The sequence below is a fragment of the Methanofastidiosum sp. genome (genome assembly GCA_013178285.1).
Lineage (GTDB): Archaea > Methanobacteriota_B > Thermococci > Methanofastidiosales > Methanofastidiosaceae > Methanofastidiosum.
In genome coordinates, this window is record JABLXD010000002.1 from 115343 (window position 1) to 156383 (window position 41041).

The window sequence follows — 41041 nt, forward strand, 5'->3', positions numbered from 1 at the left end:
AGAAAAAAATCCAGAGTTTTTAGATATTGCGAAAAATGATGATGTGGCACTTCTTGTATCTGGAGACCCGCTAGTTGCAACAACTCATACGGATATCTTATTAAGAGCTATTAAAAAAGGTGTAAAAACAAAAGTATTTCATGCTTCATCTATCTATTCAGCAATTGCTGAGACTGGCCTTCATATTTATAGATTTGGAAAAACTGCTAGTATTCCCTATCCTGAAGAAAATTTCTTCCCAAGAAGCTTTTATGATGTCACAGTTGAAAATAAACAAAGAAATCTCCATACAATGTTGTTACTTGATGTAAAAAAGGAAAAAAATCTCTTTATGAATCCTAAAGAGGCCATGGACATCTTAAAAAAAATTGATGATGAAAAAAATATTGGAGATATTATTGTAATTTCAAGGATTAGCCATGAAAGTCAGAGAATGATATACGGAGATATAGATGAGTTGATCAAATTTGATAAAGATTTCTATGGCCCACCGCCACATACACTCGTTATTCCTGCAGAGTTGCACTTTGCAGAGGAAGAATATCTCCTAAGTATTGCAGAAATACATAAAAACAGTAAAAGTAAATAAAAAATATTACGATAATAGAATAGCCCTGGTGTTATTATTATGCCATTTGAAAACAAAAAAATAGATGAATTGGCTGAAAAAATATCAGAAGTTGAAACATCTAACGAAGAGAGAATCTTAGAAGTATCAAAGTTACTTGATGGATATAAAGAGTTTCTCGACAGATTAAAATCACATAATATTGAAGCTATAAAGCAGTGGGAAATTGAAAACTTTGAAGAAAAGCTTCAACAGATTAGGGAAAATGTTGATACTGTTACTGGCAAAGAAAGTACCGAATTAGAAGAGCAAAAAATCTATGACGATATTGACGAATTAAAAGTAATTGTCTGGGATATCCAGAAAAAGATTGACTCAAATTTATTAGAGCTTAAATACAGAATTGATCAAACTGAAAAGGAGCAGGAGCTTACACTTCTTAATTTCTTAAGAAAGGTAAAAAATAAAGATGAGATTTTTACAGAAGATTACATTCTTAATAATTATACAGAAGTGCTCGAGATATTCTCTCTTCTTGATGTAGAGAATAAAAAACTTCCAAAGAATATATCCCCTGAAATAGAGGGAGAGATACAAAAATATTTATCAAATATTGAAGACAAAATTGAAAAAACTGAAAATGTCTTAAAAAAAGATTACGAGCTTTTCTTAAAGGAAATTGAAGAAAAAAGCAAGTATTTGAACGATCAATATATTTCAGAAAATTTTGATGAAACTAGGGATATTTATGCTTCTTTAATTGAAAAGAAGAGGCAACTTAAGGGTGGAAGGGCCACACTTATTGACAATAATCTTAAAATTTTAAATCAGAGAATAAAAGAGATTGAAGATCGAAAAAGAATGGATCTCTTAACCATCCTTGATGAAGTTGAAAAATTCCTCCCTATTTTTACAGAACAGTATATCTTAGACAATCCCCTTGATTCAAGAGCTGTCTATGAGAAATATAGTAAAATAAGGCCTACTTTGAATGGAAATATCGATTCTAAAATTGAAGATAGGGTAGGTAACTTAATTGATACACTAATTTCTAAAATAGAAAATGTTGAAAAGAGAGAGATTGAAAATCTAGCTTTTGTCTATGATAGAACTGGGAGGGCTCTTGAAAAATATACGGAAGATTACATTGCAGGAAATCTATCGGAGGCAGAGAGAACTTATGTTGCATTAAGTAGAGATATGCAAAGACTGTACCCCAGATTTTCTAGTGAACTAAGCAAAAACATAGAGAGGAATCTTAATGATCTCTTCTTAAGAGTAAAAAGTGTTGAAGCAATTAAGAAAAGGGAATTAGAAAACTTTTTAGAGAATTCATACAAAGCTTTAGAAGAATTTGACTATTCTAAAATTAATACTGATTTAGAGTCTGCAAGACAAATGTACCATAAACTTCTAGAAGAGAAAAAGAAATTGCCTGCAGATTTAGAAATAGTAATTGAAAGTAATCTATCAGAAATTCAGGAGAAGGTAATCAAAACTGAAGAGGCCAAGATTAAAATATTAGAGGATTTTCTGGAAAAGACAATTGACATACTAGAGAAGTATCCTAAAGAACATATTGATGCAAACATAAAGGAAGCAGTTGTTCTTTATAACAGCCTTAGAAGAGAGCAAAAAAATCTCCCTGTTGGAATTGATTATGAACTTGAAAAGGCAATTAATGTTAATCTTAACGCCTTTGATAACAGGATAAAAGAGATTGAAGATGGCAAGAAAGGATATGTTGATGAATTTATCGATTACCTAAACAAAAAAATTGGCGACTTCACTGAAGATAATATATTGAACAATATAGTTAAAGCAAAAGAAGATTTCCAAAAACTTTTGAAGGAAAAAGATGACATAATCGTATTTGCAAATTCAGAACAAGAAATAGAGATTGAAAGAAGAATAGAAAAAATAAGTGCTAAACTAAAGGATGTCCAGGAAGATGAGCTCCAAAAGATTGATATTCTTTTAAGAAGGGCACAAACTTTTGATATTAAATTTGATCAGGGTTACATTAACTCAAATTTATTTGAGGTACGTGACCTTTACAGGGACTTAATGAAGACAAGGAATGAGATTCTATCTATAATTGCTGAAGACAAAAGAGACGAAATCGATGAAATACTTGGAAGGCTAAAGAAAAGGGTAGAGCATGCGGAAATTGTTAAAGAAGAGGAGCTCCAATACTTTATTAGAAAAATCAAGGGATTATTGGAAAAATTCAGTTTCGCTCAAGTTCTAAGGAGCCCGGCGGAAGCTAAAGACGAGTATCAAACGCTTATTAGAGAAAAACAGGGACTTTTGATGGAATACGATGAACAGCTTAGGCTTGAAATTGAAGCTTTGATGTCCGAATTTAGCAATAGAATAAAAGATGCTGAAAAAGAGATAGTTCAGAGCAAAATTGATAAGATTGTCAATCAAATTGGAGGATTTATAACAAGATACTCTTATGTCGAGCCTTCAGACAAAGCTCTTGTTATGGATATGATAGGCGAATACAAAAATATAGTTGCTAGCTATAAGCAGTTTGAAAACGAATTAGACATGAAGTCCCAAGAACTTCTAAAGGAAAGGATACAGCAATGCCAGAATCTTATAAAACAGATCGACTACGAAATACAGTACGAACGAGACATCATGGAAATAAAGGAAGGCTGCACTGAATTTATAAAGATGTACAGGGACCGAGAAGTCCTCTTATCAAAGATCTGGGAAGCCCAAAACAAGTATAATGCGCTGCTTCAAAAATTTGAAAGTATTCCATTCCACAAAGATTCTGCTACAGAGCATGAGATAGTAAAGAAGTTACAGATCTGTTACGGACTAATCGACAAATCCTTTAAGGGGCTTTAAGAGTTAAAGATCTACATGATACTAAAAACTTCTAAGGAGATATTAGAGAAGTATGTTCTTTGTAATAATTGCCTTGGAAGGCAGTTCGGGAAAATTTCAATATCTACAAATCAGAGAAGAGGGGAAGTAATAAGAAATCTATTAAAATCAATATATCCTGAATTATCTTCCGAGCTTAAACAAGAAAGGCCCTGTTTTCTTTGTGGCAATATTTTTGAAAGAACTGAAGAGGTAGTAAGAAATATCTCTCCGGATTTTGAATTTTTCACTTTTCATGCAGGTACAAAAATACCGGAAGATATACTCAAAAACGAGGAAATGCTAAAAGAAAAATACTCACTCCAGTATCAAGAAAGTATCAAACAAGAGCTTAACAGAGAACTTGGGAAGAAAATTGGATCAATGATTGGAAAGGAATTCAAAAGAGAAAAGGAAGATGTAACCATACTTATTCACCCTTATGAATCAAAAATAGAGTATGTTATTAACCCATTATTTATTTACGGCCGATATAATAAGCTAGTCAGAGGTATCCCCCAGACTAAATGGTTATGCAGAAGATGTAAAGGAAAGGGATGTTCAAGGTGTGGCAATACGGGAAAAATGTACGAGGAAAGCGTTGAAGAGTTAATATCCTGGTTATTCTTAAAAGAAGCTAAAGGTGCTGATTCTTCTTTTCATGGTGCAGGTAGAGAAGATATTGATGTTCTAATGCTTGGTAATGGTAGGCCTTTTGTTTTAGAAATAAAGTCCCCAAAGATTAGAAATATTGATCTTCAAAAGCTTGAAAAGGAAGTAAATCAACAAAACGAGGAAAGAGTAAAAATTTCTGACCTTTGCTTTGTTGAAAAAGAGGTAGTTGAAAAAATTAAGAATACTCATCTAAGAAAAACCTATCTGGCAGAGATAGATGCATGCTTAACTGAGGAAGAAAAGAGAAAAATAGAGGAGTTTTTCGTAGATAGAGACATATATCAAGAGACCCCAAACAGAGTTGTACATAGAAGAGCTGATAAAACAAGAATTAGAAAGGTTTATAAAGTTCGTACCTCTAAGGAAAATTGCTCGTCACTAGAGATATACTGTGATGGTGGACTTTATATAAAGGAACTTATCTCTGGAGATGAGGAGAGAACAAATCCCAGTATTGCAGAATTATTGGGTAAGAGTATAAAGTGCGTATTGCTAAATGTAATTAGTATTGAAGAGAAGGTGTAATAATGGCTAGAAAATCTCATGGATTCAGGATCAAGACAAGAGGTAAACTAACAAAAGATGTGAGAACAAGGGGAAAAGTTCCAGTATCAAGAATCCTTCAGGAATTTGATGTAGGAGACTCCGTACACATTATTTTAGAACCATCTGTCCACAAAGGTATGCCCTTCCCAAGATTTCACGGAAGAACAGGCAAGGTAGTTGGAAAGAGGGGTTCAGCTTATCTACTTTCTATAATGGATGGAAATAAAGAAAAAACCATTATTTCAAGACCTGAACATATGAAAAAGCAGGTTTTTTAAGAAAGAGGTTCTTTCATGATAGGAAAGGAAATAATCTCTGAGGACATCGTTCCAATAACAAAGGTAAAAGAGATACTTTCCAGTAGAGCTGAAAAAATCGAATTGGGATATGAACAGGGAATCTCACTAGATTATACAAATAAATTCAGTAAAATGGAAATTGAGGATATAGAAAAAGCTAATGCAGAACTAATTGAAAAAGTTCCAAGATTAAAAAAGGAAAATATAATCAAAATAGTAGATATTGTTCCAGAAGACAAGAAAGACATTGAAGTACTATTCTCAAAAGAAAGACTAATATTGGATGATGCAGAAATAACTGCCATATTAGAAATTATGGCAAAATATAAAAAATAAGTGAAAGTTATGATGATGAGAACTGGAGTTTTTGAAGAGTATGGGATAGTTCTGGATTACCTACCGCAAGGTCTTCCAGGAGAGAATCTCCCACCTCATAAAAGAACGCCCATTGCACATATAATGGGTGAAACTTATTTCTCTTTATTAGAGGTAGTTCCATCAACTGATCTTTCGATGTATGAAAGAGTTTTCATTGGAAAGGGAAAAAGGGACAAAATAGCTCGAGTAAAAAAAAGACTACGCTATAGCGAGCTAAGTGCAACTGCAAAGGGCGAATTAAAATTCATTGTTGAAAAGATAGTATCAGAAAATGAACAAAAATTTGTTGAGTTTTTCAATACTTCTGGCCCCATATCAATCAGATACCACAAGCTTGAACTTTTACCTGGTCTAGGAAAGAAACTAATGAATGAGATCCTAGATGAAAGGAAAAAAGGACCCTTCACATCATTTAATGATATAAAAGATAGAGTTCCATCTATACCTGATCCAAAAAAGATGATTATAAATAGGATACTTAACGAGATGCAAGAAGTTGACAGATATTCTATTTTTGTAAGCAGACCGCCCAAAGAGATGGAATGATATCAAACAAACTTTTTTATCTTTTGAATAAATATAACATTAGGCCGTCCAAAAGATATTCTCAAAATTTTCTTATTTCTGATGAAGTTCTAAGATTCATGGCTTCTTATGGCAAGGGAAAAGTCCTTGAAATAGGGCCGGGACTTGGATTTCTTACTGAAAAACTATCTAAAGTATGTGACAAAGTTATTGCTGTTGAAAAGGACAAAAATCTTGTTAATATTCTAAAACAAGAATATGATTTTGACAATGTCGAAATAGTAAATGACGACTTTCTAAAGTTTGAAGAAAAAAATTTTGATACTGTTGTATCAAGCATTCCATACGCAATATCTTCTGAGATAACATTCAAACTATTCCAAATGAACTTTGAAGCTGCAACCTTGTTGTATCAAAAAGAATTTGCAATGAGATTTATTTCAAAGCCAGGAGCAGATGATTATTCTAGGCTATCAGTCATGTCTAAGATCTATTCAGAGATAGAGCTCTTAAGAGATGTCCCGCCTTCTGCTTTTTATCCTGAGCCCAAAATATGGTCATCGATAGCCCACATAAAACTGGATAAAAAATTTGAAGTCAATCAAGTGTTTGAAGATACAGTTAGAGGACTCTTCACACACAGGAATAAAATTGTCCACAAAGCAATATACCATTCACGGGATATATTTGGAAAAAGTAAAGAATTCAAGCAGTCACTCGACAAAATCCCTTATAAGGATAGAAGAGTATATACACTAGATATCTTTGAGATAAAAGAGATAAGTGATTGGCTTGAAGGGATACTATGATTTTTTTTGATGATTTTCATAAAGAAATTAATCTCGTACTTACTGATGTTTATTCTTTTATAGGCAGTCTTGAGAAACCAATTTCAGATCTAGGGATTTCTTTCCTTGATAAATTTAAAGTTTCTATGAAGGGATTCAATACCTTTCTTCTCTTCCCCTACTGGCTATCAGAAGGCTTTGATATTCCCGATAAAGAAGACATTTCTAGAAAACTTTCTAACCTTGATGTTTATGGTATAATGCATTTGCGGATTATTGATGACATAATTGATAATCCTGAAAAAATAGATAGAAACTTACTTCTTTTATCTAATATCTCTGAATTCAAAATGTATGAAATATGCTTTAAGTTGATAGGTAGAAATGAAAATTTTTTCAAAGACTTAGAGGATACCCTTACACATTTTTCAAACGCCGTTCTTTTTGAGAAGGAACACTATACCTATAAAGGCCATTTAACAGAAGAAATGAAAAACTTCAATTATGAACTTATGGCAAGGAAAGCCTTTCATTTGAGGATCCCTATCTTGTCTTATTTATATCTTGAAGAATCAAATGAAAGGAAAAGAAATGATTTTTTTTCAATGATGGAATATTGGGGAACTTCAATGCAACTTTTTAATGATGTTCTTGGGTGGAAAGACGATTTCACATCTTCCCAAATGACATACCCCTTGGTAAAGGCCATAGGATATCTTGAAGATGAAAATTTAGTGGATAATGGAAAAGCGGATTTTATGGACATCGCTGCTGCATTTATTGAAACTGATATTTTAGAAAATACACTAGATTTATCTCTAAACTATCAAAAAAGGGCAATTGAGTCTATAAAATCTTATAATCTATTCTACTTAAATAAGTTTTTTGAGGATTCGTCAGATAAAATATCATCAAGTATTGACAAATTTAAAAATAAGAGAGAAAGTGTATTGAAAGACATAATAAATTGAGAAATTCGCAATTATATTTAGTTAAATTTATAAATTAATCTATAAAAAAGGTAATTTGTAGGTGATTTTATGGATAAAACTACACATGAAATAATTAAAATGCATTTAAAAGAAAATGAAGGAACTGGAACAGTCTATGTATCAGCTCCAGTTTTATGGATGGATGCACCAGTGAAATATTACTTTTGGATGACCGAATAAAGTAGAATAGATCCCTATGAATTACATAATTATTTTCTCTTTTTTATTTAATATTTTATTAGGTATATATGCACTTAAATCAAATTATAAAAATAAAATTAATATTTTATTCTCATTATTAGCTTTTTTTAATTCAGGCATAATTATTACAAATTATTTAGTGCAGATCAGAGGATTCCCCCTTCTATGGGGGAAACTAAATATTTTCTTTGTATTATGGATTCCGCCTTTATTTATATGGTGGTGTTCTCAAATCTCAAAAAAGAAATTAGTTCTTCGAGATATCTATTGGATATTCCCTAGCGTAATATTCTCTCTTTCTTTGTTAACGGATTTATTGTTAAAAGATTTTTCTCTAATGGAGTTAGGCTATGTTGAAGTTTTCGGACCTCTTTTTGGTATTTTTTATGGATATTATGTATTAAGTTTATTATATGGTCTAATTTTACTTTTATTATCCTATAAGAATACTTCCTCCACAATTGAAAAGAAAAAAAATATAATAGCTTTTGTTGGAGCTCTAATACCTATTGCAACAAGTATAGTTACAAATACATATTTTAGAATTTTTGGGGTCAAACCAGAATTTATGAGTAACGTCATTGTTCTTCCAATAACTAATTCTTTAATGATGCTTTTATTTGCTTATGCAGTTTTGAAATACGGCTTCCTAAAACCAGAAATAAGTATCAAAGAAAAATTAGACTCCCTACGTATTAAAATATTATACATTACAAATATAATCATTATTGGACTTGGTATTATCGTCACAATAATATTTATCAGTTCTAATTATCCTGTAGATACAACTATAATTGAAACTTTTTTTGTTACAGTTATTGTAATGATTTTAATAGATTTAGGAATTAATTATACCTTATCTAAGTATATTCATGAAAAAATTGTGGCACCTATAGAAAAAATATCTCGTCAGGCAGGGGAAGTAGGTAAAGGAAACTTTAATTTAAAAGTTGGATTTGAAGGAGAAGATGAAATAGCCATTCTTTCAAGGCAAATGGATGAAATGACTGATAAATTGAAGTATACTTCTCAAATAAGAGAGAACTTCAATAAAGCCCTACAAGTAGAGGTCAATAATAAAACTCAGAAACTTCAAGATGCCTATGATGCCTTAAGGGAATCAGACAAGGCGAAAAAAGATTTTATTGATGCAATATCTCACGAGATTTATAATCCTCTTGCAATTATTAGTGTAAGTAACGAATTCATCAATTTGGACAAAATTGATCGAGAAAATAGAAAATATATATCTTCTATCCAAAGAAATGTATTAAGATTGATTTCTTTAGTTAGGGAAATTGAAGAGTTTAATCTTATTGGTAAAGATTCACAAAAACTAAATATCCAAAAATTTGATCTTAAAGAACTTATAGAGTCTATATCTCAAGATTTTACTTTGATTGCAAATAAAAGAAAAATAGATGTGCAGGTAATCCCAAATGGACATGATTTCTATGTAGAAGGAGATAAAGAAAATCTTACTAAAGTCTTTAGCAATCTTATTGAAAATGCCGTTAATTTCTCCAATGAAGGTGACAGAATTACAATAAAAATAGAAGAACAAGATGGTACATTAAAAGTTGAAATTAAAGATAGAGGAATTGGAATTAAACATGAAGATCTAGAGAATATTTTTAAAAAGTTTTACAGAGCTAAAGTAGATGATGAGTTAAAACAAGGTATTGGTCTTGGCCTCCCAATATCCTTAGACATAGTAAATAAACATAACGGATCAATAAAAGTTGAATCTGAATACGGCAAAGGTAGTAAGTTTACAGTTATACTCCCAAGAAAGCATGTGATTTTATGATTTATCATAAAAATATTACAGAAATAAAAGAAAATAGAATTGAAACCGATAATGCAAAAGGTGTTTCAATAACAACTTTAGTAGGTGAGGATCAAGGGGCTAAGAATTTCTTTATGAGAATCATGAAGATTGAAAAAGAAGGATTTTCACCATACCACAGACATGAATGGGAACATGAAAACTTTATATTGAAAGGTGAAGGATTTTTAAAGACTGAGAAAGGCAAAAGCCCTGCAAAAAAAGGAGATGTTATCTACATCCCACCCAATGAACTACACAGCTATATAAATACTGGAAATGAAGATTTAGAAGTAATGTGCATTATCCCTTCAATGTTTTAAGAAGTCTTGTACCATATTCATTGTTTCTTTATATCCATCAATGGGTATATCTGCCCTACTCCCAACTTCACCTTCTATTTTTAAAACTCCATGTATCCCACAAAACATTCCTTCAGATACTTGTCCGTAGAATTCTCTTGGAGGCAAGATAGAAACTGCGACAACATCCCCATCTTTTATGGACATGTCATTTGTCAGAACTGTAATAGCCCTCTTTATATCAACATTGCATATTAAAAGGGAATCAGAAGCTTTTGAAACTGATAGAATTTTTCCAACAAGTGTATCAACGCCATAATGATTATCATGCTTTATTCTTCTATCCAAAAAATACAAAGTATTCATAGAAAAAATAATTTTAGCAATCCCCATTTTCGTAGAAATTTTATTTTCTTTTTTTGCATTGGAAAGAAAATTTGAACTCCAGCCTTCTCCGAGCGATTCCTGCAATTTTGATATTTTTTCTTTTATTGGAGAAACTATTTCACTGATATTTTCTTTTTCAGCATATGAAAATTTTATTGCCATGATATCTGATTTCATTGAATCAGTAATTTGTAGTGCATCTTTCTTTTTCCAAACACCTTCAAATCTTGTACTCTCCAAGGTCTTCTTAAGAAGTTCTAAGGCTTTTTCCGCCACAAGTACATTTATATTATTTTGAGTATCCATATCAAATCCTCACGTATATTTAATTGGATCTTTTTCTCCTGCTTCTTGAAATCCTTTAAGTCTTAATCTACAAGAATCACAAACTCCACAGGCCTCATCATTTTCTGTGTAGCAACTCCAAGTTCTTTCAAATGGAACATTAAGTTCTACCCCCTTTTTTACTATATCTGATTTTGACATATATGCAAGAGGTGTTTTAAGTTTGATCTTTGTTTTGTCTTTTGTTCCTGTATCTATCAATCCCTGGAAAGCTTTAAAGAATTGAGGCCGACAATCCGGATAACCCGAAAAATCTATTGAATTTGCACCATAGTAAATAGCTTCTGCGCCCACTACTTCAGCCCACGCAGTAGCTAAAGATAAAAGAATGGAATTTCTGAAAGGAACGTAACTTGGAGGTATGCCTTCAGTTTCATTTTTTGGTAGTTCGATAGAATTATCGGTAAGGCCACTTCCCCCTATTTCTTTTAAGAAATCAAGATTAATAACTTTAAAATCCACAGAATTATAAAAAAAAGACAACTCATTTGCACAGTTATACTCTCTTATCTTTGTTCTCTGCCCATAATTAACATGCAATACATAGATATCGTATCCTTCATTTTTTGCAATTGCGGCACAAACTGCAGAATCCATGCCACCACTAAGTAATACAACTGCAGATTTCATGTTTCAATTGCCCCCTCGGCAAAAACATCATGCCTATGTATTGACTCCTGGCTTAAACATTCTGCATGAATCTTTGATTTTTTAAATTTAGAAGACGCTAATGACAACATGTTTCTGCAAACATCTTCGACAAAAAGAGGATTATTGTGCATTCTATCAACGACAAAAGATTCATCCTCAGTTTTTAATAAAGTAAATACTCTAGAAGAAAATGAATTATCTACAACCCTTATCATCTCTTCAAGGTCAATATCATTATCAAAGTCAGTTTCAATCCTCAAATTCCCAATTGCCCTTTGTATGTGGGTTCCCTTTTTGTTAACAGCCAATGCATGCGGGCATGCAGTATTTCCAATAACACTTACTTCCAATATTTTTATCCATGACCCGTTGTTATTTCTAAGTCTTACTTTGATGTCATGTATCTCAATTGTATCTTTTTTACTGACCGGTGTTATTTCATAAAGGGGGATTTCTGATTCAAATTCAATCTCTGCACTAACATAACTGTGTTTTACTTTCAATTTTTCAAGGATGTGTTTACCTATTTGTTCCAAGGAGTTGTGTTTGCCCCTGACTTCATCTTCCAGTATCTCAGTAATACTCTCGATGAATCTACTCATGTGTACTCCTTTTTTGTTTTCAGTTAAATCCATGAAAATATTGATCTTTGGTATATGCCTATACTCTTTGGTATTCCTTTCTATTTTGATGAGAGTTTTAAGATTTTTAATTCCAACTCTTTCAAGTTTCAATTGATGTTTTGGTGATTCATCCTGAGTGTTAATCATTTAATTTCTCCCACTTTGTGTATCTGGAGCAATATCCTAACATTATTATTAATTGGATCATTTGTATACAATTCATATAGATCCTTGTAGGTAAGCTTATCCCAACAGGGCTGGATTATAAGAGGTACATTAAAAGAGTTTTCATTGATAAATTTCTTTAAGAATAGGTAATCGTCTTTATCTGAAATAACGGCCTTCATCTGCCCATTTCTTTTTATTATTGCATCAACAATTTTATTGAAAATATCTAAATCATTAGTTTCATTCTTACTGCTTGGCGTCTTAATATCAATGCTGATGAAATCAATTTTTAATAGAACATCATGGTATATCGAACCATTTGTTTCAATTGAGATATGGTAACCTTTTGAATGAAGAATCTCAACGAGCTCTTCTATATCCTGAAGTAAAGGTTCTCCCCCTGTAATAAGAACTGACTTAATATCCTTATTAATTCTTTCAATTTCTTCTAGTATCTCGTCTATGTTTTTTTCAACAGCATTATAGTTGGCATATTTCGTATCACACCAACTGCAATCAAGGTTACACCCAGAGAGTCTTAAAAAAACAGTTGGCTTTCCTATTTCTAGCCCTTCTCCGTTAATTGAGAAAAATATTTCTGATACTAGTAGATTTTTCATGCGAAGACCTCTACGTAAGAGCCTTCACCTTCATATAATCTTATAGAAAACAAATTAACTTTAGTTTTTTTAAATTCATTTTCAAGTTTTGAAAAAATATCCTTTGCCATGTTTTCTACTGTTGGTTGTGAGTATAAATCATTCAAAAAACAATGATCCATCTTAGTTACTATTTTATCTGTGACTATTTTCTTTAAATCAAAAAGGTCCATGACCATTCCAGTTTCATCCGGAGTGCCTTCTACAGTAACGATCAACTTGTATGTATGCCCATGTAGATTTGCACAAGCCCCATCATAATCAACTAATTTGTGTGCTGCATCAAATTTGAAGGTTTTACTTAATCTAAATTTCATATAATCACTTTATAGAAGGCATTATACTATAAGAAACTAAGATTAATTTATAATTATTTCTCCTATAATGGATAAATAGCTTACTATTTTCCTTCCAATCCTTTCTCAACTTCTTTGTATACTTTTTTTAAGATTTCAATTCTATCATTAGAACTTATTATGCTCCTACCGATAACGATAACAGATGATCCATTAATAATTGCTTCTTCTGGAGTAGACACCCTCTTTTGGTCAGAAACTTTGTCATCTCTCAATCTGACTCCCGGGGTTACATAGAGAATTTCTTTACAAATATGTGGCCTAATAGTTTTAATATCGTTAGGAGAGCAAACTAATCCATCACATCCATTTTCTGAAGCCATTCTTGCATAGCTTACGAGAGCAGTGTCAAGAGATTTATCAATAAGTAGATCTCTAAGGGAGTTTTCATCTTGGCTTGTGAGTACTGTTACTCCCAGAATGATTGGTTTGATTTTACCATACGTAGTAACGCCATTTTTTACTCCTATTACTGCCGCCTGAATCATCTCTTTTCCGCCCATTGAATGAATTGTAAACATTTTGATGTTATGCTTGACTAAAGCCCTTGAAGCACTTTCAACAGTATTTGGGATATCGTGAAATTTAAGGTCCAAGAAAACATCCCTACCATAGCTTTGTGGGATTTTGATTGAAGAAGTTCCCTCGGATACGAATAATTGCTTTCCAATTTTATATAAGCCAACATATTCATGGCTCTCTTCAACGACTTCTTTAGCTAGATCAAGTGAATCAACGTCAAGTGCCAAACATATTCTCTTTCGGACATCTTCTTTATTCATTTCGTCTCCACCTCCATGGATTCTTTTTCCACAGTTCAATTTCATTTTTACTAGAGCCCATCTTATCGGATGTATGTTCAAGCAGGCCTTCAAGAGTCAAAAGACTTTGAAATGGAACATTTAACTTCTGAAACATTTCTAACGATTCAGAAAATTGGTATGAGAATATTGAAAAGGCATTCAAAGATTTAGCAGAAGACTCTTTTAGTAAATTGATCGCCCTGCCAATAGAGCCGCCCGTTGATACAACATCTTCTATGACTAAAATATTTTTACTAACGTCAATATCCCCTTCGATGCTCTGTTTTTTCCCATAATCTTTGTGTGACGATCTGACATAACCAAAAGGAACATCAAGCCTGTCTGAAAGCCATGCCCCCCAAGAGATCCCTCCTGTAGCAACTCCAATTACACACTCAATTTTCATTTTACTAATTTTTTCTAAGAATCCATTCAAGATCATTTTTCTTTCTTTTGGATAAGAAATCAATCTCCTCGTATCACAGTATATTGGGCTTTTTATCCCTGATGCAAAAGTAAATGGATTAGTTGCATCTACCTGGATACTTCTAGTTTCAAAAAGTATATCGTAGAGCTCTTTCACATCATCACCTTTAGTTTTCCTCTAAAGTCATCTAAAGAAGTGTAGCCTTTCTTTTCCATTATTTGAGAAAGTTCTTTTGATACTCGTTCAAATACAGGGGGGCCTTCTTGAGAGAATGAAGTTCCTAGTTGGAGTAAAGTAGCCCCTGCTAGAATAAATTCAAACGCATCAATTCCTGTATATATTCCGCCTACTCCTACAATTTTGATTTTTTCATTCAATAGTTCATGAAACTTTCTGACATTTGCTAGAGCTGTCGGTTTGATATATTTCCCTCCAAGCCCACCAAAACCACCCTTTGGCTTTATCACCACTTTTTCAGTTTCCCAGTCTATAAAGAGGGCGTTCCCAATTGAATTTATACTAACGATAAAGGAGATTTTGGAACGATTAAGAATAGATGCCATTTCCTCAAAATGAACAAAATCAAAATATGGAGGCAATTTAACACCCCATGGCTTATCAGAAACATCTCCTACGATATTCATTATCTCCTCTGACATTTCAAAGTCATACCCTATCTGAGGTCTTCCGACAACATTTGGGCAGGATAAGTTAATCTCCAAGATATCAACATTTGAAGAGTTAAATTTCTCAACTATTGTTTTGTACTCCTCGCTGTTTGCCCCTGCTATACTTGCAATTAATGGCTTGCCATAGGGCTTTAACTTTGGAGTTATTTCATTATAGTACTTGTATCCAAGGTTTGGCAGCCCCATTGAGTTTATTGAGCCCCAATCGACATCCACATATCTTGGCTCAGGATTTCCCTCTCGCAGTTCAACGGTACATGACTTCATTACAATCCCGCCAGAAGCGGAAGTTGCTATATTTGTCAACTCTTCTAAAGTAGTGTCTAAGGGACCTGATGCATTCATTATGCAGCTATCGAACTGAATCCCTGAAAGATTTGCTGAGATGTCAATCATTTAATTTCCATCCCTAGTATTTTTCTTGGATTTGTTATGGCCATCGTTGCTAATGCCTGTTCAGAGATACCTTCTTTATGCAGCAAGTTCATGTAAGTCTCAAGGCACTCGCTTGGAGAGGGATTTCTTATTTGGCCTGCATCGGTAGAGATAATGCAGTGTTCGTAACCTACTTCTTCAATATCATTTTTTATTGTCTTAAGAGGATAGTCCTCTGGGTGGTCTCTGTCTAGCCACATGACGTAACAGTGCTCAATGTATGCTCCTTTTGAGGCAAGCTCCTTCTGGATTTCAATGGGCATTTTGATGTCTCTCTGCATTGGGTGCGTAATTATTGTAGGGATGTCCATCTTCAAGGCCTCTTTTGCAAGGACATAGCTCTCCTGCCATGAAAGGTGCCCAGTTGCCAGGATACAGTTGTTCTCTTTTATCGCTTTGAGGACTCTATTGCATTTTTCATATAACTTAGAATTCCAGTCGGTAACTTTTATTGCTTTGAGTTCTGATTTTAGTCTGGGTTTGAATTTTGGATCCCTTACCCACTCTGGAGGTATCTCATACTCGCTGTGATTTTTCAGCAAATGATTTTCCGCATGTATTGTAGGAAACCACACGATAATTGGGGCACCCTTTGACATTGTTGCAGAAGCATATATTGCACTTGGATTAAATCCTCCCATGAAGTAGTTCAAGGTTATTGATCCTATTAGAAAGGGGAACTCTGGCTTTTTTTCAATTGTATTTATTACAGATATTGTTGGAAATCCGTGAGATTTTAATGCTATGCCTGTTATCTTCCCTTGTTCATTTTTTAGAAGACTTTCTACTGTATCCCTTCTTGGGAGAATATCTGGGCCTATGTGGTAGTGCATATCTATTGAATCTCTAACTATTGAAGAAATCCCAGACATCAGTTATTCCTCCTTTGAAATTTATTTTCATCAAGAGAAAGAATATTTCCATTTTTTATTACGCACGGGATTGTTTCATCGCTATTTAGAATATCAAGTTTTGACATGCCATCTGTGATTATTATGTCTGCCTGTCTTCCTTCGTCTATTCCATAGTTTAATCCCAGAAGTTTTGCCCCATTTGTTGTTGCCATTGCAATGGCCCCGTCTATGTACCCTCTTGTAGTCATCCTTGTTGCCGATACTAGCATGTGAAGCTCTCTTATCATGCTACAGTTTCCAAATGGATAAAAGATGTCTCTGACATTATCAGTCCCTATTGCAACATTTATTCCATTGTCGTAAAGTTCTGTGACTCTTGTGATGCTGTTTGATGGCCTTATCCAGAGATCGTTAACTTCTGCAAATCTTGTAATCATGTTTGCGCTTGGTGTTACTATGACATTTACCTTTAGAGCTTTCATCTGATCAATTATCTCTTTTGCTTTTTCTGTTGGTAGTCTTGAAAGTGCTATTGCGTGTGTTACTGTTACCCTTCCTTGAAAATTTTCTTCCTTTGTCTTTTTCAGGACCTCTGGCAGAATTGCCATCCTCGGGTCATTTGTTTCATCTACCTGGATATCAAGGTTCTTATTATGCTGTTTTGCTAGTTCAAAAAGTATTTCAAGGTGTTTTCTTTCATTTCCCTTTGACTCTACAAGCGGGAGCCCTCCCACCACATCAGCACCTAGTTCCATTGCTTTTTCCATAAGGTCTCTTTTTGCTTCATCGACTACACCTTCTTGTGGGAAAGCCGCTAACTCAATGTATGCCCTATCTTTGTACTTTTCTTTTAGTTTTAGAAGAGATTTAATCGGTAGAACTCCCTCCGTTGGATCCACATCAACTTGCGTTCTTATTGCCGTTATCCCTTTTGAGAGCATCTTTTCTATGGTGTCAGTTGCTCTTCTTTCAATATCATTACTAGAGTAGGAACTCTTCAGTTTCTTTAAGAGAATTCTATTTTCTTCAAGTGTTTTACCAAGATGATCTTCTGTCATCTTATCTAATAGATTTGATTTATCAAGATGGCAGTGAGAATTCACAAATCCACTTAGTACATAGTGTTTGTTTGCATCTATGATTGTGTTTCCACCTTTCAACTTACCTATCTTTTCTATTATGCCATTATTAATACCAATGTCAGAAATTGTGGTATCGTTTATTCTTGCATTTTTTATAACAAGACTAAATTCGCTCAAGTTAATTCCTCCTTTTTCAAAGGAGGGGATAAGAAGAACTGTTTTGAAATTTTTTTAGCGTTTTCAGTCGTTCCTATAACAACCTTTCCAAACCAATCCAAGAATGATATATAAGGCTTTGGGTTTTGATTCCCAAACTTAGCTGATATTTTCTAATCAATAATCTCAAATGCATTCTTTATGTCTTCAGCAATCATTTTTCTTTTTGATTTTTCTATCAAGAAGTTTTTCCCCGTTATAATGTAAGAAGGAAATACCCTTATGTTGCCATAGAAAAAAATTTGATTTCTCAGTTTGTAAGTTGAGCCATTTGGTATGGTGAGTTTATTTGTATTCCTTTTTGATATGTAATTAAAGGATTTGATTGCGACGTCACCAAGTAAAAGATAAGCTTTCACATTTGGGAAAAGTTTCAATTCTTCTTCTAGAATAAATGAGCATTCTTTTACCGTATCTGTTGAAATTGAAGTTCCAGTCTTTGCACATTTAACTGCTGTTGTAATGTATACGCCCAAGTTTAGTATATCTTGTATAGAGTTGATGTTGTATCCAGCGTCTCTAAAAGCTTCCTTTGTTGTTTCCATATAGAATGGAGTGCCTAGAGAATAGAAATAATCTTTTGAATCCATTGGTGGAACTTCAGAAATCAATACGATTTTTATTTTTTCTGGATCAATGTCTAAATTGGGAATTTGGAATGCATTCTTTTCAATATCTTTACATGGAAAAGTTAGACATGATATTTTATCGGATGGTTTCATAATTTTTAATTATTTAAAATCCTATTTAAATATTAAGGCAAAATTCCTTACATTCTCATTAAGATTTTTTTCATCAATATCTGGATACTCCCTTTTGAACTTCTCAATTATTCTTGTATAGTCTTTTGCTTGAGCTTCAGCTATGCATTTATCAATAATCAGATAGTTCTTGAAATCTTGAGATGATTTAAGCGTATCAAACGCCCCCCTTGAAAAAATAAGATTAAAACAGATAATTATTTATTTGTTTTTGTATATTTTGAAACGAGTGATAAAAGATGAATTCAGAGAATAGTTCATTTGAAAGATCTTATAAGAAGTTAGAACATTATGCGAATAATGTTATAATTTCCGATTATACAAGTTTCAATCCCAATTTAAAGATATTTATCAATTTGTTAGAAAATGATGATTTCTTTTACCCAATTACAGAAAAATTAATACTCCCGAACATTGTCGATAATTGGTGGGTTTATGCATTAAGCTCAAGAAGCTCCATGATTGGAAGTGGTAAGTTAATATTACCAGACGATGAAGATGAAAGATTGGCTTTATTTTATCAACTATGCGTGAGAATAATTTCTGGCGAAATCAATCTAACTAACATGAGTATGACATTTTTTGCTGAAACGAATTATAATCAAATGGTAAGTAAATTCAATACTACTTTCTTTGTACCTTTTCTGCAATTACTTGAATACAAAATAGAGGATATTAAAGAAAAAATGATATCTGACAATGCTCCGCTTGAACCCTCTCCCGAGTATATAAGAATAGTAAACTATACAATTAAAGTTGGAGAGAACAAAGGCATTATATCAACAGGAGATAACACAAATAATACAATAAATAATTACAATGAATTATATCAAAGATTATCTGAATTAAAAAAATTAGAAGATGTTAAAGACAATCCTGAAGCAGAAGAATTAGTCGAGGATATTGTAAAATTAACTAAAGAAAATAAAAATAAAGATAAAATATCTATTGTTCAAAAAATTGGAGAATTAATAAAAATAAGCCCTTCAACCGAAGCAAAATTAAAGGAAATTGTCTCAAACTTTGCAATAGGAATCGGCTCAAATGTAACAGTTGAAGCAATTAAGTATTTATTAGGGTAGCAAATTAAAGAAAATTAATACATCTTAAACAACAACCTAATGCTAGGTTTCAGAAAAGAGTTGGGTTAGGGGTTATTTTTACATAACCCCCGAGGACATCGTCCCATTTGCATATTAATTCTAAATTAACTACTATATAAACTTTTAGTTTTTTAAGGTTCGCAATGATATAAAAAGAAGTTAAGGGTTTTGAACGGCAGGCAATGATTAGGTTTTAAAAGAATTGCTTGCCATAGGTTGTAATTTATTAAAAAAAATAGTTTAACAATAGAGATTAATTAAAAAATATCTCTGAATATACCCATAAATTTATAATAATGAAAAAATAAATATGTACAGGCCAAAAGCCCCCCGAGGGCATCAGCCCATTTGCATAGCAGTCCTCGGGGTAAGAAAAGGAGCGAGGAATATGAATAGATTAATTACCTCGGGCATACTGCTAGTTCTAGCAGTCAAATGTATTCCGGCATCGATGGATGCTCTTGGTACCATTTTAGTGGCAATTGTATCTGGAAATTTAGATTCAGTGACTTTTGCCATTATACCAGAAGCTTTTCCCGCAATATTGTGGGCGCTAGTGACGCTTGGGATACTATTTAGAAGATAGTTATTTATTTTTTCTTTTTTTATTTAGAATCAAAGTCTTGTGCTATTGATAGCGCATACTTCTTGTAGTTTGTTTTCTGGACCTCATCGACTGCGTGGACGTATATCTGGGTTGACTGGTAGAGGAATATGTGGGCCCATCAAGTTGAACAGAAAGACAGAATAATTTTATTTACAAAAAAACTCTATAGACAAATAAATTCATAGAAAAGATTCTAAGATTCATTGAAGAATCAATATTTTAATTTATGGATTACTCATTAAAAAACTGAGTTATATTTCAACTATAGATCATCTACTGATTAGTCAGCCATCCAGCATCTTTTAACGTATGTGTCCGTATTAATTTTTCTTAACTATCTTCTCAATATATTCCAAAGTCACTTTTCGCACTTCATCTTTTAATATTGGAACAAATCTAATCGTGCCTGCACCAGGATGCCCGCCACCTTGAACTTCCTCTAAGTAAACATCTTTCAACTGTTTTATTATGTCATTAAGGTCAAATCCAAGCGCTTTTGCCTTGTTTGTAGCACGAATCACAAGATAGTCCTCAGCCATACCCAAACTAATGATAGCCCTATCATCTTCATTAATTTCGTTGTCCCAGATGTATTTATTGTGGATAAATCCTAAAGTTCTACCAGGTGATGGAAATTCGCCTCTAAAAATTAATTTATCAAGCTCTATTGAGATAAGATCAAAATCTTCAGCTAAGTTCTTTATATCAAGATATTTCTTAATCAAATTCCACTGGGATATCCTCTTTTTGTCTATTTCTTCAGAAACGTAATCAATTATTAAATTGCCCCTATCTCTATCCCCTATCATCATAATATCTTCGATATAATTTTTTATACCAAATCGACCTACGTAATAGGATTCATGATCAAGTGCTAATTTGATCCTCTCAAGTTCCTCTCTTTTGAAAGGAGAAATTTCAAGGTATTGATTCATTTCAATTCCCTTTGATTTGTCGCCAACACCAGCAAGAGCCGGTATATGTATCCCATAGCCATCTATCTCAGAATCAATCATCCTTGAAAGCTCATAGGCCAACATCCCTGTGCATAAATTTGAATCCCCGGAGTAAATGTGGGGATTTATGTGAAATGAAACATATTTATCAATTATGTATTCGCCATTATCATTTTTAGTTGGAGGATGGTGGTCTACTACTCCAATCTCGAAATCATATACTTTGGCCCTAAGAATACCTTGTAAATCACTATCAGTGCTACCATTATCTGCAATAATCAATAGTGGCTTTTTCTTAGAGAAAGAAAAGTAGAGGTCAATATCTTTTAATGAATCTTCAAGATCATAATATGGCGCTGTACATGGCTTTCTGAATATCTTGCAATCCTTCTTTTTCTCCTTGTCCGCATAGGAGCTGATTGCTTTTTCTAGCGAAACACCGGCCGTTATCCCATCACAATCATTATGGTGCCTTATGATAATCATCCTTTCCTGTAATACGGCTTTTTTAATCGAATTCAAAGCCAGTAAAAATTGGCCTTCCATTTTTCTATATACGTCAGAGCTAACAAGAAAATCTGGGGCGTCTCTTTTAATCTTGTCTAAAAACATATTCTCAATGTTCTTCATTACTACCTTCAATTCAGTTTCATTTAACCTTTCAAATTTACTTATTTGCAACTCAACATTTTCTCTCCTAATTGAAAGTACCCCATAGAACCTGACAAAATCCCCAATCTTTAAGGAATAGAAATCTTCAACTGGATTAAAAATAACTGCCCTAATCTCGCTGCCATCGTATATTCTAAAAACAAGAGGCCCGCTTGTCTGATAGATGTCCGTGATCTTCCCCTCAACAGAAACTGATTGCCCCTCCATGTCAAATAATATATCGCTAATCTTCACTTGTACGTTATTAAAATTCATAATTGAAAAAGCTGATTAAAGTTTATAAATGAAACTATATTAAGCTATAATTAATGGAGTTATGCGAATTCACTGAAGGCAAGGCCAAAATAGAGGTCCCAAAATTTGAAAAGGTCACTGCGAAGACTCCAGTTTTTTACAACCCTAAAATGGCATTTTCAAGAGATATCTCTGTCTCAGTTATGAATACAATCAAGCTAAAAGAATCGGGCAAAGTAATTGACGGCCTTTCAGGTTCTGGTATAAGGGGTATCCGGTATATCCTAGAATCAAATTCAGATGTTTATTTCAATGACCATAATCCTGCAGCGACAAGACTTATTGAAAAAAATCTTAAGTTAAATTCACTAGAAGCGCTAATAACAAAATCAGATTTTAACCACGTATACGGGAAGTTTGAAGTTGTCGATATTGACCCTTTTGGCTCTCCTGTAAGATTTCTAGATGGGGCATTTAGGATACTAAAAAATGATTCCTACCTATTCCTAACTGCAACAGATACTTCTGCATTGACAGGTGCCCATGTATCTTCATGCAAAAGAAAGTACGATTCAAAACCATTGAAATGCAGTTTTACTCATGAGCTTGCAGTAAGGATACTTATTGGAAAAGTCGCTAGGAATGCAGCAAAATACAATCTAGCGGTAAGGCCATTATTATCCTATACTAAAGAACATTTTATCAGAGCTTATTTTGAAGTTAAATATGGAAAGGAGCGAACAAACAAAACGTTGGATAATCTTGGATTTGCAATAAACTGCAAATGTGGGTTCAGAGAGGTTACGGATTCTTATATTCCAGTTTGCCCAAGCTGTGGTGAAAAAATATCTTTTTCACACCCAATATGGACATCAAGTATAAAGGATACGAAGTTTGTTAGTGATTGCGTTAAGGAATATGAATCAAAAGAATTCCTAAGTAATAAACCGCTAGAACTATTGAAAGTAGTTGATGGCGAAATTGATGTGCCTCTATTTTATGACATTCACGAGCTTTCCCATATTTATAAGGTCAAAATCCCAAAGACAGAAGAAATGATTAAAAAGTTAAAAGAGTTGGGATTTGATGCGTCGGCCACCCATTTCTCCCCAGTGTCTGTTAAAACAAATGCCGATATTAAGGATGTGTTGAGGTGCATAAATGGATAAAATAACTTTTGGCAAAATTCTTATTATTATTTCAATAATTGGGTTGGTATTCTCTATCTCGATATCTTCTTTTACGTTAATTAGATTAAATAATGTCTATGAAACGACATCACCTCTTTTTGATAAAGTAGATTTGATAAAAGGCCATATAGAAAATTTTGATTCCAATCTAGAGGAATTTAATATTTATCTCAAAGATATTGACACGAAAGAATACATGCAAAAACTATCAAACATAAAATCCTTTGTCGGCACTCTGAATTCACTAGGGCTTGGAGGATTAGTTTCCGGGATAGATGAAGACATAGATAGATTTGGGGCAATAATAAACAATATTGAAGAACTAAAATTAAATCTAGAATCTGCCAGGGATGATTTTTCAGAAATAAAGTCCTCTCTTGCAGGGTATGAAGATGTAAAGCAAAGCATAATCGGGTTTGTAAGAACTCTTAGATTGTATGTTCTTGGGATGATGATTTACACTATCATTTTAAATGGAATAATGCTTTATGCGGGGTACTATCTATTAAAATCAAAAGAATAATTTATAAAAATCTTTCAAATCTATCTTTCTTGACTTTGCATATTGGACAAACTTCAGGCGGCTCATCTCTAGCGCATAAGTAACCGCATACTTTACATCGCCAGACGGGATATTTCAAAGTGCTTATAGTTTCAACTTTGCCCTCTGTCATTTTTTTTCTTTCTTCTTCCGGAGGTCTTCTTTCAGGAATAGAACCTAGTTCTTTCTTTCCATTCAAAATATCTTGTGAAACATACAGTGCGCAGTAACAAGTTCCATGCTCATCAAGATCTGGATCTCTGTAATCGCAGGGACATATTATATCAAGATCCTCTTGCTTTACGCCACTAGAAATTCTGCAAGGGCAAGCTTGGTAGCCATATCTGTCCTCGTTTACTATGAGCCCCCTTACAAGTTTTTTTGTAAAGTCTATATCTGAATTTAAGTGATAGCCACCTGCTTCTGCATCCTTTTTTAATTTGTCATATAATTTGTTAATTCTCTCTTCAGGCATCTCTTCGTACATTAAGATAAAGCCTCCTTTATCTCGGCCTCTTTGAATCCAACTATAACCTTATCATTGTTAATTACAAGTGTTGGGAATGAGCAATTTTTGTTGTATTTTTTTACTTCGTCTATGGCGTATTGCTTTGTATCTCCTTGTAATAAATCGACAAAAACAAAATTGAAGTCAACTCCTAATTCCTTTAAAAGATCTTTTGTTTTCCCACACCAAACGCAAGTACTGAGTGCATATAGTTTTACATCTCCCTTCTTTTCCCCATTGACATGTTCGAAAGTTAATTCCATTTTAAAACCTCTTTAATATTTAATAATAATACACTTGAATATTTAAACTATACCTTTATTTTTTATTAATCTGGAATAGATTAATTTTCGACGTATGGCCCTAAAAACATTTTAAGATTTTTAAGTGATTTAATTTTATCTTCATTTCCAATCTTAGCTTCTTTTATAGTGTTAGATAGAACTTCTGCTGCATCTTCCATTCCTTTTCTGTTAACGGGTCTTGGCACACCATCTTTACCTCCAAATGCAAAAGAATATTTGACTGGATCCTTCCAAGAAAGAGGAGTTCCATAAATAAGCTCTGAAACTAGTGCTAATCCCTTTACTGTAGATCGCCCCATGCCCTTGAAAGCAAGTATGTCCTCAAAGTTCTTTAAATCAGATTCATAAATGTCTCTCAAAATATCCCAGTTCACTCTTTTAGGGAGGATAGACACTTCTATTTTGGGGCCTATAGGACTTACCGAGTTACCCTCCATGTAAGACATTAAAGAAGTCTGATTTTTATCGATTAATGATTCAATTAATCTTCGAACTCTTTCAGGACCTTCATTAATTATATCCGGAATTAATTCTCTTGTTTCGGTGCTAGTTTTAGAAGTAAGGTCCAGTGTTTTTGTCTTTACTATGTCTGAGACGATACCAGAATGGGGCTCATCAATATAGTTGTCAATTTCGTTTGACCAGTGATATCTCCTTGCATATCCTCCCTCTACATTCAGCCCTTGTTGTACAACACTCCACTTCCCCTTATCAGAAAAAATAGTGACATGATGGTATAGATCAAATCCATCTTGAATTGCTGCGCTGTCCACTTTTGCTGTGATTTTACTTGTATACTGTAGTTCCTCTATTTTTTTACTTGAGAGTCCGAATTGCGTGCCGATGGACTCAATATCGGAGAAAGTATTTTTTGAATGTTTTCCCTTGCCCCCTGCAAACCCAATTCCATATTCTTTGGGATCAATGGCACTTTTTAGTACCCCTGTTAGAACGGTAGTCGTTCCAGAGGAATGCCAGTCAAATGCTAGCATACAGGACAGTGCTTGAAAAAAGAAAGGGTCGGATAATCTCTTCAATACGCCTTCGGTCCCATGCTCATAGATAAGGATCTCAAATATAGGTTTTGAAAGTTTCTTCATTCTGTTTAAAAGCCAGTATGGTGCTTTGCCTCCGTGAAGTGGTAGGTCCATGGAGCCCGAATGCTTCATGTTAAACTATTATTATATTATCAAGATAAGGTTTTAGAGCGTATTTGTATTTAGTGTTAATCTATCATAATCTATTGGCAACAAAGAAATTATTATAAAATAATAAAAATTTAACTTATAAAAAATAAAGGGATTAAATATTGATTTTTATTTAATAATAGTTATTCTTTTATTAAATAGAAGAAGAGTATAGTTTGGATATTAATATATATTATAAAACACTATAATTAATGGGATATTATGAAAATTGTTGTTGTTGGAACTGGTTTTGGTGGTCTTTCTGCAGCAGCTTTGCTAGCAAAAAATGGTTTTGATGTAACCGTGCTAGAAAAGAATGACCATCCAGGGGGAAGGGCTAGTGTTTACAGTGAAAAGAAGTTTTATTTTGATATGGGCCCTTCTTGGTATTTAATGCCAGACGTATTTGAAAATTTCTATGCTCAGTTTGGTAAAAAACCAGAAGATTTCTTTGAATTAAAAAAACTTGATCCTTCCTATAGAATATATTTTGGAGGAGAAAAAGTTATTGATATCTCTGCAGATCTAGAAAAGAATTTTGCCCTCTTTGATACATTTGAAAAAGATGGCGGTAAAAAATTACAGAAGTACTTAGAATCTGCAGGGAAGATGTATGAAGTCTCAATAAAGGAACTAATGTACAGGGATTATCGTACTATCTTTGATTTTATGGATCCAAAATTAATGTCCCAAGGACTTAAGCTTAATCTTCTTGATAATCTTGATAAATTTGTTAGCAAACATTTCGAAAGCGATGAAGCAAAAAAGATAGTTGAATACTCAATAGGTTTTCTAGGAAGCTCTCCACATAACACACCTTCATTCTACCACATCATGTCTCATATTGACCTTACCCTCGGAGTTTGGTATCCAGAGGGCGGTATGAGGAAAGTTGCAGATTCTGTTTATAGGCTTGCAATGTCATACGGTGCTAAATTCCACTTTGATGAACCTGTAGTGAAGATAGAAGTTGAAGATAAAAAAGCTACAAGAGTTATTACAGGTAAGAACTCATACAATGCAGATTTGGTAATTGTCAACGCAGATTATGCTCATGCAGAACTTGATTTAATTGATAGAGAATATAATACTTATTCGGAGCAGTACTGGGATAAGAGAGTTATGGCGCCTTCTGCTTTAGTTGCTTATGTCGGCGTTGATAAAAAATTCGACGAACTGGCCCACCACACCCTTTTCTTAGACAAAGATTGGTCAAAAGGTTTTGATACTCTATTTGACCCTAAGAAAGCTGCATGGCCAGAAAATCCATCTTACTATGTTAACGTACCCTCAAAGACAGACACAACTGCAGCCCCAAAAGGAATGGATACTCTATTCATCCTAGTTCCACTAGCGCCCGGACTAAAAGACACCCCAGAAATGAGAGAGCAATTCTACAACAAAATAATGGATAATCTTGAAAAAACAATAGGTCAGAATATCAGAGACCATATTGTTGTTAAGAGAATATTTGCTTTGACAGATTTCAAAGAAAGATATAATGCCTATAAAGGCACTGCTTTAGGCCTTTCTCACACAATGATGCAAACAGCATTGTTTAGGCCTTCTCACAAGAGTAAGAAAGTAAAAAATCTATATTACTCAGGCCATTACACACACCCAGGTATAGGTGTTCCAATGACATTGATATCTTCACAAATAGTGGCAGAGGAGATAATTAAAGAATATAAATAATGTGAAGGATTATGGTAGATAAAACACTTTATTCAATTTTTAAAGGTGGAAGTAAGACGTACTTTTATAGTACTATATTCTTCCCGGAAAGAGCAAAAGAAGACGTATTTAAACTGTATAGTTTCGTTAGAAAAGCTGACGATTTAGTAGATTCAATACCACAGCAAACTCAAGAGTTCTATGAATTCAAAGATAAATATCATGAAGCACTGAAAGGCGATGTAACTGGAGATGTGGTCATTGACTCATTTGTCGAAGTTTCGGCGAGGAAGAACTTTGAACCAAAATGGGCTGATGCATTCTTAAATTCAATGGAGATGGATATTACTAAATCTACTTACAAGAATCTTGATGAATTAATGGTTTATCTTTATGGATCATCAGAAGTCATAGGCCTATTCATGGCGAGAATTTTAGACCTGCATGAATATTCCTTTACTGCAGCCAGAAATCTTGGCAGGGCGATGCAATTTATCAATTTCATAAGGGATATTTCTGAAGATTTAGTATTGGGAAGAGTTTATTTCTCTCAAGAAGACCTTGAAGAGTTCAAACTACCAAGCTTAGAGCTTAAGGATACAAAGGCAAGGCCCAATGAATTTAAGGCATTTATACAAAAGCAGTTGGATACTTACTTTGATTGGCAAAAAAAGGCTGAAGAAGGATTTGCATATATCCCTAAGAGATATCTTATACCAATAAAAACTGCATCGGATATGTACAACTGGACAGGCAGAACAATAAGCAAAGATCCATTTATAGTTTACAAGAAAAAAGTAAAACCAACTATTTCAAGAATAGTATCAACAATAGCGTATAACGCAATTCTCTTAAGGGAAAGTGACCAGCTAAAAGACCTTAGACTTACACTTAATTATCTCTCTGAATAGAGGGGGATAATTTGATAAATTCATTGAAATTAGTTTTTAAAATTTCAAGATTCAGATTCTGGATTTATACTGGTGGAACTTACGTTGTAGGCTATGCCTTAGGATTCAACAATATTTTTGACTTTTTTAGAATCAATTATTATGTATATCTGATCTATTTTTTTCTTTTAGCAAATATTTTCATATACGGTGTTAATGATTACTGGGACAAAGAAACTGACAAAAACAATCCGAAAAAAGAAGAAAAGGAACACAGAGTAGAGGATAAGGAAAGAAAAGGTCTACTCAGGACTTTATATTTTGTAGGATTAGTAAGCATAGTATTAATGATCTTCCAAGACAATATAGAAAGAATACTCTTCTTGATATTCCTATTTTTGTCCTATTTTTACAGTGCAAAGCCTCTAAGATTTAAACAGGTTCCATTCCTAGATTTCTCTTCAAATTACTTGTATGTAATGCCAGGAATTTTTAGTTATTATATGGCTAGTAAAACATTGCCTCCGTTTATTTTTATGATTGGTTCATTCTTCCACATAGCTGCTATGCACATTTTCTCCGCTATACCTGACATAAAATATGACAAAGAAGCAGGAATTACTACTACACCTGTCTTCATAAAAGAAAAGGCATCTCTCCTATTATGTCTTATATTCTGGATCGCCTTATCTGCCATAGTGATAGTTTCAGCTGGATACAATCCATTAAGCTATCTAGTTCTTTTATATCCTCTCTTTCCAAGTTTATTGCTAATTAAAAAGGAACTGAAGATTGAAAAATTGTACTGGTATTTACCGTATGTTAATACAAGTCTCGGCGGCCTACTATTTACTTCACTTGTAGTATACAAAACATTTTTTATTTAGTTAAATTTAAATTGTAATCATTAAATCTTAAGTATATTAAATTAGAGGGAATTTTATGGAAGAAAATCACAATAATCAATTTATTCTGATCGTCGCATCTTTAGCTTCTTTTATAACAGCTTTTATGGGATCATCCATAAACATTGCGTTACCTGCAATTGGTAATGAATTTAACATTGATGCAGTTTTATTGAGTTGGGTCTCAACATCTTATTTGTTAGCTGCGGCAATATCTTTAGTTCCCACAGGAAGATTGGCAGATCTTTATGGGAGAAAGAAAATATTTGCCTATGGTATTGTCATCTTCACTATAGCCACTCTGATTTCGGCAATCTCTAATTCTATTTCTTTACTTATGGTCTCGAGAGTCCTTACAGGGATAGGTGTTGGTATGGTTTTTGGAACAAGTGTTGCCATAGTTACCTCCGCATTTCCACTGAGTGAAAGGGGCAAGGCGATAGGATTTACAGTTTCAGCAGTTTACTTGGGCCTCTCAATGGGACCATTTATAGGCGGGATTCTGACACAAAATTTTGGATGGAGAAGTATTTTTGTTGCTAGTGTTCTGATGGGTGTAGTTACTACATTTGTTACAAGTTTTATTAAGGGCGAATGGGCAGAAGCTAGAAATGAAAGAATGGACTATGTTGGAACAGTAATCTATGCTTTGAGTCTCAGTATGGCAATCTATGGATTCTCCCTCCTACCCTCAATTCAAGGAGCAGGATTTATTTTAGGAGGAATTTTATTTATTTTGATATTTGTATATTGGGAAATTAGATTCGATAGCCCCATGTTAAATGTCAGGATATTTAGAAATAATAGGGGATTCACTTTTTCAAATTTGGCAGCTTTAATCCATTACAGTGCCACATTTGGAATAACATTTTTACTGAGTTTGTATCTGCAGTATATCAAGGATCTTGGGCCTCAAAAAGCAGGGGCAATCTTATTGGCTCAGCCTTTAGTAATGGCTATTTTTTCACCCTTTGCAGGTAGACTATCCGATAGAATAGAACCAAGGATAATCGCTACCACAGGTATGAGTATTACTTTTTTGGGATTGCTTATATTTTCATTCCTTAATCAGGAAACAAGTTTGATATTTATAATAATAAATTGTATTCTAGTTGGATTCGGATACGCCTTATTTTCTTCGCCCAATATGAACTCTATAATGAGTTGTGTTGAGAAAAGATTTTACGGCATAGCTTCCGCAATGGTTGGGACAATGAGGTTGATTGGCCAAATGTCAAGTATGGCTATTGCAATGGTAGTATTTGCAATAATAATCGGAAGAGTTGAAATTACACCGCAATACTACCCCAATTTCTTATCGGCCGTTAAAATTGCATTTACCATATTTACAGCATTATCATTTGTCGGGATATTTGCATCCTACTACAGAGGAAATATAAGAAAAAATACCAATCATTAGAGTCCTAGAGATTTGATTTCTCTTGAGATGACATCTATAGGATTTTCAAGTTTAGAAATTATTTTTTTATTTTTATCGTGATAGACATCTAAATTGTTGTCCTTCTCTATAAACTTAGTTATCTTCTCAGGATCTAATAAATGAATTTTGAGCCCCTGTTCTATCATTTTCTTTGTGACTGACAAAAGTTTTTCTGGATAAGTTGTAAGGGCCGGTGTGTTTAGGGCTATTGCTTCCCTATTCATGCTGCCTCCAGCACTTATAACAAGGTCAGAATATTTCATAAGGCTTAAGGCGTCAACAGGTTCTTCTGGCACGATAACATTATCATAATCAAAAACAGATTTCTGCTCTTCGAATCTTGGAAAGACCACAAACTGGAACTCCTTTAGAGATTTTGTTTTTTCGAGTATTGCCTTAATTATTGTTTTATCTTTGTTGCCATTGTAATAATTTGCCTTTACAGGTTCTGGCCTCATAACAATTGTAAATTTGTCCTCTGAAAGTCCCAATTGGGAGATAAAAGAATCATCATATTCAAAATCACTAACATTTGCAATCTCACAAAAACCATTAAAACGAATTACTTGACTTTCATCAACGCCATATCTCGTTATTTCTTCGAGAGGAATTGCATCAGGTGCAATAACTTTTGAAGATAAAGGCAACATAAGCTTATTCTGAGCAACTGCAGTTTCATTGTCTAATACACAAATTGAAGGGATCCCAAGCCCATATGATACTCTGGCACCTTCAACAGAATGTTTATATAATGCTAAATCAATATCTTCGCTATTAATTATCTCTGATAGTTCTAGAATCCTCTTTGAACTCTCAATTAGTTTTGATTTTTTACAGAAACCGCCATGCCTACCTACTACATTATGCTCTATTCCATGTAAATTCAATAAAGCGGATAGACCATCAAAATCCCTAGAGGTAACAAAAGTTTCGTGACCTTTTGCCTCAAAGGTCTTTATAATTCCTTTAAAAAAATTTACATGTGGCGTATTTGATATGTCAATCCATACTTTCATCTGTATCGAACTTCAATAATTTAATATATATTTTAAAGTTTCGGATATAATTGTTTCAGAAGGAAATAAAATAAACAATTTAATATCTTTAAATCATTAATAGGGCCCAATAATAGCTTATAACAATTCCTAAACTTATTAAATTCCTTTTTTCTCTATTAAAAGATAAAAAATAATAATTTTAGCCTCCATGTGCTGTAGCAAGTATTTTCAATGTCTCGCCAGATTTTATTTTTTCATCTATAGAAGTAAGCATTCTGTCTCCTGCCATAACAAGCATATATTCAGTGATTTTGCCATTTTGAATTGTAGCAGTTAAGAATTCTTTGTTGTATTTAGAAGATATATACTCGATTATTTCTTTGAAGGTCATTTGATCGCAATTTATATCAACTTCATTTATTCCTAACATGTCCCTATATTCGGCATATATTTTTACTTTAATCATGTTCAATCTATAAATCAGTAAATTTATATTCTTTTTAAATGTTTTGAAATCTTATTAAATAAATTCTGGGCTCTGATTTATAGATATTGTTAATAAATTTAAAATAATTGAGGATAATCTCCATATATAAATAAAATAATTTGAATATCCTAAATATTTCAAAAAGTATTTAAATACAAAAGAATTCATAGATGTTGGTGATTTCAATGACATTTTGTGCAAGTTGTGGTTCACAGAACCCAGATGGTAGCCAATTTTGTACTGGTTGCGGTGCTAAATTGGGGACTGGTGCCCCTGCAAATCCTGGATTTTCAGGAAGCAGTGGACAAGGATACGATTTTGAAATTAAAGACAGGCCTGTTTTTAGTATACTAAACATTAATCTGAAGAGTGGACAATCAATAGTTGCAGAAGCTGGTGCAATGGTGACTATGTCTCCCAACGTAAGTCTAAAGACTGAAATGAAGGGGGGAATCGGTGGAGCTTTAAAGAGGGGCGTTCTTGGTGGCGAATCTCTATTTATGAACACTTTTACTAGCAATGGACCAGGATCAATTAGTTTTGCCCCTGGGTACCCAGGAGATATAACACACATTAAAATGAAAGGAGAAACATGGTTCCTACAAGGAGGAGCTTACATGTGCTGTTCCCCAGAAATTACTATTGATACAAAGTTCCAAGGATTGAAAGGTTTAGTTTCTGGAGAAGGACTGTTCTTCCTAAAAGCTGAGGGGGTAGGAGATCTATTCATATCTAACTACGGATCTATAATTGAAAAAGAATTAAAAGGAGAATCTTTTAAAGTTGATACTGGTCACCTTGTCGCATTTTCCAGTGGAATTACTTATAATATAGAAAGAGTTGGAGGATGGAAATCCACAATCTTAAGCGGAGAAGGCCTTATTGCAAATGTATCTGGTAATGGAAAAGTATACATACAAACTAGATGTGCACAGGCTCTTGCTCAATGGCTTTTACCATTCATGCCCTCTGGTGGCGGAGCAGGCGGTGGCGGTTTTAAAATAGGCCTTGGATAAAATAAATAAAAATTTATTTTTATTCTTCTTTTTCTTCTAAATCTATTTTTACACTTTTCTTAATAGCAAATCCTGCTTCAGCTTCACATGCTTTTAATACACCGCATGGAACGGGGCATACCGCATGTAAAATATCCGCTTTTTGGTAAACAGGGTTTATGGGCATTTTTTTGAAAACTACATCTTTGTCTAAAGTCTCAATATCTTCGGCAAATTTTTGAACTAATTGGCATTTAGTTTCTATCTCAACTTTAAATCCAAGGCCTTTTCTTTTTACCTTCACTTTGTTGATAAATCCACAAGCTCCAGCATCAATTGTTCCTTCAATCATTTTATCACTTTAATATGGTATCCATGTTGTGATCATCGACTATAACATATTTATAGCCCTGTTCTGTTAAAAATATTTGTCTGTTTGAAGAATATTCCTGATCTCTTGTATCTTTAGTGACTATCGAATAAAACTTTGCAGAAGAACCATCTTTCTTTGGTCTTAGTATCCTTCCCAATCTCTGTGCTTCTTCCTGCCTTGATCCAAAAGTTCCTGAGACTTGAATGGCTACATTTGCGTCAGGTAGATCTATTGCAAAATTAGCTACTTTAGATACAACGAGGATATTTATATTGCCCTTTCTAAAATCAGAGTAAATTCTTTCTCTCTCTTTGTTTGGTATTTTACCTGTTATTAGTGGGGCTTTAAGAAATTCAGCAATCCTCTCAAGCTGTTCTATATACATACCAATTATAAGAATTCTATCATTTTTATGGTGCTCAATTATTCTCTTAACTATCTCATATTTGAAGGGATTTTCTGCAGCTATTCTATACTTGTTCCTATCATCGGACGTTGCGTATACTATCCTGGACTTTTCAGGCATGTGAACCCTAATCTCATAGCATATCGCCTCAGCGATCCATCCTTGTTGTTCAAGATTCTTCCAAGGCATGTCGAATTTCTTGGGCCCAATAAGACTGAATACATCCTTCTCTCTTCCGTCTTCTCTCACTAACGTTGCAGTTAAACCAAGCCTTCTCTTTGATTGTATATGTGCAGTTACTTGAAATACTGGCGCGGGCAGTAAATGAACTTCATCATAGATTATAAGGCCCCAGTTTTTCTTATCAAAAATATTGAAATGCGTAAACTCCTCATCCTTCTTGTTCCTATATGTTAGAATCTGATAAGTTGTTACAGTTATTTCTCTTATTTCCTTTACTTCTCCGGAATATTCGCCTATTTTGTCTGGAGTGATATCTGTTTTATCCAGTATTTCATCAATCCACTGCCTAACGGCAATGACGTTAGGACAAGTAATCAACGTATTGGTCTTAACTTTAGACATTACACCCATACCAATTACAGTCTTACCAGCACCACATGGGAGGACTATAGTTCCACTTCCTCCTTCTACCCCTCCCCCTCTATAGAATACATTTACTGCATCTTCTTGGTATTTTCTTAATTTGAAATCTATGCCGCTTTTTGTAGTACTTAAAAGATTAATTTCTAAATGATCGCCATCTTCATAACCTGCCAAATCGAGTGCAGGCCATCCAATTTTAATTAAATCCTGTTTTAAAAATCCTCTACTGTTGGCATCTACTCTAAGGGTATTGTTATCTATTGCATCAAGGACATATTTCTTAATACGTTCATTATTTTGAATTTCTTTAATAAGAAGATCATCTTGAGAAAAAAGAACTAGATCCTCATTGATCTTTTTTAAGGAAAGCCTGCCAAATCTTGACATTATATCTTTAATGTCAGTTATAACGTTGGATGGTATATCGTATCTTGAATATTTCAAAAGAATAGTGATAACTTCCTCACTCGTTAAGCCGGCTGCAGATGCATTCCAAAGTGAAAGGTCAGAAAGTCTATACGTATGTATATGCTCAGGACTTTTCTCAAGTTCGGAAAATCTTGAAATATCATCTCTAGCGTCTTCGTACAAGGGATTGGCTACCTCGAGGAACATCGACCTGTCTCCTTGTATGATTAAGGGTTTTGGCGCATCCATTAAAAATCACCATAATATTAATATTAATTTAATACAGTTTTTATAAAACTCTCTAACTAGCATTTAAAGGTTTTGGGTGGCTGTTAATTTACTTTGTTGTTAGATATACAAGTATAGCTAAAGCTATTGTTGTAAAAATATCAGGGAGTATTAAAAATGGTCCAAGACCAGTTGATTTGAACCCGCATATAGAGTGTAACAAGGGGCTTGAAGTTAAAATATGGACAAGAAATGCAAAGGAGAAAATTGTTAAGCCTAGGGAAAAGGGTGATTTTGTCTTTCTATAAATATTGGCATAAAGAACAAACACGGCTAAAATTAATCCAATATTAATTAAAGAAAGAGCGTATTTTAGTTGAAACATATACCCTTTCTCCCAAATGCTACAGGAAGGATATTCGCAAACTCCATTTTGAACTAATCTTTTTGGAATAAATCCTACCGCAGATAATGCTAAAGACTTATTTATTTTTAAATTCATTGTCATCTAACCCCATATTTTTGCAAATTTCATTAAAGTTATGAATATTTTTATCAAGTAACTCTGAAGGAAAATAAGTCTTCCCATATTTGTCTCCAACTACAGATAAAAGACCATTTTTCTCCAATATATTCAAATGATGCTGGACAGTTTTGTATTCTATACCTGTGGCAATAGAGATCCTGTTAGCATTTGAAGGGCTTGAAATTAGATACTTCAATATTAATGCCCTGTTTAAGCCACCTCTAGAACCTGCTATAAGCCAAAGGAGTATTTTTTTATCCTTGTCCATGTAACTCTAGTAAGCTCAATTTATTATGTTTATATGTTTATCTTTTGATTTATATTTTTGGATATGCCTTAGATGTTATTAATTTAAATTGAAACCAATGTTTATTTATAAAAGAATTTTCCGAAATTAATGCCCATTTATTCCCAAATCTAAAAAATAATAAAAATTAAACTAGAGGAACTGTAGAGCTTCCATCTAGAAAGACCAATACCTTAGCATCTTGGCCTTTTTTAGCCATTGCCTTGTCTATTGAATCTTGAAGTGAATTGTGTGGTGTTATAAAAATTTCTTCTAAAACTTTATCTTCAAGATCAGTTATTGCCCAGATCTCACCACATGTTACAAGTTCAGCAATTTTAGCGGCTTTATGGTATCCTAAAACATAATTCTGTTCAGTAGCTTTTATTACTTCATCAGGCGTATCGTTATTCTTAAGCAAATCATAGAATGTCTTGTCTCCTATCCCGTCTCTGCAACTTGAAACAAGAATTATGATGCCGCCATCTTTCAAAGCAAGTTTTGTGTTTTCTAATGCTTTCTGGGACTGATATAGACTAACATCCATTGGATAGGGGGCTACAGAAACTATTATGTCTGCTTTTCCCGGTACAGGAACACAAAACAATTTGTCAACTGCTTTGGCAGATTCATAAAGAATATCAATCATATCCCCCGCTTGTGCATCGAAGATGTTTCCTTCTCCGTCTGCAACGACATTAATTGCAAAGACGTTAGGTTTAATCTTCATTATCTCCCTTACAGCATCTTCCATATCATCATGAACAGGGTTGCCCTTTAATGATAAAGTTTTGGAGTTAGGAGATAGTGCATGTTTGTGATTTGCTGTAATTGTCTTAATCGATGATACCCCGGGTAAAAATGATTTTCTTGTACCGGTATAACCAGCAAAATAATGAGGCTCAGAAGATCCTATTGTAACTATTGCTTCGTTTTCCAATACTTTCTTATTAATAAAGAGTTCTGTACCTCTTTCTGTTTTTCCGATATACTGGAGAACTGCATCATTTCTAGAATCATGAACAGTTATTTTAGGTTTAAACTCATTATAATAAGGCCCAAAGATATTATTGAATTCCTCTTCTGTTGGAACCCTATGGGAGCCTGTTGCAATCATGAATTCTATTTTATGCATGTATGGTTTCATTATGGGGTAAATTGTATCCAATACCTTCTTAGTAGGAGTGGGTCTCTGACCATCATTAATCAAGAATAGTATGGATTTATGTTTATTTAAGAAATCGTTTAAAGGGATATTTTTTGTTGGATTTTCAATTGACTTTTTCAATACATTTTCCTTTGCTGAGCCTTTGACTTCTTTTGGCTCAACAATTCCTAGGAGATTTTTATCGGGTATTTCTACCAAAACATTTTCTTTCTTATATGGAATATTTATTTTCATTAATTCACCTTTAGAAGTATCCTATTCCGTCCATGGTGAGAGAAATGAACTTGTAGTCTTTTCCCATATCTTTTAGAAGTGAAAGTAAAGCCATATGTTCTTTACCAGAGCCTGAAATTAAATTAACATAGATCTCGTCACCAATATCTTTTGGAAGTCTATCTCTTATTGCATTTTTAATATTCTCAATCGGCATGGAAGGATTTACAACTATCCATTCTACATCTTTAGTCGGATTGAACTTTTCTCGACCAAAATCATTTGTTACAATTATAATTTTATCCCACTCTTCCGAGATTAGCCTTCCTACATGCCCCCATGTTCCCTTCCCAGTAGATATTAAAGCGACGAGTGTTTTCATCAAAGCCATCTCCTAATAACTTCAGAAAGTCTCTTAACGCCTAGGTTTATTTCTTCATCCTTTGGGAAGGAGAAATTCAATCTCATTGTATTTCTACCCAGAGTATCTTCTATATAGAATGCACTTCCAATGACATATGCAACATTAGAATTAATTGCATCTGTAAACATCTCTTTTGTATCCACATATTCGGGCAACTCTATCCAATTGAACATTCCACCTTCAGGTTTTGTCCACTTACATTCTTTTGGCATGTATTCATCTAATGAGGAAAGCATTACATCTCTTTTGACTTTATAGAAGTTCAATATTTTAACTAGATGTTTATCCAAGTAGTTTTGACAATAGACTGCAGCTATTCTCTGACCAAATGCATTTGTATGTAAGTCTACCGCCTGTTTTGCGATTACCATTTTCTTCATCAATTCTCCATTGCCTACTGCCCATGCAATTCTAAATCCTGGTGCAAGTATTTTAGAGAAAGTACCTAAATAAATTACCCTGCCTTCTGTATCGTATGACTTTATTGCTTTAAGATGTTCCCCTTCGTATCTCAGCTCACCATATGGATTATCCTCTATTACAACAAGATCATAGTCATTGGCAATTTTAATTATTTCTTTTCTCCTCTTTTCGCTTGTTGTGATGCCTGTAGGGTTTTGGAAGTTAGGAACTAAGTAAAGTAATTTGGGTTTCTTTCCATCCTCTTTTAGAGTCTCAAGAGTCTCGATTAATAAGTCAGTCCTTATCCCATCGTTATCTGATGGTACATCAACGAAGTCACATAGATATGATCTAAATGCACTTAAAGCGCCAAGGTAACTAGGTGCTTCAACTATAACAATGTCTCCAGGATTGATTAAAATCTTGGATACTAGGTCCAATCCTTGTTGAGATCCATGAGTTATTAAAATATCGTCTGGAGTGCAGGTAATTCCATAATTACACATCATCCCTGCAATATACTGTCTTAACTCAGGATCACCTTCAGTTAGACCATACTGCAAACCATTGTTATTCGAATTTAAAACATCGTTTGTAATCTTTTTTATTTCTTCCAATGGAAAAGTTTGTGGATTTGGGAGACCGCCTGCAAGTGAGATTATACCAGGTCTTTGAGTTAGCTTAAGAATCTCTCTAATCTCTGATGCCTTTACTCTCTTTGCAGTCTCTGAAAATATTGAATCGTCCATATAAATCAACATAAAGAAAGCGCTACTATAATTTAAAAAACTTTCTTTTAACTGTTGGTTCTTTAAAGATACCTTCGGCAAGACCTTTCAATAAACCAAGGATTATAGGCCCATATAAAATCCCAAGCGCTCCAAACATATAGGCTCCACCTAAAAATCCAACTAATACTATAAAGGGATGTAACTGTGCTTGATTGCCTCCAAGTTTTGGGAAAATATAGAAATTATAGAGTATAAAAAGAGCTACAACTCCATATAGTAATATTGCTAGACCTTGAACTATTTCTCCAACTAAAATGTAATAAAATCCAACAGGCAAGAATATGGTCCAAGGACCAACAACTGGCAAAAGGGCGGCCAATCCCGTTAATAAGCCCAAAAGAAATGAGTAAGGAACGCCTATTACTAAAAAACCGATTGTGGCAAGTAATGCTATGATCATTGCACTCATAACATTGGCATAAATCAAGCCATTGATCACAGTCCTAGTTGGACCAAGTATTTCAAGAATCTCTTTCTTGTAACGATCTGGAACTATTTTTTCAAAATAATTTTCAACTTTATCTTTTTCACTCAAAAAATAGAATAGGGAGAGGAATAGGACTACAACATTCATTAAAGTAAGGGGAAGTTGACCCATAGTGCTAGAAAAAAAATCAGAAATATTGATAATTTGGGGAAATGTTTCAGATATTAACCCATAGAAAGGGCTTGTTTTTACTTCTAAGCCTAATAGATCAAAGATTGTCGTTGGAGTTTCTTTTTCTAAAATTTGGGTAACAAACGTGAGTTGTTCTACAGCTTTATAGAATCCATACAGTAATGTAATTATGAATGGCGCAGATATAAACAAAGTTGTCAGCGCCGCTGACAAACTTCTCATTTTTAATTTTTTGTAAATAAAATTGTAAACGGGAGTAAATGCATATGAGAAAATCAATCCTCCGATTATACCTGGGATGATAGGATAGACAAGATAAATACCAAGAAGCAATATTGAAACTACAATTACTAATTTAATTAATGTAATTCTATCCATAAATATTATAATTGTATTCTTTTTTAAAACTTTATCTAATTAAGACCTTTTTTTGGATTTTTTATCTTTAATCATTTTAAGTCTGAAGGTATTTTCTCTCTCTAACTCTTCCAATCTAAACACAATGAATTTTTTTTCGGATTCTAATTTAGGGATAATTTTAGTATCGAGTGCATTTACTCTTCTCTTTGTAACTTCGATCTCATTTAATACTTTTTTTAGAGTTGATTCCGCCTCAACTGCTTTAGCCACATATTCAAGTACTTTTTCATATTCTTCAACTGTTTCATCTATCTTTGAAGAGGTAGATAATATACTATATCCTCTCTCTTTTATCTCTGTTTTAACGGATAAATCGGATATTTTTGGAACTTGTACCCCCATTATATTCTGCCCTTCTAAAAAAAATTCAGGAGTTCCTTTTTTTATAAGTGCACATGAAGCAACAGTTATTTCTCCTTCGAAGGCCAAAGTCATGCCCAGTAACTTTTTTGCAACTTCGTAACTTTCTTCAAGAGTTTCTTGAGCTTCTTTGGCCTCTTCAACCATATCAAAAAGTTTCATGACTAGGCCATCTCTTTTCTTTTTAAGGATTTTATACCCTGTATTAGAAAGTTTAATTTTTCTTCCTAATTTTATAAGTTCAGATCTCGTCGGTTTTATTTGAGGCATCCTTAAATCCCTTCATATACTTTTCAATTAATTCATCACTTACCCTCAATAGTTTATCTTCGGGCAATTTAGACAATATTTTCCAGGCGATATCAAGTGTATCTTCAATTTTTCTATTTTCATTAGAATTCTGTGCAACAAATAATCTTTCAAAATCGTCTGCGAATTCCAAGAATTGTTTGTCAGATTTAGAAAGAGATTCTTTACCTACAATTGAAACAAGCCCTCTTAGGTCTTTTCCTTCGGCATATGCTGCATAAAGTTGGTCTGAAACTGATTTGTGATCTTCCCTTGTCCTATCTTTACCAATTCCCTTACTCATTAATCTTGATAGAGAAGGAAGAACGTCTATTGGGGGGTATATACCCTTTCTTTGGAGATCTCTTGACACAATTATTTGGCCTTCT

Annotated in this window: 46 protein-coding genes (1 of these 46 only partly in view); 19 read left to right on the plus strand and 27 right to left on the minus strand. The window is 33.6% G+C overall.

Annotation, left to right across the window (positions count from 1 at the left end; translation table 11 throughout):
- The 10 genes from dph5 to HPY60_02200 all read left to right on the plus strand — a co-directional run.
- Window positions 1–589 carry the 3' portion of a diphthine synthase gene (dph5, locus tag HPY60_02155; protein ID NPV49984.1) on the plus strand. It extends 179 nt beyond the left edge of the window, so 589 of the gene's 768 nt are visible here — the last part of the coding sequence; its start codon lies beyond the left edge, outside the window; the stop codon is at window positions 587–589.
- 39 nt (window positions 590–628) lie between these two features.
- Window positions 629–3433: a hypothetical protein gene (locus tag HPY60_02160; GenBank protein ID NPV49985.1), complete on the plus strand. Its 2805-nt coding sequence runs from the start codon at window positions 629–631 to the stop codon at window positions 3431–3433.
- 15 nt (window positions 3434–3448) lie between these two features.
- Window positions 3449–4651, plus strand: coding sequence for a tRNA pseudouridine(54/55) synthase Pus10 (locus tag HPY60_02165; protein NPV49986.1), 1203 nt, complete (start codon window positions 3449–3451; stop codon window positions 4649–4651).
- Between the two features lie 2 nt (window positions 4652–4653).
- Window positions 4654–4950 (plus strand): 50S ribosomal protein L21e, encoded by a 297-nt coding sequence (locus HPY60_02170; protein ID NPV49987.1) that lies wholly within the window; start codon window positions 4654–4656, stop codon window positions 4948–4950.
- Between the two features lie 15 nt (window positions 4951–4965).
- A complete protein-coding gene (locus tag HPY60_02175) occupies window positions 4966–5307 on the plus strand; it encodes a DNA-directed RNA polymerase subunit F (protein ID NPV49988.1) in 342 nt (113 codons plus the stop codon).
- Window positions 5308–5316: 9 nt separating this feature from the next.
- Window positions 5317–5895 carry a DUF655 domain-containing protein gene (locus HPY60_02180; protein NPV49989.1) on the plus strand — a complete coding sequence of 193 codons (579 nt, stop codon included), beginning with the start codon at window positions 5317–5319 and terminating at the stop codon, window positions 5893–5895.
- Window positions 5892–6683 carry a ribosomal RNA small subunit methyltransferase A gene (gene rsmA / locus HPY60_02185; protein NPV49990.1) on the plus strand — a complete coding sequence of 264 codons (792 nt, stop codon included), beginning with the start codon at window positions 5892–5894 and terminating at the stop codon, window positions 6681–6683. The genes HPY60_02180 and rsmA overlap by 4 nt, the downstream gene beginning before the upstream one ends.
- The gene (locus HPY60_02190) at window positions 6680–7633 is read left to right on the plus strand and encodes a hypothetical protein (protein ID NPV49991.1); all 954 of its coding nucleotides are present in this window, start codon (window positions 6680–6682) and stop codon (window positions 7631–7633) included. Before rsmA ends, HPY60_02190 begins: the two co-directional genes overlap by 4 nt.
- Before the next feature lie 217 nt (window positions 7634–7850).
- Window positions 7851–9665, plus strand: coding sequence for a HAMP domain-containing protein (locus tag HPY60_02195; GenBank protein NPV49992.1), 1815 nt, complete (start codon window positions 7851–7853; stop codon window positions 9663–9665).
- Window positions 9662–10006, plus strand: a complete 345-nt coding sequence (locus HPY60_02200) for a cupin domain-containing protein (protein ID NPV49993.1) — start codon at window positions 9662–9664, stop codon at window positions 10004–10006. The genes HPY60_02195 and HPY60_02200 overlap by 4 nt, the downstream gene beginning before the upstream one ends.
- On the opposite strand, the gene HPY60_02205 is transcribed toward HPY60_02200, so the two are convergent.
- The 11 genes from HPY60_02205 to HPY60_02255 form a co-directional block, all read right to left on the minus strand.
- On the minus strand, window positions 9995–10678 hold the full coding sequence (locus tag HPY60_02205; protein ID NPV49994.1) for a tRNA-binding protein: 684 nt from the start codon (window positions 10676–10678) through the stop codon (window positions 9995–9997). The two genes, HPY60_02200 and HPY60_02205, sit on opposite strands and share 12 nt — an antisense overlap.
- A 9-nt stretch (window positions 10679–10687) precedes the next feature.
- Window positions 10688–11347 (minus strand): 7-cyano-7-deazaguanine synthase QueC, encoded by a 660-nt coding sequence (gene queC, locus HPY60_02210; protein ID NPV49995.1) that lies wholly within the window; start codon window positions 11345–11347, stop codon window positions 10688–10690.
- Window positions 11344–12138: a GTP cyclohydrolase IV gene (locus tag HPY60_02215; protein NPV49996.1), complete on the minus strand. Its 795-nt coding sequence runs from the start codon at window positions 12136–12138 to the stop codon at window positions 11344–11346. Before HPY60_02215 ends, queC begins: the two co-directional genes overlap by 4 nt.
- Window positions 12135–12779 (minus strand): 7-carboxy-7-deazaguanine synthase QueE, encoded by a 645-nt coding sequence (locus HPY60_02220; protein ID NPV49997.1) that lies wholly within the window; start codon window positions 12777–12779, stop codon window positions 12135–12137. Before HPY60_02220 ends, HPY60_02215 begins: the two co-directional genes overlap by 4 nt.
- Window positions 12776–13135 carry a 6-carboxytetrahydropterin synthase QueD gene (queD, locus tag HPY60_02225; protein NPV49998.1) on the minus strand — a complete coding sequence of 120 codons (360 nt, stop codon included), beginning with the start codon at window positions 13133–13135 and terminating at the stop codon, window positions 12776–12778. The genes HPY60_02220 and queD overlap by 4 nt, the downstream gene beginning before the upstream one ends.
- A gap of 83 nt (window positions 13136–13218) precedes the next feature.
- Window positions 13219–13956 carry an orotidine-5'-phosphate decarboxylase gene (gene pyrF / locus HPY60_02230; GenBank protein NPV49999.1) on the minus strand — a complete coding sequence of 246 codons (738 nt, stop codon included), beginning with the start codon at window positions 13954–13956 and terminating at the stop codon, window positions 13219–13221.
- Window positions 13949–14560, minus strand: a complete 612-nt coding sequence (gene pyrE / locus HPY60_02235; GenBank protein ID NPV50000.1) for an orotate phosphoribosyltransferase — start codon at window positions 14558–14560, stop codon at window positions 13949–13951. The genes pyrF and pyrE overlap by 8 nt, the downstream gene beginning before the upstream one ends.
- Window positions 14557–15489, minus strand: a complete 933-nt coding sequence (locus tag HPY60_02240) for a dihydroorotate oxidase (protein ID NPV50001.1) — start codon at window positions 15487–15489, stop codon at window positions 14557–14559. Before HPY60_02240 ends, pyrE begins: the two co-directional genes overlap by 4 nt.
- A complete protein-coding gene (locus tag HPY60_02245; GenBank protein NPV50002.1) occupies window positions 15486–16400 on the minus strand; it encodes a hypothetical protein in 915 nt (304 codons plus the stop codon). The genes HPY60_02240 and HPY60_02245 overlap by 4 nt, the downstream gene beginning before the upstream one ends.
- On the minus strand, window positions 16400–17641 hold the full coding sequence (locus tag HPY60_02250; GenBank protein NPV50003.1) for an amidohydrolase family protein: 1242 nt from the start codon (window positions 17639–17641) through the stop codon (window positions 16400–16402). Before HPY60_02250 ends, HPY60_02245 begins: the two co-directional genes overlap by 1 nt.
- A 152-nt stretch (window positions 17642–17793) precedes the next feature.
- Window positions 17794–18402: a uracil-DNA glycosylase gene (locus tag HPY60_02255; protein ID NPV50004.1), complete on the minus strand. Its 609-nt coding sequence runs from the start codon at window positions 18400–18402 to the stop codon at window positions 17794–17796.
- A gap of 278 nt (window positions 18403–18680) precedes the next feature.
- Here HPY60_02255 and HPY60_02260 point away from each other — a divergent pair, with 278 nt between their 5' ends.
- Window positions 18681–19523, plus strand: a complete 843-nt coding sequence (locus HPY60_02260) for a hypothetical protein (GenBank protein NPV50005.1) — start codon at window positions 18681–18683, stop codon at window positions 19521–19523.
- A gap of 331 nt (window positions 19524–19854) precedes the next feature.
- Complete coding sequence (locus HPY60_02265) at window positions 19855–20130, plus strand: hypothetical protein (GenBank protein ID NPV50006.1); 276 nt, start codon at window positions 19855–19857, stop codon at window positions 20128–20130.
- Between the two features lie 341 nt (window positions 20131–20471).
- Here the strand turns inward: HPY60_02265 and HPY60_02270 are convergent, their stop codons facing one another.
- Entirely contained in the window at window positions 20472–22034 is a 1563-nt protein-coding gene (locus HPY60_02270; protein NPV50007.1) for a hypothetical protein, read from the minus strand.
- A gap of 53 nt (window positions 22035–22087) precedes the next feature.
- Between HPY60_02270 and HPY60_02275 the strand changes: the two genes are divergently transcribed.
- Entirely contained in the window at window positions 22088–23182 is a 1095-nt protein-coding gene (locus HPY60_02275) for a tRNA (guanine(10)-N(2))-dimethyltransferase (protein ID NPV50008.1), read from the plus strand.
- The gene (locus tag HPY60_02280; GenBank protein NPV50009.1) at window positions 23175–23726 is read left to right on the plus strand and encodes a hypothetical protein; all 552 of its coding nucleotides are present in this window, start codon (window positions 23175–23177) and stop codon (window positions 23724–23726) included. Before HPY60_02275 ends, HPY60_02280 begins: the two co-directional genes overlap by 8 nt.
- A gap of 1 nt (window position 23727) precedes the next feature.
- Here the strand turns inward: HPY60_02280 and HPY60_02285 are convergent, their stop codons facing one another.
- The 3 genes from HPY60_02285 to HPY60_02295 all read right to left on the minus strand — a co-directional run bounded on the left by HPY60_02285 (window position 23728) and on the right by HPY60_02295 (window position 25726).
- Window positions 23728–24219 carry a ferredoxin:glutaredoxin reductase gene (locus HPY60_02285; GenBank protein ID NPV50010.1) on the minus strand — a complete coding sequence of 164 codons (492 nt, stop codon included), beginning with the start codon at window positions 24217–24219 and terminating at the stop codon, window positions 23728–23730.
- Window positions 24220–24230: 11 nt separating this feature from the next.
- The gene (locus HPY60_02290) at window positions 24231–24515 is read right to left on the minus strand and encodes a glutaredoxin family protein (protein NPV50011.1); all 285 of its coding nucleotides are present in this window, start codon (window positions 24513–24515) and stop codon (window positions 24231–24233) included.
- Window positions 24516–24595: 80 nt separating this feature from the next.
- On the minus strand, window positions 24596–25726 hold the full coding sequence (locus tag HPY60_02295) for a DUF763 domain-containing protein (protein ID NPV50012.1): 1131 nt from the start codon (window positions 25724–25726) through the stop codon (window positions 24596–24598).
- 240 nt (window positions 25727–25966) lie between these two features.
- Between HPY60_02295 and crtI the strand changes: the two genes are divergently transcribed.
- Genes crtI through HPY60_02315 form a run of 4 tightly spaced genes read left to right on the plus strand, consistent with a single transcriptional unit; the run spans window position 25967 to window position 30633 of the window.
- Complete coding sequence (gene crtI / locus HPY60_02300) at window positions 25967–27439, plus strand: phytoene desaturase (protein ID NPV50013.1); 1473 nt, start codon at window positions 25967–25969, stop codon at window positions 27437–27439.
- Between the two features lie 11 nt (window positions 27440–27450).
- Window positions 27451–28329 carry a phytoene/squalene synthase family protein gene (locus HPY60_02305; protein NPV50014.1) on the plus strand — a complete coding sequence of 293 codons (879 nt, stop codon included), beginning with the start codon at window positions 27451–27453 and terminating at the stop codon, window positions 28327–28329.
- Window positions 28330–28343: 14 nt separating this feature from the next.
- Window positions 28344–29195, plus strand: a complete 852-nt coding sequence (locus HPY60_02310) for a prenyltransferase (GenBank protein NPV50015.1) — start codon at window positions 28344–28346, stop codon at window positions 29193–29195.
- Window positions 29196–29250: 55 nt separating this feature from the next.
- Window positions 29251–30633: an MFS transporter gene (locus tag HPY60_02315; protein ID NPV50016.1), complete on the plus strand. Its 1383-nt coding sequence runs from the start codon at window positions 29251–29253 to the stop codon at window positions 30631–30633.
- On the opposite strand, the gene HPY60_02320 is transcribed toward HPY60_02315, so the two are convergent.
- A complete protein-coding gene (locus tag HPY60_02320; GenBank protein ID NPV50017.1) occupies window positions 30630–31670 on the minus strand; it encodes a DUF354 domain-containing protein in 1041 nt (346 codons plus the stop codon). The two genes, HPY60_02315 and HPY60_02320, sit on opposite strands and share 4 nt — an antisense overlap.
- Before the next feature lie 181 nt (window positions 31671–31851).
- Window positions 31852–32118 carry a MoaD/ThiS family protein gene (locus tag HPY60_02325; protein ID NPV50018.1) on the minus strand — a complete coding sequence of 89 codons (267 nt, stop codon included), beginning with the start codon at window positions 32116–32118 and terminating at the stop codon, window positions 31852–31854.
- 206 nt (window positions 32119–32324) lie between these two features.
- On the opposite strand from HPY60_02325, the gene HPY60_02330 reads away from it, so the two are divergent.
- Window positions 32325–33155 carry a TIGR00266 family protein gene (locus HPY60_02330; protein ID NPV50019.1) on the plus strand — a complete coding sequence of 277 codons (831 nt, stop codon included), beginning with the start codon at window positions 32325–32327 and terminating at the stop codon, window positions 33153–33155.
- A gap of 19 nt (window positions 33156–33174) precedes the next feature.
- Here the strand turns inward: HPY60_02330 and HPY60_02335 are convergent, their stop codons facing one another.
- From HPY60_02335 to HPY60_02380, 10 genes are all read right to left on the minus strand, one after another.
- The gene (locus HPY60_02335; GenBank protein NPV50020.1) at window positions 33175–33486 is read right to left on the minus strand and encodes a hypothetical protein; all 312 of its coding nucleotides are present in this window, start codon (window positions 33484–33486) and stop codon (window positions 33175–33177) included.
- A 4-nt stretch (window positions 33487–33490) separates the two neighbouring features.
- Window positions 33491–35176: a DEAD/DEAH box helicase gene (locus HPY60_02340; GenBank protein ID NPV50021.1), complete on the minus strand. Its 1686-nt coding sequence runs from the start codon at window positions 35174–35176 to the stop codon at window positions 33491–33493.
- 88 nt (window positions 35177–35264) lie between these two features.
- On the minus strand, window positions 35265–35663 hold the full coding sequence (locus tag HPY60_02345) for a hypothetical protein (protein ID NPV50022.1): 399 nt from the start codon (window positions 35661–35663) through the stop codon (window positions 35265–35267).
- Window positions 35638–35949: a winged helix-turn-helix transcriptional regulator gene (locus HPY60_02350; protein NPV50023.1), complete on the minus strand. Its 312-nt coding sequence runs from the start codon at window positions 35947–35949 to the stop codon at window positions 35638–35640. Before HPY60_02350 ends, HPY60_02345 begins: the two co-directional genes overlap by 26 nt.
- Before the next feature lie 166 nt (window positions 35950–36115).
- Window positions 36116–37369, minus strand: a complete 1254-nt coding sequence (gene larA / locus HPY60_02355) for a nickel-dependent lactate racemase (GenBank protein NPV50024.1) — start codon at window positions 37367–37369, stop codon at window positions 36116–36118.
- Between the two features lie 10 nt (window positions 37370–37379).
- On the minus strand, window positions 37380–37730 hold the full coding sequence (locus HPY60_02360) for a hypothetical protein (GenBank protein NPV50025.1): 351 nt from the start codon (window positions 37728–37730) through the stop codon (window positions 37380–37382).
- Window positions 37730–38935 carry a PLP-dependent aminotransferase family protein gene (locus HPY60_02365; protein ID NPV50026.1) on the minus strand — a complete coding sequence of 402 codons (1206 nt, stop codon included), beginning with the start codon at window positions 38933–38935 and terminating at the stop codon, window positions 37730–37732. Before HPY60_02365 ends, HPY60_02360 begins: the two co-directional genes overlap by 1 nt.
- A gap of 13 nt (window positions 38936–38948) precedes the next feature.
- Window positions 38949–39962: an AI-2E family transporter gene (locus tag HPY60_02370; protein ID NPV50027.1), complete on the minus strand. Its 1014-nt coding sequence runs from the start codon at window positions 39960–39962 to the stop codon at window positions 38949–38951.
- Between the two features lie 39 nt (window positions 39963–40001).
- Window positions 40002–40634, minus strand: coding sequence for a V-type ATP synthase subunit D (locus tag HPY60_02375; protein ID NPV50028.1), 633 nt, complete (start codon window positions 40632–40634; stop codon window positions 40002–40004).
- A partial coding sequence (locus tag HPY60_02380; protein NPV50029.1) for a V-type ATP synthase subunit B occupies window positions 40606–41041 on the minus strand: 436 nt, incomplete at its 5' end. The genes HPY60_02375 and HPY60_02380, both read right to left, overlap by 29 nt.

Excerpts from the sequence above, each read along its gene's own strand:
- HPY60_02160 (NPV49985.1), top strand. The coding sequence starts at position 629 with ATGCCATTTGAAAACAAAAAAATAGATGAATTGGCTGAAAAAATATCA.
- HPY60_02165 (NPV49986.1), top strand. The coding sequence starts at position 3,449 with ATGATACTAAAAACTTCTAAGGAGATATTAGAGAAGTATGTTCTTTGT.
- HPY60_02170 (NPV49987.1), top strand. The coding sequence starts at position 4,654 with ATGGCTAGAAAATCTCATGGATTCAGGATCAAGACAAGAGGTAAACTA.
- HPY60_02175 (NPV49988.1), top strand. The coding sequence starts at position 4,966 with ATGATAGGAAAGGAAATAATCTCTGAGGACATCGTTCCAATAACAAAG.
- HPY60_02180 (NPV49989.1), top strand. The coding sequence starts at position 5,317 with ATGATGATGAGAACTGGAGTTTTTGAAGAGTATGGGATAGTTCTGGAT.
- rsmA (NPV49990.1), top strand. The coding sequence starts at position 5,892 with ATGATATCAAACAAACTTTTTTATCTTTTGAATAAATATAACATTAGG.
- HPY60_02190 (NPV49991.1), top strand. The coding sequence starts at position 6,680 with ATGATTTTTTTTGATGATTTTCATAAAGAAATTAATCTCGTACTTACT.
- HPY60_02195 (NPV49992.1), top strand. The coding sequence starts at position 7,851 with ATGAATTACATAATTATTTTCTCTTTTTTATTTAATATTTTATTAGGT.
- HPY60_02200 (NPV49993.1), top strand. The coding sequence starts at position 9,662 with ATGATTTATCATAAAAATATTACAGAAATAAAAGAAAATAGAATTGAA.
- HPY60_02205 (NPV49994.1), bottom strand. The coding sequence starts at position 10,678 with ATGGATACTCAAAATAATATAAATGTACTTGTGGCGGAAAAAGCCTTA.
- queC (NPV49995.1), bottom strand. The coding sequence starts at position 11,347 with ATGAAATCTGCAGTTGTATTACTTAGTGGTGGCATGGATTCTGCAGTT.
- HPY60_02215 (NPV49996.1), bottom strand. The coding sequence starts at position 12,138 with ATGATTAACACTCAGGATGAATCACCAAAACATCAATTGAAACTTGAA.
- HPY60_02220 (NPV49997.1), bottom strand. The coding sequence starts at position 12,779 with ATGAAAAATCTACTAGTATCAGAAATATTTTTCTCAATTAACGGAGAA.
- queD (NPV49998.1), bottom strand. The coding sequence starts at position 13,135 with ATGAAATTTAGATTAAGTAAAACCTTCAAATTTGATGCAGCACACAAA.
- pyrF (NPV49999.1), bottom strand. The coding sequence starts at position 13,956 with ATGAATAAAGAAGATGTCCGAAAGAGAATATGTTTGGCACTTGACGTT.
- HPY60_02240 (NPV50001.1), bottom strand. The coding sequence starts at position 15,489 with ATGATTGACATCTCAGCAAATCTTTCAGGGATTCAGTTCGATAGCTGC.
- HPY60_02245 (NPV50002.1), bottom strand. The coding sequence starts at position 16,400 with ATGTCTGGGATTTCTTCAATAGTTAGAGATTCAATAGATATGCACTAC.
- HPY60_02255 (NPV50004.1), bottom strand. The coding sequence starts at position 18,402 with ATGAAACCATCCGATAAAATATCATGTCTAACTTTTCCATGTAAAGAT.
- HPY60_02260 (NPV50005.1), top strand. The coding sequence starts at position 18,681 with ATGAATTCAGAGAATAGTTCATTTGAAAGATCTTATAAGAAGTTAGAA.
- HPY60_02265 (NPV50006.1), top strand. The coding sequence starts at position 19,855 with ATGTACAGGCCAAAAGCCCCCCGAGGGCATCAGCCCATTTGCATAGCA.
- HPY60_02270 (NPV50007.1), bottom strand. The coding sequence starts at position 22,034 with ATGAATTTTAATAACGTACAAGTGAAGATTAGCGATATATTATTTGAC.
- HPY60_02275 (NPV50008.1), top strand. The coding sequence starts at position 22,088 with ATGGAGTTATGCGAATTCACTGAAGGCAAGGCCAAAATAGAGGTCCCA.
- HPY60_02280 (NPV50009.1), top strand. The coding sequence starts at position 23,175 with ATGGATAAAATAACTTTTGGCAAAATTCTTATTATTATTTCAATAATT.
- HPY60_02285 (NPV50010.1), bottom strand. The coding sequence starts at position 24,219 with ATGCCTGAAGAGAGAATTAACAAATTATATGACAAATTAAAAAAGGAT.
- HPY60_02290 (NPV50011.1), bottom strand. The coding sequence starts at position 24,515 with ATGGAATTAACTTTCGAACATGTCAATGGGGAAAAGAAGGGAGATGTA.
- HPY60_02295 (NPV50012.1), bottom strand. The coding sequence starts at position 25,726 with ATGAAGCATTCGGGCTCCATGGACCTACCACTTCACGGAGGCAAAGCA.
- crtI (NPV50013.1), top strand. The coding sequence starts at position 25,967 with ATGAAAATTGTTGTTGTTGGAACTGGTTTTGGTGGTCTTTCTGCAGCA.
- HPY60_02305 (NPV50014.1), top strand. The coding sequence starts at position 27,451 with ATGGTAGATAAAACACTTTATTCAATTTTTAAAGGTGGAAGTAAGACG.
- HPY60_02315 (NPV50016.1), top strand. The coding sequence starts at position 29,251 with ATGGAAGAAAATCACAATAATCAATTTATTCTGATCGTCGCATCTTTA.
- HPY60_02320 (NPV50017.1), bottom strand. The coding sequence starts at position 31,670 with ATGAAAGTATGGATTGACATATCAAATACGCCACATGTAAATTTTTTT.
- HPY60_02325 (NPV50018.1), bottom strand. The coding sequence starts at position 32,118 with ATGATTAAAGTAAAAATATATGCCGAATATAGGGACATGTTAGGAATA.
- HPY60_02330 (NPV50019.1), top strand. The coding sequence starts at position 32,325 with ATGACATTTTGTGCAAGTTGTGGTTCACAGAACCCAGATGGTAGCCAA.
- HPY60_02335 (NPV50020.1), bottom strand. The coding sequence starts at position 33,486 with ATGATTGAAGGAACAATTGATGCTGGAGCTTGTGGATTTATCAACAAA.
- HPY60_02340 (NPV50021.1), bottom strand. The coding sequence starts at position 35,176 with ATGGATGCGCCAAAACCCTTAATCATACAAGGAGACAGGTCGATGTTC.
- HPY60_02345 (NPV50022.1), bottom strand. The coding sequence starts at position 35,663 with ATGACAATGAATTTAAAAATAAATAAGTCTTTAGCATTATCTGCGGTA.
- HPY60_02350 (NPV50023.1), bottom strand. The coding sequence starts at position 35,949 with ATGGACAAGGATAAAAAAATACTCCTTTGGCTTATAGCAGGTTCTAGA.
- larA (NPV50024.1), bottom strand. The coding sequence starts at position 37,369 with ATGAAAATAAATATTCCATATAAGAAAGAAAATGTTTTGGTAGAAATA.
- HPY60_02360 (NPV50025.1), bottom strand. The coding sequence starts at position 37,730 with ATGAAAACACTCGTCGCTTTAATATCTACTGGGAAGGGAACATGGGGG.
- HPY60_02365 (NPV50026.1), bottom strand. The coding sequence starts at position 38,935 with ATGTTGATTTATATGGACGATTCAATATTTTCAGAGACTGCAAAGAGA.
- HPY60_02370 (NPV50027.1), bottom strand. The coding sequence starts at position 39,962 with ATGGATAGAATTACATTAATTAAATTAGTAATTGTAGTTTCAATATTG.
- HPY60_02375 (NPV50028.1), bottom strand. The coding sequence starts at position 40,634 with ATGCCTCAAATAAAACCGACGAGATCTGAACTTATAAAATTAGGAAGA.